Annotated in this window: 64 protein-coding genes and 10 pseudogenes; 22 read left to right on the top strand and 52 right to left on the bottom strand. The window is 26.5% G+C overall.

The genetic code is table 11. From position 1 onward, the window contains the following. The coding region (thyX, locus tag BG_RS04695) for an FAD-dependent thymidylate synthase (RefSeq protein WP_044007984.1) at positions 1–361 on the bottom strand (361 nt) is incomplete at its 3' end. 196 nt (positions 362–557) lie between these two features. Next, positions 558–1,331, bottom strand: a complete 774-nt coding sequence (locus BG_RS04690; protein ID WP_011187217.1) for an OMS28 family porin — start codon at positions 1,329–1,331, stop codon at positions 558–560. Between the two features lie 525 nt (positions 1,332–1,856). Between BG_RS04690 and BG_RS04685 the strand changes: the two genes are divergently transcribed. The 10 genes and pseudogenes from BG_RS04685 to BG_RS04640 all read left to right on the top strand — a co-directional run bounded on the left by BG_RS04685 (position 1,857) and on the right by BG_RS04640 (position 12,554). Next, entirely contained in the window at positions 1,857–2,726 is an 870-nt protein-coding gene (locus BG_RS04685) for a complement regulator-acquiring protein (protein ID WP_044007983.1), read from the top strand. Between the two features lie 129 nt (positions 2,727–2,855). Next, positions 2,856–3,650, top strand: coding sequence for a complement regulator-acquiring protein (locus BG_RS04680; RefSeq protein WP_226047814.1), 795 nt, complete (start codon positions 2,856–2,858; stop codon positions 3,648–3,650). Positions 3,651–3,960: 310 nt separating this feature from the next. Then, a complete protein-coding gene (locus BG_RS04675) occupies positions 3,961–4,716 on the top strand; it encodes a complement regulator-acquiring protein (protein ID WP_011187214.1) in 756 nt (251 codons plus the stop codon). Positions 4,717–4,987: 271 nt separating this feature from the next. Next, positions 4,988–5,689 (top strand): annotated as a pseudogene (locus tag BG_RS04670) (complement regulator-acquiring protein). Between the two features lie 325 nt (positions 5,690–6,014). Then, positions 6,015–6,722, top strand: a complete 708-nt coding sequence (locus BG_RS04665; protein WP_011187211.1) for a complement regulator-acquiring protein — start codon at positions 6,015–6,017, stop codon at positions 6,720–6,722. A 232-nt stretch (positions 6,723–6,954) separates the two neighbouring features. Next, complete coding sequence (locus tag BG_RS04660) at positions 6,955–7,737, top strand: complement regulator-acquiring protein (protein ID WP_011187210.1); 783 nt, start codon at positions 6,955–6,957, stop codon at positions 7,735–7,737. A 324-nt stretch (positions 7,738–8,061) separates the two neighbouring features. After that, entirely contained in the window at positions 8,062–8,814 is a 753-nt protein-coding gene (locus tag BG_RS04655; RefSeq protein WP_011187209.1) for a complement regulator-acquiring protein, read from the top strand. Between the two features lie 298 nt (positions 8,815–9,112). Then, on the top strand, positions 9,113–10,432 hold the full coding sequence (locus BG_RS04650) for a complement regulator-acquiring protein (RefSeq protein WP_044007982.1): 1,320 nt from the start codon (positions 9,113–9,115) through the stop codon (positions 10,430–10,432). A 168-nt stretch (positions 10,433–10,600) separates the two neighbouring features. After that, positions 10,601–11,431 (top strand): complement regulator-acquiring protein, encoded by an 831-nt coding sequence (locus BG_RS04645; RefSeq protein WP_011187207.1) that lies wholly within the window; start codon positions 10,601–10,603, stop codon positions 11,429–11,431. Positions 11,432–11,597: 166 nt separating this feature from the next. Further along, positions 11,598–12,554 carry a complement regulator-acquiring protein gene (locus BG_RS04640; RefSeq protein WP_011187206.1) on the top strand — a complete coding sequence of 319 codons (957 nt, stop codon included), beginning with the start codon at positions 11,598–11,600 and terminating at the stop codon, positions 12,552–12,554. 159 nt (positions 12,555–12,713) lie between these two features. On the opposite strand, the gene BG_RS04635 is transcribed toward BG_RS04640, so the two are convergent. Next, complete coding sequence (locus tag BG_RS04635; RefSeq protein WP_044007981.1) at positions 12,714–12,893, bottom strand: Lp6.6 family lipoprotein; 180 nt, start codon at positions 12,891–12,893, stop codon at positions 12,714–12,716. Positions 12,894–13,139: 246 nt separating this feature from the next. On the opposite strand from BG_RS04635, the gene BG_RS04630 reads away from it, so the two are divergent. From BG_RS04630 to BG_RS04615, 4 genes are all read left to right on the top strand, one after another. Continuing rightward, positions 13,140–13,763 carry a hypothetical protein gene (locus tag BG_RS04630; protein WP_011187204.1) on the top strand — a complete coding sequence of 208 codons (624 nt, stop codon included), beginning with the start codon at positions 13,140–13,142 and terminating at the stop codon, positions 13,761–13,763. A 354-nt stretch (positions 13,764–14,117) separates the two neighbouring features. Further along, complete coding sequence (locus BG_RS04625; RefSeq protein ID WP_011187203.1) at positions 14,118–14,951, top strand: hypothetical protein; 834 nt, start codon at positions 14,118–14,120, stop codon at positions 14,949–14,951. A gap of 99 nt (positions 14,952–15,050) precedes the next feature. Further along, positions 15,051–15,263: a hypothetical protein gene (locus BG_RS04620; protein ID WP_011187202.1), complete on the top strand. Its 213-nt coding sequence runs from the start codon at positions 15,051–15,053 to the stop codon at positions 15,261–15,263. A gap of 480 nt (positions 15,264–15,743) precedes the next feature. Continuing rightward, positions 15,744–16,961, top strand: a complete 1,218-nt coding sequence (locus BG_RS04615) for a hypothetical protein (protein ID WP_044007980.1) — start codon at positions 15,744–15,746, stop codon at positions 16,959–16,961. Positions 16,962–17,013: 52 nt separating this feature from the next. Here BG_RS04615 and BG_RS04855 read toward each other — a convergent pair whose 3' ends face one another. The 26 genes and pseudogenes from BG_RS04855 to BG_RS04515 form a co-directional block, all read right to left on the bottom strand. Next, complete coding sequence (locus BG_RS04855; RefSeq protein ID WP_011187200.1) at positions 17,014–17,169, bottom strand: hypothetical protein; 156 nt, start codon at positions 17,167–17,169, stop codon at positions 17,014–17,016. 47 nt (positions 17,170–17,216) lie between these two features. After that, on the bottom strand, positions 17,217–17,585 hold the full coding sequence (locus tag BG_RS04850; RefSeq protein ID WP_226047813.1) for a DUF777 family protein: 369 nt from the start codon (positions 17,583–17,585) through the stop codon (positions 17,217–17,219). After that, positions 17,546–18,513 (bottom strand): annotated as a pseudogene (locus tag BG_RS04605) (DUF693 family protein). The gene BG_RS04850 and the pseudogene BG_RS04605 overlap by 40 nt, the downstream one beginning before the upstream one ends. Before the next feature lie 77 nt (positions 18,514–18,590). Then, positions 18,591–18,854: a hypothetical protein gene (locus BG_RS04600; protein ID WP_011187196.1), complete on the bottom strand. Its 264-nt coding sequence runs from the start codon at positions 18,852–18,854 to the stop codon at positions 18,591–18,593. Positions 18,855–18,892: 38 nt separating this feature from the next. After that, positions 18,893–19,123 carry a hypothetical protein gene (locus tag BG_RS04595; RefSeq protein ID WP_011187195.1) on the bottom strand — a complete coding sequence of 77 codons (231 nt, stop codon included), beginning with the start codon at positions 19,121–19,123 and terminating at the stop codon, positions 18,893–18,895. Positions 19,124–19,267: 144 nt separating this feature from the next. Further along, the gene (locus BG_RS04590; protein WP_011187194.1) at positions 19,268–20,035 is read right to left on the bottom strand and encodes a hypothetical protein; all 768 of its coding nucleotides are present in this window, start codon (positions 20,033–20,035) and stop codon (positions 19,268–19,270) included. A gap of 38 nt (positions 20,036–20,073) precedes the next feature. After that, positions 20,074–20,572 (bottom strand): annotated as a pseudogene (locus tag BG_RS04585) (DUF792 family protein); the annotation flags it as partial. Between the two features lie 154 nt (positions 20,573–20,726). Beyond that, positions 20,727–21,458 carry a hypothetical protein gene (locus BG_RS04845; protein ID WP_011187191.1) on the bottom strand — a complete coding sequence of 244 codons (732 nt, stop codon included), beginning with the start codon at positions 21,456–21,458 and terminating at the stop codon, positions 20,727–20,729. Positions 21,459–21,479: 21 nt separating this feature from the next. Beyond that, entirely contained in the window at positions 21,480–22,046 is a 567-nt protein-coding gene (locus BG_RS04840) for a hypothetical protein (RefSeq protein WP_011187190.1), read from the bottom strand. A gap of 8 nt (positions 22,047–22,054) precedes the next feature. Next, positions 22,055–22,278 (bottom strand): annotated as a pseudogene (locus BG_RS04770) (DUF1322 family protein). Beyond that, complete coding sequence (locus tag BG_RS04575; protein WP_011187189.1) at positions 22,271–22,762, bottom strand: DUF1473 family protein; 492 nt, start codon at positions 22,760–22,762, stop codon at positions 22,271–22,273. Before BG_RS04575 ends, BG_RS04770 begins: the two are co-directional and overlap by 8 nt. Before the next feature lie 42 nt (positions 22,763–22,804). Next, positions 22,805–23,227 (bottom strand): DUF1463 family protein, encoded by a 423-nt coding sequence (locus BG_RS04570; RefSeq protein ID WP_011187188.1) that lies wholly within the window; start codon positions 23,225–23,227, stop codon positions 22,805–22,807. Continuing rightward, positions 23,227–24,297: pseudogene (locus BG_RS04565) on the bottom strand (DUF787 family protein). The gene BG_RS04570 and the pseudogene BG_RS04565 overlap by 1 nt, the downstream one beginning before the upstream one ends. Before the next feature lie 35 nt (positions 24,298–24,332). Further along, a complete protein-coding gene (locus tag BG_RS04560) occupies positions 24,333–24,722 on the bottom strand; it encodes a DUF764 family protein (RefSeq protein WP_244286638.1) in 390 nt (129 codons plus the stop codon). Continuing rightward, positions 24,710–24,880: a DUF764 family protein gene (locus BG_RS04905; protein ID WP_011187184.1), complete on the bottom strand. Its 171-nt coding sequence runs from the start codon at positions 24,878–24,880 to the stop codon at positions 24,710–24,712. The genes BG_RS04560 and BG_RS04905 overlap by 13 nt, the downstream gene beginning before the upstream one ends. Beyond that, positions 24,861–25,145: a hypothetical protein gene (locus BG_RS04555; RefSeq protein ID WP_011187183.1), complete on the bottom strand. Its 285-nt coding sequence runs from the start codon at positions 25,143–25,145 to the stop codon at positions 24,861–24,863. Before BG_RS04555 ends, BG_RS04905 begins: the two co-directional genes overlap by 20 nt. A gap of 85 nt (positions 25,146–25,230) precedes the next feature. Continuing rightward, positions 25,231–25,605 carry a DUF1506 family protein gene (locus BG_RS04550; RefSeq protein ID WP_011187182.1) on the bottom strand — a complete coding sequence of 125 codons (375 nt, stop codon included), beginning with the start codon at positions 25,603–25,605 and terminating at the stop codon, positions 25,231–25,233. A gap of 115 nt (positions 25,606–25,720) precedes the next feature. Then, the gene (locus BG_RS04545; RefSeq protein WP_011187181.1) at positions 25,721–26,062 is read right to left on the bottom strand and encodes a DUF3890 domain-containing protein; all 342 of its coding nucleotides are present in this window, start codon (positions 26,060–26,062) and stop codon (positions 25,721–25,723) included. Positions 26,063–26,065: 3 nt separating this feature from the next. After that, complete coding sequence (locus tag BG_RS04540; RefSeq protein WP_011187180.1) at positions 26,066–27,010, bottom strand: hypothetical protein; 945 nt, start codon at positions 27,008–27,010, stop codon at positions 26,066–26,068. A gap of 30 nt (positions 27,011–27,040) precedes the next feature. After that, positions 27,041–27,241, bottom strand: coding sequence for a DUF228 domain-containing protein (locus BG_RS04900; protein WP_259740472.1), 201 nt, complete (start codon positions 27,239–27,241; stop codon positions 27,041–27,043). A gap of 16 nt (positions 27,242–27,257) precedes the next feature. Continuing rightward, complete coding sequence (locus BG_RS04895) at positions 27,258–27,401, bottom strand: DUF228 domain-containing protein (protein WP_309546635.1); 144 nt, start codon at positions 27,399–27,401, stop codon at positions 27,258–27,260. After that, positions 27,373–27,504: a hypothetical protein gene (locus BG_RS04890; RefSeq protein ID WP_011187178.1), complete on the bottom strand. Its 132-nt coding sequence runs from the start codon at positions 27,502–27,504 to the stop codon at positions 27,373–27,375. Before BG_RS04890 ends, BG_RS04895 begins: the two co-directional genes overlap by 29 nt. Positions 27,505–27,632: 128 nt before the next feature. Beyond that, the gene (locus BG_RS04530; protein WP_011187177.1) at positions 27,633–28,160 is read right to left on the bottom strand and encodes a DUF1357 family protein; all 528 of its coding nucleotides are present in this window, start codon (positions 28,158–28,160) and stop codon (positions 27,633–27,635) included. Positions 28,161–28,171: 11 nt separating this feature from the next. Further along, positions 28,172–29,311, bottom strand: a pseudogene (locus tag BG_RS04525) (anti-CBASS protein Acb1 family protein). 460 nt (positions 29,312–29,771) lie between these two features. Further along, positions 29,772–30,380, bottom strand: coding sequence for a hypothetical protein (locus BG_RS04520; RefSeq protein WP_011187174.1), 609 nt, complete (start codon positions 30,378–30,380; stop codon positions 29,772–29,774). A 120-nt stretch (positions 30,381–30,500) separates the two neighbouring features. Continuing rightward, on the bottom strand, positions 30,501–31,184 hold the full coding sequence (locus BG_RS04515; protein ID WP_011187173.1) for a hypothetical protein: 684 nt from the start codon (positions 31,182–31,184) through the stop codon (positions 30,501–30,503). Positions 31,185–31,658: 474 nt separating this feature from the next. Between BG_RS04515 and BG_RS04505 the strand changes: the two genes are divergently transcribed. After that, positions 31,659–33,245, top strand: coding sequence for a peptide ABC transporter substrate-binding protein (locus tag BG_RS04505; RefSeq protein ID WP_011187171.1), 1,587 nt, complete (start codon positions 31,659–31,661; stop codon positions 33,243–33,245). A gap of 163 nt (positions 33,246–33,408) precedes the next feature. Here the strand turns inward: BG_RS04505 and BG_RS04500 are convergent, their stop codons facing one another. The 4 genes and pseudogenes from BG_RS04500 to BG_RS04485 all read right to left on the bottom strand — a co-directional run bounded on the left by BG_RS04500 (position 33,409) and on the right by BG_RS04485 (position 36,471). Beyond that, complete coding sequence (locus BG_RS04500) at positions 33,409–33,876, bottom strand: hypothetical protein (protein WP_011187170.1); 468 nt, start codon at positions 33,874–33,876, stop codon at positions 33,409–33,411. 234 nt (positions 33,877–34,110) lie between these two features. Beyond that, on the bottom strand, positions 34,111–34,305 hold the full coding sequence (locus BG_RS04495; protein ID WP_044007979.1) for a hypothetical protein: 195 nt from the start codon (positions 34,303–34,305) through the stop codon (positions 34,111–34,113). Between the two features lie 135 nt (positions 34,306–34,440). Continuing rightward, the gene (locus BG_RS04490; RefSeq protein WP_044007978.1) at positions 34,441–34,860 is read right to left on the bottom strand and encodes a hypothetical protein; all 420 of its coding nucleotides are present in this window, start codon (positions 34,858–34,860) and stop codon (positions 34,441–34,443) included. 294 nt (positions 34,861–35,154) lie between these two features. Beyond that, a pseudogene (locus BG_RS04485) lies at positions 35,155–36,471 on the bottom strand (PBSX family phage terminase large subunit). Between the two features lie 414 nt (positions 36,472–36,885). Here BG_RS04485 and BG_RS04835 point away from each other — a divergent pair. From BG_RS04835 to dbpA, 4 genes are all read left to right on the top strand, one after another. Continuing rightward, positions 36,886–37,038 (top strand): hypothetical protein, encoded by a 153-nt coding sequence (locus BG_RS04835; protein ID WP_158605697.1) that lies wholly within the window; start codon positions 36,886–36,888, stop codon positions 37,036–37,038. Positions 37,039–37,243: 205 nt separating this feature from the next. Further along, positions 37,244–37,537, top strand: a complete 294-nt coding sequence (locus BG_RS04480; RefSeq protein WP_167316888.1) for a hypothetical protein — start codon at positions 37,244–37,246, stop codon at positions 37,535–37,537. A 392-nt stretch (positions 37,538–37,929) separates the two neighbouring features. Next, on the top strand, positions 37,930–38,484 hold the full coding sequence (gene dbpB / locus BG_RS04475; RefSeq protein WP_011187165.1) for a decorin-binding protein DbpB: 555 nt from the start codon (positions 37,930–37,932) through the stop codon (positions 38,482–38,484). A 120-nt stretch (positions 38,485–38,604) separates the two neighbouring features. Further along, on the top strand, positions 38,605–39,132 hold the full coding sequence (dbpA, locus tag BG_RS04470; RefSeq protein WP_011187164.1) for a decorin-binding protein DbpA: 528 nt from the start codon (positions 38,605–38,607) through the stop codon (positions 39,130–39,132). A gap of 114 nt (positions 39,133–39,246) precedes the next feature. Here the strand turns inward: dbpA and BG_RS04465 are convergent, their stop codons facing one another. The 17 genes and pseudogenes from BG_RS04465 to BG_RS04400 all read right to left on the bottom strand — a co-directional run bounded on the left by BG_RS04465 (position 39,247) and on the right by BG_RS04400 (position 49,935). Continuing rightward, a complete protein-coding gene (locus BG_RS04465; protein ID WP_011187163.1) occupies positions 39,247–39,570 on the bottom strand; it encodes a DUF261 family protein in 324 nt (107 codons plus the stop codon). Continuing rightward, positions 39,545–39,631 carry a DUF261 family protein gene (locus BG_RS04885; RefSeq protein ID WP_259740474.1) on the bottom strand — a complete coding sequence of 29 codons (87 nt, stop codon included), beginning with the start codon at positions 39,629–39,631 and terminating at the stop codon, positions 39,545–39,547. Before BG_RS04885 ends, BG_RS04465 begins: the two co-directional genes overlap by 26 nt. Positions 39,632–40,464: 833 nt before the next feature. Beyond that, on the bottom strand, positions 40,465–41,010 hold the full coding sequence (locus BG_RS04460) for a chromosome replication/partitioning protein (protein WP_044007977.1): 546 nt from the start codon (positions 41,008–41,010) through the stop codon (positions 40,465–40,467). Positions 41,011–41,037: 27 nt separating this feature from the next. Then, positions 41,038–41,790, bottom strand: a complete 753-nt coding sequence (locus BG_RS04455; protein ID WP_011187161.1) for a ParA family protein — start codon at positions 41,788–41,790, stop codon at positions 41,038–41,040. Next, the gene (locus BG_RS04450; RefSeq protein WP_044007976.1) at positions 41,766–42,350 is read right to left on the bottom strand and encodes a DUF226 domain-containing protein; all 585 of its coding nucleotides are present in this window, start codon (positions 42,348–42,350) and stop codon (positions 41,766–41,768) included. Before BG_RS04450 ends, BG_RS04455 begins: the two co-directional genes overlap by 25 nt. Positions 42,351–42,394: 44 nt before the next feature. Beyond that, positions 42,395–43,594 carry a plasmid maintenance protein gene (locus BG_RS04445; protein ID WP_011187159.1) on the bottom strand — a complete coding sequence of 400 codons (1,200 nt, stop codon included), beginning with the start codon at positions 43,592–43,594 and terminating at the stop codon, positions 42,395–42,397. A 551-nt stretch (positions 43,595–44,145) separates the two neighbouring features. Continuing rightward, a complete protein-coding gene (gene ospB / locus BG_RS04440) occupies positions 44,146–45,030 on the bottom strand; it encodes an outer surface lipoprotein OspB (RefSeq protein ID WP_011187158.1) in 885 nt (294 codons plus the stop codon). Positions 45,031–45,039: 9 nt separating this feature from the next. After that, complete coding sequence (ospA, locus tag BG_RS04435) at positions 45,040–45,861, bottom strand: outer surface lipoprotein OspA (RefSeq protein WP_011187157.1); 822 nt, start codon at positions 45,859–45,861, stop codon at positions 45,040–45,042. Positions 45,862–46,064: 203 nt separating this feature from the next. Further along, a pseudogene (locus tag BG_RS04430) lies at positions 46,065–46,416 on the bottom strand (BBA14 family lipoprotein); the annotation flags it as partial. A gap of 38 nt (positions 46,417–46,454) precedes the next feature. Continuing rightward, a complete protein-coding gene (locus BG_RS04425) occupies positions 46,455–46,814 on the bottom strand; it encodes a BlyB family putative holin accessory protein (protein ID WP_011187155.1) in 360 nt (119 codons plus the stop codon). Beyond that, a complete protein-coding gene (locus BG_RS04420) occupies positions 46,811–46,981 on the bottom strand; it encodes a BlyA family holin (RefSeq protein ID WP_259740473.1) in 171 nt (56 codons plus the stop codon). The genes BG_RS04425 and BG_RS04420 overlap by 4 nt, the downstream gene beginning before the upstream one ends. Positions 46,982–47,013: 32 nt before the next feature. After that, positions 47,014–47,676: a DUF685 domain-containing protein gene (locus BG_RS04830; protein WP_011187153.1), complete on the bottom strand. Its 663-nt coding sequence runs from the start codon at positions 47,674–47,676 to the stop codon at positions 47,014–47,016. Positions 47,677–47,901: 225 nt separating this feature from the next. After that, positions 47,902–48,015: a hypothetical protein gene (locus BG_RS04880; RefSeq protein WP_228346806.1), complete on the bottom strand. Its 114-nt coding sequence runs from the start codon at positions 48,013–48,015 to the stop codon at positions 47,902–47,904. A 115-nt stretch (positions 48,016–48,130) separates the two neighbouring features. Then, entirely contained in the window at positions 48,131–48,736 is a 606-nt protein-coding gene (locus BG_RS04410; protein WP_011187152.1) for a DUF735 family protein, read from the bottom strand. Continuing rightward, positions 48,729–49,130, bottom strand: a pseudogene (locus BG_RS04875) (DUF276 domain-containing protein). Before BG_RS04875 ends, BG_RS04410 begins: the two are co-directional and overlap by 8 nt. A 79-nt stretch (positions 49,131–49,209) precedes the next feature. Then, positions 49,210–49,603: pseudogene (locus BG_RS04870) on the bottom strand (DUF276 domain-containing protein). After that, positions 49,600–49,935 carry a contractile injection system sheath initiator gene (locus BG_RS04400; RefSeq protein WP_044007974.1) on the bottom strand — a complete coding sequence of 112 codons (336 nt, stop codon included), beginning with the start codon at positions 49,933–49,935 and terminating at the stop codon, positions 49,600–49,602. The pseudogene BG_RS04870 and the gene BG_RS04400 overlap by 4 nt, the downstream one beginning before the upstream one ends. Before the next feature lie 170 nt (positions 49,936–50,105). Between BG_RS04400 and BG_RS04395 the strand changes: the two genes are divergently transcribed. The 3 genes from BG_RS04395 to BG_RS04385 all read left to right on the top strand — a co-directional run bounded on the left by BG_RS04395 (position 50,106) and on the right by BG_RS04385 (position 53,127). Continuing rightward, the gene (locus BG_RS04395) at positions 50,106–50,579 is read left to right on the top strand and encodes a BBA07 family lipoprotein (RefSeq protein WP_011187148.1); all 474 of its coding nucleotides are present in this window, start codon (positions 50,106–50,108) and stop codon (positions 50,577–50,579) included. 408 nt (positions 50,580–50,987) lie between these two features. Continuing rightward, positions 50,988–52,181 (top strand): hypothetical protein, encoded by a 1,194-nt coding sequence (locus BG_RS04390; RefSeq protein WP_011187147.1) that lies wholly within the window; start codon positions 50,988–50,990, stop codon positions 52,179–52,181. 100 nt (positions 52,182–52,281) lie between these two features. Further along, positions 52,282–53,127 carry a S2/P23 family protein gene (locus tag BG_RS04385; RefSeq protein ID WP_044007973.1) on the top strand — a complete coding sequence of 282 codons (846 nt, stop codon included), beginning with the start codon at positions 52,282–52,284 and terminating at the stop codon, positions 53,125–53,127. A gap of 90 nt (positions 53,128–53,217) precedes the next feature. On the opposite strand, the gene BG_RS04380 is transcribed toward BG_RS04385, so the two are convergent. Further along, positions 53,218–53,736 (bottom strand): BBA03 family outer surface lipoprotein, encoded by a 519-nt coding sequence (locus BG_RS04380; protein ID WP_011187145.1) that lies wholly within the window; start codon positions 53,734–53,736, stop codon positions 53,218–53,220. Positions 53,737–54,051: 315 nt separating this feature from the next. After that, positions 54,052–54,537, bottom strand: coding sequence for a P13 family porin (locus BG_RS04375; protein ID WP_011187144.1), 486 nt, complete (start codon positions 54,535–54,537; stop codon positions 54,052–54,054). Positions 54,538–55,560: the final 1,023 nt, after the last annotated feature.

Genomic DNA, 55,560 nt, shown 5'->3' with positions numbered 1-55,560 from the left:
ACTCTCTTTCAGGTTGGTTATTGTTGGAAATTTGGCGCTTTAAATCTTCTTCTAAGGGAATATAAAATTCCTTTCTTGCCAAACTATAACATCCAGAAGCTTCATTAATCCTTGCGGTTCTGTGTCTCATCCATTGCCTTGCAATAAATATTGGAGCTTTAACATGAAATGTAAAAACCACCTGCTCCAATGGACTTGTATGCCCATTTCTTATTAAATAGTCAATAAGTTCCTCATCTTTCCTTTTAACACTATCTCCTCGATAAGAAATCCTTGCAGCATCAACGATTCTCTTATCATCTCCAATAAAATCAATAAGCTTTAAAAAACCATTATCCAAAATTTTATATTCTTTGTTCAAAAATTGATCTCCTTATTTAAAGATAAATTTATTAACTTTTTCAGAATGCAAATATTATATCATAAGAACAGTCTTAATGGGGAGTTTAATATTAAGCTTTGAGTAAAATAGAAAGCAAAAAAGGTAGAGGCTAATATAATTAGCCTCAAACCTTTTTGCTTTATCCTCTAATCATTTATAAATCTATATAATTAAACTATCTCATATATAAAGAAATGGTCATTACTTTTGTAAGATCTCTTGCACCTTGAGCTACTTTAACAACACTAGAAATAGCCTTTGCAACATCTTTTTTTGCTACTAATTGATCCTTATTTGATGGATTTAAACCATTAACAATATTGAGAACTTTTTGAGCCTCTTGAGCTGTTTCATCTAAAGCCCTTTCAGAAGCCATTAGAGTTTCTTTAACTTTTTCTACTTTAGCAAATTCTTCTTTTGTTAATTCCAATTCCTTATTATTTGGAGATTTATTTGACATTATTTGCTTTTCTATTAAAAACATTGCTTCACCTGCAACAGAAACAGCTTTTTGAGTTTCTTGAACAGCCTTTTTAGACATTTCAACAACCTTATTCGCATCCTCAGCAACCATTCCTGAAAACTTTGCCACAATAGTTGCCTCTTGTGATGCAACAACAGCACCTTTAGCAACATCTGACATCAAAGACATTGAACCTACAAACTTTTTAACTACGCTTGCATCATTTGATTCTACCAACTCAAGAGACGATTCTCTAACGCCTTCTAATTTATTAGAAACATCCTCTGTCACCTTGTTAATAGTATCTAGAGCTTTACTAACCTGATCTTTTTGATCTGGGCTTTTGCCATCTTTTTGATCTGATTGTTCTACAACATTGGATTGAGATTGTAGAACGCTTACATTGTTAGAATCTGCAAACACATTCAAATTTACAAGTCCAAACAATAATCCACTAATTATTAAATTACTAAACATTTTAGTCATTGTTTATTCTCCTTATTTAAACTATTTTATTCTTAATATTTTAAAACATAACTAAATTAGAATCAATATATATTTGTATTAAAATAAATAATTAACTCTTTTAATTTAAAATTCAATCTAAAATAAAGACTTTCAATAAAGATTTTAAGACTTAAATTTTACATTAAAATGGGGAGAACGGTGTTATTTTATAATAGTTAGATTTATTATTACAAAATAACACATGAAAAATATAATGCAATCATCAGTAAAAAACAAAGCTAATAACAAAATTTTTTAAAATTAATATAGCTTAAAAAGTACAACAATTCAGCATTAATATTGCTTGCATTAAGAATAAATTTAAAAACCAAATGAAATCTTTTAAGCTTTTTTTAAAAAAAAATATTTTAAATGATTAACTTATTGTCTTTTATTTTAAATAAGTAAAACAAATATTGAAAATTAAACAAACTGAAATATATTTATATTAGAAATACTGAGCTTGCCAAATAACACTAATTAAATTTTTTAAAGGATTACGTCTTGAAAAGAAACATGATTTATAAGATATTAACGCTATTTAAAATAACCTTGCTGTTCTCATGCTCTTTTTATTCTCCATCAAATAGCGAAGAAGCAACAAAGGAATTGCAATCAAACCTCATTGCTAAAAACTTTAGTATTAATAAAGCAGAAAATTTGAACAATTTACAACAAAGCCAACTTTCAAAAACTAAAAAGGAAAGGATAATTAAAAAATTTATTCAAAGATTAAATGAAAATGAAGAATTAATTGAATCAATAGAATCAAAGATTGAAATATCTACTCAAAAAACAAATCAAGATATTCAAAAAATTGAACCTATTGATCACTTTGGAATAAATAAAAACGCATTCCCGGAAAATACTGGCGCCTCAAATATTGACTTAATGTTAAAAAAGAATGAGGCTAGAAGATTATTTTATTCATCTCTAGATTATGATGAAAATAAAATCAAAAAATTAATCTCAATACTAGCAAAAACATCAAGCTCAAGTGGCTACCATTATAATATTATTGACGCATTTTTTTGGAAAGGATTTAAAACCCAAGAATCATTAGAAACAGTTGTCAATCTTTTAACTAAAAACGAGCTAAGACGCCTAATATTAAACTTTGAAACAAAAACAGTAAAAGATATTCAAGAAAAATTTGAAAAACTAATGCAAAATAAAAATGCTTGGATAAAAATCGTAGAAGAAGTTATTAGCAAATATGGAAACAATACAGCAAGTTCCAGTGTTGATAGAATAATTTTAGGAGAAATGATAAGGCTTGGATACGAATATAAATTAAACCCAGATGAAAGTATGCGCATTACAGAGAAGATGAAAATACTACTAAAAGCCTGTTGTGATCACATACACTACTAATTGGTAGTGTATGTATTAAAGGATTAAATATTGCAAATAAAAAAAAGGCCTAAAAACTAGAAATTTAATCTTCTAATACAAACTAAGACTAATGTTATTTGACATATATAAAAAAATAAGGAGAATATTTTGACAAAAACTGAATCAAATATGATTAAGGAGAATATTCTGACAAAAATTAAATCAAATATAATTAAGTTTAATATTACAACAATATTAAGCTTAATGTGCATCTCATGCTCACTTGTTGATCAAATTGATACAAAACTAAAAAGCCTAACCAATCCAAAAGAAAACAACCAAAATTGTTTAAATCAATCTCACAATCTAAAACCTTCAAATCAAAAATCTCTAGAAAAAGAAGATATAATCTCAAAATTAAAAGCAATCAGTAAGAAGCTGAAAGCTCAAGAAAAAAAAGACAATATAGAAATAGCCAAAATTGCTGCTGCAAAACTTGATTTCCTAGATACTTTTAAAGCCTCTCCCTATGGTACTCTTTATAAAGATGAAAAAATAGTAATAAAAAAAATAATTTACTCATCTCTAAATTACAACACACAAAAAATAAATACATTAAAAGAAATTCTTGAAAAACTTTACCAATATATTGACCACGAAAGAGTACCCCCTTTACTTATATATTTCCTTCATGGCACAGCATTTTTTATTCAAAAAGAACTAGAAGGTTGTTTAGAATTAATACAAAATGGATTACACAATCTAAAACAAAATGAGTTCGAATTGCTACATGGGGCTTTAGAAAAAAGCTTAACTCTAAAACAAGAATTTGCAAAAAAATTAAACGAAACTATTGAGGCTTACAATCAAAATTTATACAACATTAAAACCGATATGAAACAACTAACATGGCAGATATATGAAGTTTGTAAAGAACTTGGTACTTTTAAGCCTATTGATTAGTAATAAAAACAAAAAAAATACATTGCACTTGATATTTTTTTTAAAGAGAAGTTAATTCTTCTCTTTTTTTTTTACTCACTTAATTAGAGTCTAAGCTAAAAACAACAATGTTTTTAATCTTTATTTAATTTTTATTAAAGTTTGAATTTAAAATATTATAAAATCAAAACAAAAGTCTAAAACAAAGTAGAAATTTAATCTTTTAATATAAAATTAAACTAATATCATTTGACAAGCAAAACAATATAGTTATATTATTATTTTATATTAAAATTAATAAGTATTAATTTTAATTAATAAGGAGAGTATTTTGACAAAAACTAAACTAAATATAATTAAAGTTAACATTGTTGTAATAATATTAACTTTAATTTGCATCTCATGTGCTGTTGATAAAATAGACCTGGAACAAAAAAACCAAAATTTTGAAAATGCTGATCCTCTAAATAAAAAAAATCAAAATTTTGAAAATGCTGATCCTCTAAATAAAAAAAATCAAAAAACTAAAGCCTCAAAATTAGAAACAGCTGCTAAGAACCTGGAAAATCAAAACAAACAAGAATATATAAAAATAAATGAAATTGATGCTCAAGGAATTAATTTCCTAGCTACTTTTAAAGCTGATGAGAAGGATAATCTTTCTCAATATGAAGAAATGCAAATCAAAAGAACAATTTATTCATCTTTAAATTACGAAAAACAAAAAATAAATACATTAAAAGAAATTCTTGAAACACTTTACAACAAGCTTCAGCACAGGTATACATCTAAAGAATTCATTTATCAAATAGTAGCAAGTATTCAATACGACATAGATAGGGTTTTATGCTTAATAAAAGAAGCAATAATAAAAGATAACTTGCACACTCAAAACCAAAAAGAATCCGAATTACTAATGAACCTGGATTCTAGCTTAAAGACAAGACAAAACTTTGCAAAAAAATTAAACGAAACTATTGACGATTACAATAAAGATTCAAAAAACATTCAAACCAATGTGGACGCATTAGCAACCTATATGAAGGAAAATTACAAAACTCTTGATTCTTTTAAGCCTATTAATTAGCAATAAAAACAAAAAAATACATTGCACTTGATATTTTTTTAAAGAGAAGTTAATTCTTCTCTTTTTTTTACTAACTTAATTAGAGTCTAAACCAAAAACAACAATGTTTTTAATCTTTATTGATTTTTATTAAAGTTTGAATTTAAAATATTACAAAATCAAAAGAAAAGCCTAAAAACAGAGCAAAAATTAGACTTTTAGTAAAGAATAAAACTAATATTCTCGACAAATAAAAAAATATGGTTAAAATATTAGTTATAAGGAAAGGATTTTGCCAAAAACTAAACTTAATATAATTAAGCTTAATATTATTACAACAGTATTAACTTTAATTTGCATCTCATGCACACTTGTTAATAAAATTGGCATAAAACTAAAAAGCAAAACCAATACAAAAGAAAATAACCAAAATTTTGAAAATAAATCTCAAGATCCAGAATCTCTAAAAAAAAAGAATCAAAAAACTAAAGCCTCAAAATTAGAAACAACTGATAAGAATCCGGAAAATCAAGAATATATAAAAATAGCCGAAACCGATGCTAAAGGAATTGATTTCCTAGCTACTTTTAAAGCTGATGTATATGATGAGCTGTCTCGATATGAAGAAATGCAAATCAAAAGAATAATTTACTCATCTTGAAATTACGATACACAAAAAATAAATACATTAAAAGAAATTCTTGAAACACTTTATAACCAGCCTCATCACAGGTATACAGCTAAACACTTCATTTATCAAATAGCAGCAAACATTCAATACAACCTAGATATGGCCTTATACTTAATAAACGATAACTTACACACTCAAAACCAAAAAGAATCCGAATTACTAATGAACCTGGAATCTAACTTAAAGATAAAACAAAACTTTGCAAAAAAATTAAACGAAACTATTGACGCTTACAATAAAAATCCCCCCCCAAGCATTAAAACCTATGTGTACGAACTAGCAGCATATGGAGAAAAATTATAAAAAGACCTTGATTCTTTTAAGCCTACTAATTAATAATAAAAACAAAAAAATGCATTGCAATTAATGTTTTTTTAAAAGAGAAGTTAATTTTTTTCTTTGTTTACCAACTTAATCAGCATCTAAACCAAAAACAATAATGTCTTTTATTTATTGATTTTTAAATTTAAAATATTACAAAATTAAAAGAAAAACCCAAAACAAAGTAGAAATTAGACTTTCAATACAAAATAAAACTAATATTATTTGGCATAAAAAACAATATAGTTAAAATATTATTTTGTATTATATTTATTAAATATTAGTTTTATTTTATAAGGAGGATATTTTGAAAAAAAACAAACCAGATATAATTAAGCTTAATATTCTTACAATAATATTAACTTTGATTTACATCTCATGTGCTGCTGATAAAACCAATCCAAAAAAAAGCACCAAAAATTTAGAAGATCCTGATTCTCTAAATAAAAAGAATCAAGAAACTAAAGTCTCAAAATTAGAAGAAATTGGCAAGAAATTGGAAGCTCAAGAAAAGAAAGACAATGCAGAAATAACTACAATTGATACTACAGTACCTGATTTTCTAGGTTCTTTAAAAACCCAATCCTACCAAAATCTTAGCAAAAATGAAGAAATGAATATAAAAAGAATAATTTACTCATCTTTAAATTACGAAATCGAAAAAATAAAAACATTAAAAGAAATTATTGACAAACTTAAAGAAACTTCTGAACACCAAAAGATTCTTGAAAGATTCCTTTATTCCATATCACTAATGATTCAATTCCAACTAAACAAAAGCTTAAAAGAAATAAAAAAGAAAGCAAACACTCTATCTGAAGAAAACTATAATGCGCTACTAATGGACTTAGAATCTAACTTAAAGCTAAAAGAAAACTTTAAAAAAGCCTTAAACAAAACTATTGACGCTTACAATCAAGATTTAGAAAACATTAAATCCAATAAGGAGCAATTAGCAAAACATATGGATGAAAATTACAAAAATCTTCATTCTTTTAAGACCGTATATTACTAATTCAAATTAAAAAATCGTTGCAATTAATATTTTTTAAGAAGAGAAGTTAATTCTTCTCTTCTTTTTTTTAAACTTCACTTAATTAGAGTCCAAACTAAAAACAATAATGTCTTTTAATTTTTATTTAATATAAAATAAAACTAATATCATTTGACATATAAAATAATATAGTTATATTATTATTTTATATAATATTTATTAAACATTAGTTTTAATTTATAAGGAGAATATTTTGAAAAAAACTAAACTTAATATAATTAAGCTTAATATTCTTACAACGACATTAACTTTAATTTGCATCTCATGTGCCGTTAATAAAATTGATCCGGAACCAAAAAGCAAAACCAATAAAAAAGAAAACATCAAAAATTTTGTAAATAAATTTCAAGATCTTGAACCTTCAAAAAAACAAAATAAGGATCTGGAACCTTTAAGGGAAAAGTATCCAGAAGCTACAGCCTCAAAATTAGAAACAACCCTTAAAATCCTGGAAGCTCAGAAAGAAAAAGAAAATATAGAAATAGCTAAAATTGACAATACACAAATTGATTTCTTAAAAACTTTTAAAACTGATCCTCATGATTCTCTTCCTGAAGATGAAAAAATGCAAATGAAAAAAATAATTTACTCATCTTTAAATTATGAAACAGAAAAAATAAAGATATTACAAGAAATTCTTGAAAAGCTTGACAAAAATCTTCAACACAAGAAAATAGCTAAAAATTTCATTTACGACATACCAATAATTATTCAATCACGACTAGACATAATTTCAAAAGTAATAAAAAACCCAATAAAAGATGAATTACAAATTCTAAACCAAAAAGAAATCGAAGAGCTACTAATGCGCATAGAATCTGAATTAAAGATAAAAGAAAACTTTAAAAAAGCCTTAAACAAAACTATTGACGCTTACAATCAAGATTCAGAAAACATTAAAACCAGTGCAGAACAACTAGAAAAACATATAAATGAAAATTACAAAGAATTTAATTCTTTAAAGCCTATCTATTAGTAATAAAAACAAAAAAATACGTTGCACTTGATATTTTTTAAGAAGAGAAGCTAATTCTTCTCTTCTTTTTTTTAAACTTCGCTTAATTAGAGTCCAAACTAAAAACAATAATGTCTTTTAATTTTTATTTAATTTTTATTTAATTTTTATTAAAGTTTAAATTTAAAATATTACAAAATTAAAATAAAAACCAAAAATGAAGTAAAAATTAAACTTTTAATATAAAATTAAACTAATATCATTTAACATACAAAATAATATGGTTATATTATTATTTTGTATAATATTTATTAAATATTAGTTTTAATTTATAAGGAGAATATTTTGAAAAAAACTAAACTTAATATAATTAAGCTTAATATTCTTACAACGACATTAACTTTAATTTGCATCTCATGTGCCGTTAATAAAATTGATCCGGAACCAAAAAGCAAAACCAATAAAAAAGAAAACACTAAAGAATTTAAAAATAAATCTCAAAATCCAGATCCTTTAAAGACAAAAAATATAGAAGATATAATCTCAAAATTAAAAGCAATTGGTAAGGACCTAGAAGCTCAACAGAAACAAGAAAAGATAGAAATAGATAAAATTGCTGCTGCACAACTTGATTTTCTAGATACTTTTAAAGTTGGACCTCGTGATCTTATTGTAGAAGAGAATCAAATGAAAATGAAAAGAATAATTTACTCATCTTTAAATTATGAAACAGAAAAAATAAAGATATTACAAGGAATTCTTGAAAAACTTAAACAAAATCCTAAAGCTCATAATATACTTGGAAGCTTTCTTTATCACATATCATGGGGTATTCAATTTAACATAGAAGAGTGTTTAAAAGGAATAAGAAAAGCAATAACAGATGAATTACACACTCTAGGCCAAGAAAAAGCCGAAAGGCTACTAATGCAAATAGAATCTAGCTTAAAGCTAAAACAAAGGTTTGCAAAAACTTTAAAAGAAACTATTGAAGATTACAATAAAAATTTAGAAAACATTCAAACCGATGCGGAAAAACTAGTAAACCACATGAATGAAAATTATAAAGAACATGATTCTTTAAAGCCCATCTATTAGTAATAAAAACAAAAAAATACGTTGCACTTGATATTTTTTGGGAAGAGAAGTTAATTCTTCTCTTCTTTTTTTTAACTTCACTTAATTAGAGCCCAAACTAAAAACAACAAAATTCTGGGAATTTAACAACAACTGATAAGCACACCCATAAAAAAGAGCAAAGCCTTTGCTCTTTTTTATTTATACTTATTGATTATTTTTTAATTTGAACTAAGTTTTTATTAATTAGTAATTAATTTTAAATTTTAATTAATTTTGATTATTAAAATTCATTAAAAAGAAATCGAGGAATAACATCTTGAAAATTAAATCATTAATACCTTTAAAGTGCATAGCCTTGTTTTTGTCTTCTTGCACAATTGATGCTAATCTAAACAAAGATTATAAAAACAAAGTAGAAGAACTTTTAAATAGCTCAACAGATGATCAAGCAAAGATAAGTATTAACACAGGCTCAAATGCTACTAAAAATAAAACAAACATTAAAGTAGCAGGACTGCAAAAAAACACGCAATCAAAAAAAAATAACAACTTGCAAGGTTTAAATCCAGCTAATCAAGTGAATCCGGGAAATCCAATGCAAATAGCAAATCAAGCAAATCAAGCAAATCAAGCAAATCAAGCAAATCAAGCAAATCAAGCAAGTCAAGCAAGTCAAGCAAGTCAAGTAGCAAGCTCAGCAAGTCAGGCAAGCCCAGTAGCAAGTCCAGCAACAAATGTACAAGCTACACCGCCAAAACAAATAGCATCTGCTCAAGCAATTCAAACTGTGCCTAATAATACAAGCACTCCTAACCAAAGCATTATAAAACCTCAACAATATACCTTTAGTTCTAGTTTTAGTCAACCAACAAGCCAGACAAACTTTAACAATTCACAAAGCAATAATGTGCTCACCAATTACAGACACCAAACTCAGCCAAGCTTTGTTGTCCCAGTATATTCAGGTAATAGTCCATTACAAAAGCTAAAAAATAACCTTCTTAGAAGAATTGCTGAAGAAAAAAACAAAACACACAACCATGGATTTAGAGAAACTTACGATCAATTTAAAATGAAAGATTCTGCATTTACTCTATTAGATGTTATTTCAAATATTTCGGTTTTTGATCGAGGTTCCGCACCACAACTTAGCTCTAACACACCAGAAGCAGAAAGTGAAAGAAATAGACTCTATGCAATGATGGATTTTGATCAAGCTAAAACTACAGAATTTGGATCAATAATGAACATCCTTTACCAGGAGAATCAAAATCACAGCTTAATCAGATCATTAATAATATCAGGGCTTGGAATACAAATTTCTTTAGAAAGTACATTAGAAGAAATAGAGAAAAAAATTGAAAGCTTTAACACACAGTACTTAAACACTATAATCAATAGTTATACCTTTAAAGACAAGCTTAAAGAGCTTGAATCAAAACTAAATTCAATACTAGCTGAAAAAAAAGAATGGTTAAATTACGCTGACGCCATTATTACAAATACAAGCTCTAATTCAAAACGAAATGATCCTCAATCTTTAGGGCAATACATTAAAAATAAGTATTTAGATAAAATGCAAGATGCTCGTCAGTCTGCTCTTGACCTATACCTTAACATAACAGAAATCAGATAGTTTATTTAAAAAACGAAAATAAACTATTTTACAAAGATTTAATAAAAAAAAGAAGAGGATATCTCTTCTTTTTTTATTGTTCAATTTCAAATTTGAACTAAATTTAAATCATTAAGTATTAATTTTAAATAATTAAAATTACTTAAATTTTTATTAAAGGATTAAATTTTGAATAAACCAAAATTATTAATATTAATAACATTGGGGATAATAACATTTTTTTCTTGTGAGCTAAACTATGAAAATAATAAGAAGAAAGTAGCAAGTTATACAGAAGCAACCTACGATGAACCAATTCCTCAAGAAGACACAAAAAAACAAGAACATCAAAGATCAACAAAAGACTTAAAGATTCTAAAAAACAACAAAAGCATAAATCAAAAGCTCTCTGAAATCTTAGAAAGAGAAATGGCAATAATAAAAAGAGATAAGCTTCAAACAGAAATACCTAGCCAATTTGGACTAAAAGACAACATGTTTGAACTAATTAATGTTTACAAAACAAATCCTCAAAATGGAGCAAAACTCAGAGAAAAAATGAACTCCGGCCTAAGAGAATCTCAAAGAATCAGAAGACAATTTTATTCATCACTAAGCTACAACACTACTGACATTTTTAATTTAGCAGAGATTGTAAAAAAGCTTTATCAAAACCCAAAAGCGCACGAGATAATAAAAAATATATCAGGGGGCATGCGAATTCAACAAAGATTTGAAGTTACACTTGAAGATTTAGCAATTAACATGAACGGGCTAAAAGAAACTACTTTAGAAGAAATTTATGCTTTAGTTGTTGATTTAATCGAAATAAAAAAAGAATGGCTAAATACAATAGAAACATTGATCAAAAGTTCAAACTCTACCTTAGAGCTGCAATACGATATAGAAAAGCTAAAAGATCATATCCAAAAGCTATATAAAGAGAAAATGATTTCTCTTTGCTTTAAATCAGAGCAAGCATTAATTCAATTAGACACATTATTTAAATTTAATAATTAAAAAAATTTTAATTATTAAAGCCTTTAAACCTAAAGAGAGCTTAAGCTCTCTTTTTTTTCGATTTTTTTTTTGTACAATAACAATTTTGAATTAAAGTTATAAATTGAGTAATTAAAATTATTAATTAATAATTAATTACTTAAAATTTTTATTGAAGGATAACATTTTGAAAAATAATAAATTAATTGCAATATTTTTATTGCATATATTAACTGGGCTAATTTTGCTTTCTTGCTCGTTAGAGGTTAATCAAGACGATAATCAAGAGAAACAAAAAAAAGCAAAGACAAAAACATCTAAAAGCGAAAATAACTCATCAAAGATGAAAAAATTGTCTAAAAATGCTAAAAATAAAAAACCAACAGTAGACAATCTGCTTGTTGCTATTAATACCCTAAAAAATCCACCCAAAACAGCTGGAAAAAACAAATCAAATTCAGCAGCAGCTTTAAAACAGCCTAATAATGCTAATGCTTTAAAGCAAATAGACCCTGAGGCTAAAGAATTAATACAAAAAATATTAGAAAGATCTGAGGATATTGTTCAAATAAGCGAGATTGATGCTAACAAGGGCGAACCTGATGACCAATTTGAAATGAAAGCAGAAATATTTAGTAAAATATTTTTCAATGCAGGCTCAACAGTAACTTTTGACGACAACGAATATGTAAATGAAAGAAGAATTCTTTATACATCTTTAAATTTCAATGAAAACAAAATTTTAAATCTTGGGAAAATTTTATCAAAACTCAGCCAAGATTCAAACTACCGAAGTTTAGTTAAAGAAATCCTTATAAACAGAGGCTTTAGCATTCAATTAGCAATAGAAGAAATCAGCTTAAGAACATTAAATGTAAAAGACAAAATACAACATCTAAACAAACCTAATTTGAAAACACTCTACCATGATTTTAATAAACTTATACCACTTAAAGAGAAATGGCTAAAAGATGTAGATGACATTATTAAGGACTACAATGCTAATCCGGAATTAAGAACTGACATTTCAAAATTAAATGACTACATAATATCAAAAAATTCAAAAGCTCAATTCACAGACATTCACAATATAATTTTAAATTTAATAAATACAACTACCAATATTCTTGCCCCAATTCAGTAATATTGGTTTAAAATGCAAAAAGAAAGAGATTTTTATGGATCTCTTTCTTTTTTTAAGTTTAATTTTTTAAAACTAAAAACTTTTTTAAAAAAGTTAATCAAAAAGTTTTTTTTAAAAATTGCTAGTATTGCATTCTAAATTAAGTAAAAGCAAAGCTTATTACTTTTTCATTGACTTCATAGTTTGTTTATTTGATTTCATAGATTTTTCTGCTGGCATTGGAGCTGTAACCTTTGAATCCTCATTCATAGTGCTTTCCATTTCGTCTGAAATTTTTGTGGTTTCGCAAGCAACAAATAATATTGCGCTTAAAAACATAGAGTACATCAATTTTGTCATTATTTAATTCTCCTTTTTTAGAATTTATACCATATTAAAACATAATTTTAAAATAATCAATATTAATTGATTATTTATTTCAAAAAATAATATTATAAAATTATTCATAAACTATTGATAAAATATGTATAAAATGATATTCTATACAAATAAATTGGACTGAGGAATAATTAGATAGTTATATGTATACACCTTTGAGTGTTTTTAAAAAGAATTTAAACAATTTTAATATTATAAGAGCTGAATATGCCTGCATTTAAAACTAATTTCACTTACAAAAGCGAACATATAAAGCCATTAAACCCTATTCTTTGTGCACAATTTTATATTAGAACTTATAACATAGATTCAAATGCAACAATTGAAATAAAATCAGAAGCACAATATTTAGACCAATACGATCAAATTACACTCACAAAAGGTAAACTAAAATCAATAAGCATATTAGCTCACAAAAAGAGTATGGATATAAAAGGTTTAAGCAATTTGCTTAAATTAAAAAATCATGAAGATTTTATTTATTTTTATGACAATAATTACATAAGATGTTGTTTGAATTTCGAAGATAAACAAAAAAGAGAAATCAATTTAATGCCCTTGTTTCATTACCACAGTTTATTGAGCATAAACAAAGCAATCTTAAACCAAAATAAATCCGGTGATTTGCAATTTGGAAGCTCATTTTATGTATCAACCAATTATAGCTGGAAATATTTAAGCTTTACCAAATTTCAAAAAAGCCTAAATAAAGTTAAGCTTATTTATTCCCCTTATTCTAATAAAAAATATTACATTAAAGTAAGTCAAAATATTTACAATACGCTTAAAATATTAACCAATGCTTCAAAATTAAAAGAATTCATTAAATAGTCTTAATCAATAAAAATAATTTATTAAACACTTCCCACACACGTTTCAAAGAGGCTCTCAACTGCGAGTCCTCTTTGTATAAATTTAAATAATCACTACTTAAAATCAATCTTTCAAAAGATGCGCTATACTTAATAATAGTTAAATATTGCTTTAAAACTTGAGTTTATTAATCAATAAAAATTGATACTACTTTTAACTACCTCTAAAGAAGTTCTTTTATTAAATTGGGAACTTCTTTTTGCAAAAATAAACAGTATGCTATTTTTAAATATTTTGAATCTAATACAATTTAAAATACACTATTAATTATTAATAAGGTATAATTAATATATAAAGAATAAGGCGCAATAAATGGGTAAAAAGGTTATTTTAATATTGCTAGGAATTTTAATCTTATCCTGCAATCTGTTAGATCAAAATCAAAAAACTAAAGCTTCAAAAGCTAAAGCTTCAAAAACTAAAGCTTCAAAAGCTAAAGATCAAAAAAATCAAGATCAAAAGCCCGCAGCAAAAATAATTCCTGTAGTATCAATTCAAAAAGTAGAAATAAGAAAATCAAATCAAAACCCAACAAGCATTGAAAATTACTACAAACAAGCTTATCCAATTCAAACATTTTCTGTTGACTTTAGCATCAATAGAGAAAATGAATTTCAACAAGCAGAAGATAAAATCTTTTATAAAAAGGGGAAAGTAGAGTCTTTAAGCATTTTAATAAAGAAAGAATTATTAGACTCAAAAATAAATTCAAAATCAGACTCAAAAAAAATAACTTTCAAAAAACTTAAAGAAATTCAAAATATTGAGAATTTTTTCCAAAATCAAGATCTCTTATTTGTTTTAAACCTTAAAAGCCCAAATAATAACAATATTATTAACATAATGCTCAATCCCCCAAACGACTTCTCTTATCCTAAAAATTATGTTTTACTCGGTCTTAAAGATGTAATTGAAAAAGGTGCAAATGAACAGTACTTAAATCCCATCTATAGATTTCAAATAAAAAATAACAAAGATTACCATTCAATAGATTACAATAAAGTATCTATTAGCGAAAATTATATAGAATTAGACTTATTGCCTCATAATCAGGTCTTTAAAATGAGCAAAAATTTTACTAAAATCTTAGAAATACTAACAGACATAAATAGTCTAAAATTAGTAATTCAAGAAGAATATATCTAAAAATTATATTAAGCTTTAAAATAATATATTTTTAATTGATAAATATAATTTTATGATATATAATTAAGATTAAATTGCTTAGGTTAAAGGAATGATTAAATGGTTAAAAAAATAATACTTATTTCGTTTTTAGTATTTATGATGTCTTGTAGCGCCATTGGTCGTGGGGTTTTAATAGATTCTCTTCTTGACAATGTAGTTAAAGAATTACATCAAGAAAAAAAAGATGAAAATAAACAAGATTCATGCTCAAAACCCGCAATTGAAAAAAATGCTGATAACGATTCAGAAGAAGAAGAAGAGATTGAATAGAACAATCAAATCATTTTAAAATTTTAAAAACATTTCATTAGGTTAATATTTAAAATTTCAAGCTTACATTTAAATATATTAATATATTCAAAGGAACATCGAATATCACCCGATGTTCTCCTTTATTAATAAATCTGAAAAATTTAAAGTATGCTATACACTTAGTACAAAGCAAATCCTTTGCATCAATATTAAAAGAGAAGAATGGTGCTGAGAATTTTATAAAAATAACTTTTTAAACAGCGCCACTACTTCGACGCCAAATTAAAAATAAACCAAAGGTAAAACACTAAAAATTTATTTCATTTCTACAAATTAGTAAGAATAATAAATTAAAAACAATAAAATAAAATCTATGATACCCCCCTAAAATTCCCCTAACGGGGGATTTTTTATATTTTAAAATTAAAATCCAAATAAAAATCGAGTAAAATGTAGTATAATATTTTAATATTCTTGTTTCAAAAGGAGCATAAGGCTTTGAAAGGCAAGCTTAGAAAAGTTTTAAACAAATTCTCAATACTTGCGCTGCTACTGACTATTAGCTGTAATGCCAATATGAACGCGAATGATAAAAACAAAGCCTTAAATGAATATAACTTAAAAAATATTTCAGAAGTTATTAAAAATAGCTTACAAATTGAATTAGACTTTAAAAAAGAACTTGAAGCAAAAACAAATCAAAGTATCCCCCCTATTTTAGAAATTGAAAAAATTGAACCTGAAAAACAAGAATTTTCCTTAAAATCTGAATCTGAAAGCTTAATTCCCCTAGAAATACTAGAAGAAGCAAATGTGGTCAAATCAGAAGAAGAAATTGCAAAAATACAAGAAAAATTATTGTTAATCGGAGCTTCTGATGAAATAATAGTACAAGAATTAGACCCCAATATTCAAAAATCTTTAAATCCAACTACAATAGAATTCAAAATTCTAAGCACCGCCGACGAGAAAACAATACTTGATCCAACTGAAGAAGAAATTAATACTAATGAAAAAGACAAAATTTTTGATCAAAAAAAAGAAAATAGCACTTTAAGCGGAACTGAAAAAACTCCAATACAAAATCAATTCCAAAAGCATGACGCATCTTTAGGTAAAGATGGCAACTTAATAACAAAAGAATATGCAGAACAAGTTAGAAAATCTCTAGACAAAGCACTAAATGCAATAAAGAGTTTAGAAAAATCTAAAGATCTTTTAAATCTTGATGCCGAAAATTTACTAAAGGATCCGGAAAATTCTAAAAACAAAACAAACAGCTCAATCTCAAACAATATTGATACCAAGAACATAGAAAAAACAAAAAATAAATTCCTTGAAGAGCTAGAAAAAAGTGAGCTTAGTTTTGAAGACACTAAAGATCCCTTAGGAATAAGCACCATAAAAGAAGTAATAGATGCTGCCAACAAATGGAAAGAAAAAGAAAACTCAAGCCAAATAAACTGGAACTTGGGATCAAAGTTTCATCCAACCCCAAAGCTTTACAACGAATCGGTAGCTAGAGAGTATGAAGTTTTGGCTGAAAAATTCACTAAAGTAAAAAATGAATACAAAAACACAAAAGAACAACTAAAAGTTCAACCTAAATTAACAGCTAACAACCTCAGCAAAATAATTGATGCAACAAAAGAGTTTGCAAACCAAGTAAGAAATTTAATCTTATTGGTAGAAAATAATCACCAAAAGCCCTATTAATAAACTTATGCTAAGCTAAACAAACTACTAAGTTGTGAATTAGCATACTAATTCAAGCAATTGGACCTGTTTTCCCAGTTGTAGTTGTTGGCATACCGCTACTATTAACATACATTAAAATACCAGAACTGTACATATGATTTTCGAATTTAGTTCCATTAATCTTTAAATTACCTTTAATTTCAATATTATCTACATCAATAATCAATTTTTTAGCTTTAAATTTTATATTTTCGCTTTGTGTATTTAAATCTTTTAAACTAACTCTAAGCTAATCAAGCTTAATGCCAATTTTATTAGGACTAATATAACACTTAGAATATAAAAATAATTTTTGTTAAAATAATTATTATCACTTTCTTTAAAAATATTAAAATTACTTTGAAGCAAAAGTACTTCATCTTCTTCTGCTAAATCAAGATTAAAGTTAGATATATTCCTGGTAATAATCTCTAAACCTTCATACTCTTTAATGGTAACAACCCCTGTTTGAGTTGCATAGTCAAAACTTTTAATAACACCTATTCTGCAAATAAAAACATTCTCAAAAAGATACTGCTTTAAAATAGAAGCAGAAGAAACCTTTAAGCTGCCTGGCTCCACACAAAAATCATTATTTCCCATAATACATTCCCTTTTTTATTCTCTGAGTAAAGCTCAAGATTTAAAATACATTCTCTGATACTACTTAGTCTGACACTGGTATTTTTAACCTTACAGTTAATATTATTAACATTCCTGTCTTTAAAGCTTAGATTATCTCTAATTTTAATGTTGTGAGTAAACATCACTAGAGCCTTATAAAAACTCAAACCAGGACTCTTAGAACTTCCGATATCTCTTTGAGGCACTGATAAAAGTCCAAAATCTTCAAGACTTTTACATTCGCCAGAAACAAACTGCTTAGAATTAGTAAAAATAAATTTTGAATCGACATCTTGAGCAAGATTTCCAATGTCAACAACAACGGAATTAACATATCCTTGTCGCCTTAAGTATTCTATTAGTCCTTTTGCTGAGTTGCAAGCAAAGCTCTCGTTAATCACCCTTGTTTTTTCAAGCTCATTCATCAAAAAGATTGCTTTATCCTTAAACACATATTTAATTACATCAGCAATAGTACTGCCTTTGAAATTTTTATACTCAAACTTTCTCTCTAAAAAGGTAGCCTTAGACAAAAGATAAAGTTCACACTCAAAACTAAAATTCTCAGAACCAACAATTTTTTCAACAGGCGCTTCCAAATACCCAGCCATAATAAATTGATAATCTTGCTGATTTGTAAACTTCTTATAATAAATTTTTACAATATCTGAAGTCTTAAAATCAGAAAATTTTAAAGACACATTTAAAATTTGAAGTTTGGTTTTTTGCCAAAAATTAAATTATTCAAAGAATATGTATTTTTAATAACAATATTCAAATCGGGCACACCATTTTGAGTCACAATAACAACTCTAGGCCTCAGATCTGCAAGTCTACCACCAATGCTATTCTTAGAATCAACTGCATTGTAAAATTCAATCTTAAAATCGTATTGAAATATTAACATCTTTTTTAAATAAAACTCCTTTTTAAATTAAAAAATTAATTGATAAATCATCATTACCAGTAAAATTTAATCTTCTACTATTTATTTGATTTATAAATCACCATCACAGCAACCTCTACCCCTGTGAACAAAATTTTATGATTAATGTCTAAAACATTTTTTGAACCTACTTCTTTAATAAAAAGTCTTAAATCTTTTTCTAATTTTTTAAAAGATCTCTGCTGATTAAGGTTAAAATTAAAAATCTTAACCCTAATAATTCCATCATCTCCAACAGTATAGGAATGTAAACTAAAAGCTAAACAAAAAAATAAAATAAAAATTAAAAAAAAGTCTCTCACTAATAACACCAACTTGCCTTAATCTTGCTAATTAATTACTAACTGCGCTTTTTAACTTTATATATTACCATTACAGAAACACCATTAAAAGTTATATTGCGCTCAATGCTTAAAATATTCTCAGATCCTATTTTATCAACTGCGGTTTGTATTAAACTCTCAACAGAAGAAACAGAATGATCTTTAGCTAAATTGCCACCAATTTTTATTTCTTCGTATAAAAATTTGACTTCAATCTCTTCATCATCTTTAAGATCGTAAGAATACAAATTAAAACTCAAAACAAAAAAAGATATTAAAAGTAATTATCTCATTAATATTCCCTAAATCAAAATTATTCTAGCTTTTAAAGCTTTATTAAATAAAAATATTCAAATCTAAAAAATTTTTAGCTAGATTCGTCCTGTTTAAGATCAAAACTCATCTTCATCTTGAGTCTCTTCAGTAAAACCGTAGTCCTCACTGTAGGGCTCATCAAAATCTTCATTTTCCAAATTCTCAAGATCTTCATTTTCTAAATCATCTAAAAGCTCGCCATCTGCCCGATTAAGATCATACTTTTTTAATAATCGTCTTTTGTTACATTTTTTAAAACCCTGCGGGCTTTTTGAATTTTTAGAGCTTGAAAACTTCGATTTAAGAGAACTGCTAGTTTTATCCTTTGGGGACTTGAAACTGCTCTGATTAGCATTTATTCTTTTTTCAATCTCTTTACGGGATTTTACATTCTTAAGCCTAGATCGAAAATAGTTTTCTAGAAAAACAACTTTTTTAATATTTTTCTCTAAAATAAGTTTTGTATATTCCGGATTTTCAATAAACCTTTTATTTTTATAATTTCTTGTTAAATATTTATATTTTCTAAAGATCTTAAGTAGTGGTAATTCCACCTCTTTTTGAAATCTACTCCTAGCAAGTCTCTTTTTTATTATTTTCTGCAAACTGTAAGAATAAGCCTTTAACTTATTAAGTTTAGCAAGTATTTCCTGACTTTTAATGTTGCCAGCTTTATCTTGAGATTTGATTAAAATCCCATTATCAACATCATGCATTAATACATAAGCCAAATCTATGTCTTTTTTAAAATTCCATTTTTCAAAATCAAATGGTCTTACTACACTTGCATATATTATTGAAACAATAAATAAAAAAAATATCAAAATAAGCTTAAATTGCCTCATTAATATTCTCCCAATACTAAGCTTTGTTAATTAATATTTTAACCTTTATAGGTTGAAATATTAAACATTTTGCAAATTTTTACTTGCAAACTAACTTCTACTTCTTCTAAATAAACTGTGTCTTTAAGCTTTAATAAATTAATACTTACTACCTCATGAAATCCTACTGAAGGACTGTACATGCTATAATAAATACCTGAGTTAAACCTCTGTCTAAATTGCATTTTTATAAAATTACTATTAAATTCTAAAACACTGTTCATAAAAGGAGTTTCTTTTAGCGCTCTTATTAAAGTTTTGTCATAAATAGATGACAAAATCCCTTTATTAATTATTACAATCTCGGGCCTTGGAGCAATGTTAAAGTTTACATATTCACTTTTTGTATTTATAAAATCAATTACCGCACGGTCTGAGCTTATGCTTGAGAGATTTTCTTCTATTAGATCATGCTTTATAAAAATAAAAAAACAGTTGGAGAATGTACCCAGGTCCTTTAAAATCAAGCCTTGGAAAAAGTAAAACAAAATTAGAAATGCTTGCTAAACTTGAAATTTGATTTACAACATCTTCTATTAACCTAGTAGTTTGATTTTTAATCACCTTAAACCCCTTTTAATTTACTAAGGCATTCCAGAATCATCATCAATTCCTCCTAAATTAAATCCATCACCGTCTCTTAGCGAATTTGTTATGTACTCAACCAAAGGTAAGCTTTCAAATGCCTGCCCAAAATATTACCAAGGTTTGAAAAAGTATTCCTTAAAGGGTATAATACACTGTTAGTAAAATCGTAACTTTTAACCCATTCCAAAAGTTCTAAAGTTTTTTCTAAGAGTGAATCTAATCTTGGCTGAGAAACACTGTTTATTATTTTATTGCTATTTAAAACATCGGGCTCACCTTTTAACTGATTATTTAAAAAAACTGTTGGGCTTTTGCTTAAAACTTGTTCTAAATTATTCTCACCATTAAGAAAATCGCTTATTAGGCCAATAGTTTTTGAATCATTTTTTGCGTAACCGTCATTTTTCAATTTCTGAGCAAGCTCAACCATAAAAGAAAAATCATTTAAATTTGAATTTTGTGAACTTTTAAGAACATAAAGTTTTCTTAAAAAATCATTTCTCTCAAACTCTGTTTCAAAAGATCTCCGCCCCTTTAGCATTTTATTTACACTTTCTCTTTCACTATCTTTTAAAATAAAATTTTCAAGACTTGGTTCTAAATCAAGACTTGGTTCTAAAATTTTTTTGTCTTTTAAATTTTGAAATTCCTTTAAAGGTAATTTAAAATCGTTAAAACCATTTTTTATATTTAAAAAATTAACCAAGCTTGAGTCTTTAAAAAGTTTTTTAAAAGACATTAAATCTTCCCAAAGAATCTGATTATTTTCGTTTCTAAACCATACTGGTTCTTGCAAATCATCCTTTGAAAAGTTAAGCTAAATCTTGTCAAAATTGGAATTTAATCCAAAATCTTTAAATGTTTTATTGGTTTGATCTTTATTAGAATTACTAATGAAATTTTGCTTAAAAGCATTTTTCATATTTTCAGTTTTAAAATATGAATATTGCCCTTTAGAATTTAAATCTAATTTGTCTACCTTTGGCCTAAAATAAGAACCAATATTGTTCTTAGCTACCGAATGCTTAAAAGCCAAACCGCTTTTGTCTGAAGAATCTAAGTCTTTTAAAACACTCTCTAGACTATTTTTCCAAGAGTCTAGGTTAAAAAAATCCTTAAAAGGGCTGCTTTTAAGGGCATTTGATTTAAAACTTACTGATTTTTGTAGATTGTCGTTTTGAAACCTCTCAGGGCTTTTTAGTCTTTCAAAACTTAAAGATAAAAAATCTTTACTACTTTTTGGACTTAAACCAGTCTGATTAAAAAAATTTTCCTTTTTAAAACTTAAAAGCTCTTTTTTAAAATTACTCTTAGTAGCATTTCTGTCAAGAATGCCTTCTAATGTAATTGTAAATTTATCTTCATTATTGTTTTCTTCGTACATAAAAATCTTTAAAGCGCTCCACTACAGGACAAAAACCGTTCGTACATTTCCTCCTTATTAAGCTTTAAATTAGCTACTCGGTTAACCTCTAAAAGCTCCTTGTAGCTCATTTTTTTAACATCTCTATATGTACAAATGCCCATTACAATAGGAAAATAATACTTATTGGCGTCTCTTGTTAAATAGTCTATGTATTTTTAAAATAATTAGTTACAATCTCTGACTTATTCATTAACGCCTTCTTTTAATAAAGGCTCAAGATTAGCCTCTAAAGAATCTTCTTGATTTAAGCCTAAAGATTTGCTACTTGTAATTAAAAAATCATAACTCCACCTTTCATCAATGTAGTCATACTTAATATAATCGCCGTTTCTGTCTTGAAAACTTTCAATGTAAACCAAACCAGGCTTTTTAAATCCTTCTATTGTTTGAAAAAGTGAATACTGAACTAAAAAAAGAATTATAGGCAGAGCATATTTATAAAGCTCAGAATATCTTCTCTCTTTATTTAGGATTTCATAAAATTCATCTAAAAATCCTCTTGAGATCATTAATTTAGTTATTTCTTTTAATGTTTTAAGATCATTAAGCTTATTAATCAGTTCATCTCGCTCAACATCAAATCCTAAAACATTGTCCCACTCGTACATTGGAATATCTTTTAAAACGTATTTATGTGTTTTGGCTCTAGTTAATATTTTTAACTTGTATCTCATTTTAAATTCTTATCCTTTAATTAAAATATTTTAATTGTTAACTCAACTTGCTTTCTCAACATCACAATTTATTGCATGAATTGTAAACTTAACCGTATCATTATCAGATGAATACTTTCTAGTTGGAATTTCTGCAAAAAATGCACTGTTTGAAATAATCTTTAATCCCATTTGATCGTTAAATACTAATCTTTTTAATTTTTTAGCTTTTGGTAAATTCCCGTAAAATTGCTCATTGCTTAGCCTTGTTAAGAGCTTGTAATCAAGAGATCCTTTGCTTATCTCTAAATCAAAAATATGAACAACCGTTCTTGGATCTCTAAAGCTTGAAATTAGAAAATTTCTGTCTTCTGTGCTTGCTTTAGCCATTACATTAGGCTCTGTACTGTACTCAAGAGTACCTCTGTCTATTAAATTGTCATTAAAGCTGACAAATATTAAATCTAATGAATAATATTCCTTCATTATGATGCTCTCCTTAAATATTCATTTATCTCTTGTGCGGTGATTATTAAATTAACACTATTTAAGCTGTCATTATACTTAAGCGTAACTTCTAAACTTAAACTTAAGCCTTCAGAAGAGTTGATTTTAAGCCTAATCTCTTTATAAAAGACAATAAGTCCTCTCTCTTTAAGTTCATGGAAAAAGCATTCAAGCCCCGCTGTATATTCGTTTGGCAAATTACCGTCCAAATTTAAAGAACTAAGTTTGCTGTTAACTCTACTATTTTTATTCCAGATCCTAATAAGTTCTTTGATTGCTTCATTTTTAATATAATAAAGCGTAAAAGCCTCATCAATCAGATCCCCAGAAAGAGTTACATCTTATTTAAAAGCTAAAATGCCGTCATTACCAGTTTCATTTAAAAGAGAATAAAAATTAATATTAGCTTTTCTCAGAGAATCAATTAGAGAATCATCATAAATAGGAGTAGAATTTAAAATCATCCCATAAGGATTAACAGCATGAAAAATGCTTGCTTGATGCAAATACATTGCTGCAAACTTAAGATGCAAATTTTCATTGCCGCTATAAACAGCAATAATGTTTTTAAGCTCGCCCTTGTCTTTGCCTTTTAAAAAATTTGGCAAACCATTCTCTTTAGTAGAAATTACAATAAAATTAAGAGCTTTCCTAATAGCTTCAAAATCACTACTAAGAGCATCTCCTGATTCATTTAAAAAAACCACAAACGGATGCAAATTAGATTTTAAGAAATCCTTAATCTCTTTAATCTGATTGTAAACATAAAAATCAACAGACTTAAGTCCGTCTTGTCCAAAAAAATCACCCATTGATTTTTATAAAGCACTTAACTGCTCCTCTGCTATTTTCTTATTAGAAGAATCAGTCTCTTTACCCTTTCGTATCTCAAGTTTCTTAAGAAGCTCTTCAAAATTTGTAACACTTAATGCTAAATGTTTACTTGCTAAAGTATTGCTTTTGTAGATTAAAAGCGGATTGTAATAATTAATTTTATTGGCAACTAGTCTGTTTTGCATCAAACTAACGCTTATTGTATCTTTTGGCATTTATTCTCCTTTTCTAAATTTGTTTTTTTAAATATTTATCTTTCTTGTTCCAAAGCTTGTATGTTTGCAAAAAAAATCTGATTAAAACTAAAACACATATTGCTTCTCTTATTAGAAACACCAAGTAGCCCATCATTATTTAAATTACTAATCGAGTAAATATAATAAGTTAAAAGCAAATAAGAATCACTCTCAAGCTCTTTTCTAAACTCAAAACGAAATCTATTCTCATGTAAAAATTCCAAAAAATGTTCATACACTCTGCAAACAGTCTCATAAGAATCTCTGTAAGTCTTTAGAAAGGGAAAACTTAAAAAATAAAGCGAAAACCTTAATCTAAAATCATTAGATGTTTTAAACAAATTTCTACCCCCTAGATTTCTGGGAGTAAGCCCTTCGAAAGACTCGCTTTTTAATACTTTAATACAATTAAATTACTGACATTTGTAGAAAACTTCTCCAAATAAGGGTGGTTATAGGTATTTACAATTTCTAATTCTATTTCTTTAAGCTCTAAATACTGTTTAAATTTTGTAAGTATTTTTATTAAAAACTGTACAGATTCATTTAGTCCTACAATCATGACTGTCCTTTTCTTTTGCTTTTGAAAGATTAAGTTTTTCAATGTTATTAATCAAGATTTTAAATTCTTTGTCATTAAAAGCTCTTTTAGTATTAAGGTCTACTTGCCTTTTAAGTAAATAATTTTTAGAAAAAACTCTAAACTGATCTTTTATTTCAACAAGTCCTTTTTTAATAGATTTCCTAAAAGCTGTTTTTATTCCTTTGTTTGAAAAAATATTAGAATAAAATTCTTCGTAAAAAGCCTTTGCCAGCTTTAAAGGCATCTCTTTTTCTAGTTCTTCCGATTTGATATATTAACTTTATTTTCTTTATTTAAAAAGTCAATGTCTTTAAATCTAATTTTAAAATTTAACAAGAACTCCTTAAAACTAATGTGATATAATTAAGACCTTCTTTGTAGCTCTTCTCAATCCCTAAAATTGAATAAAAATCATCGCTGACTCTAACTAAATCTCCGTACTCAAATTTAAAACTGAAAAGAGTATACACCTTGGCATAACTATTTTTATCAAAAATATTTACACCGTCAATCTCAACTACTTCTTCTGGACTTATTAATAAAAATATTCCCTTAAAAGCAACAGCATCAGAACTTTTAAATCTAGTTTCATAAGATGCATTAATTGGATCTTTGATTGTTCTAAATTTACAGAAAAAAAGATCTTGTGAATATGTGTTTATAATATTACTTAAACTGACATTAATCATTTCTAAAGATTTCATTTAGCTACTCCTATTAAAGAATCTTTTATTTTTAAATCTTCTATTAAACTGTCTAAATATTTACAAAAATCACCCCCACAACTGCTACTACTGCCAAGAGTTGCGGGAAAATATTCTAATAATATCTCTTTAAATTTTTCAGACTTGATGTAATTAAAATTAAAACCTCTTTTAATCTGTTTCGCTTTTTTAACTCACAACCAACAAAATAATAAATTAGAACAAACATTGTAGAATCATTTAAACTTTTAATTCTTATTCTCTTAAGAATTAAAATATTTTCAAGTAAATTTAAATATAAAGAAAATTCTTTAGTGCTAAGATCTTTAAAGTCAAGCATTAAAAGTTCAAGTAGTTGCTCATATACTGCCTTTAAAGCTGGTTCAAGATTATCACCATCTAAAGTTTTTAGCTTTTCTTGGTAGACCTGATCAGTGTTTATTTTGCTTTTATTCATTTTTTAGCTCAATCTTATTTTAAAAATTGAATTTTTTGTTGCCAAAATTGTTACAATAGAAAAATCAAGAAAATTTGTTCTAAAATTACTACTTGAAACTTCTGTGTATGAATTTAATATCGGCTGATGACCGTCTTTAAAAAGCAGTAGTTTACTGCTTCTTGGATATATTAAAATTTCATCGTCTAATAAATTTGTGGTCTCAAGCTCAATATTCGCATCATTATTTATTGCACTTATAAAATTAAAAAGCATGTCTTTGTATAAATAATTATTGTTTGGGAGTCTCTCGAGCAAACGACCTTTGATTTTGCTAGTTGTAAGTATTTTAAAAGGCACTTTTCTTTCATCTTCTAAATTAATCTTTCCAAGATCATCATTTATTGATTTTATTTGATCTAATATGTTTGTCTGTTTAACTGTTTTGTCTATTTGGTTTGGAAGATTTAAAAGTCCATACATAGTTTCATTGTTAAACTCATCAACAAGAAGGATTCTTTTATTCTTTTTTGAAAACGCAATTCCGCCCTTTAAATAATGAGCACTCATTAACTTTTGTATCTCAATTATTGCGCCTAGAAGTCCTTCTTTTATGTTAATATTTGTATTTGCCTCTACACTAACTTTCCCATCTGACGCATAGTATTTAAATGCATACTGAAAAGGCAAATAATTAATTTTTACTATTTGTCTTTGAAACTTTATTGTTGAGACTGTGTTAAAATCATTAACCTTTAGTGTGGGCATGTCTGTTAAATTAGAATACCACTTGATAATTCTATCGCTTTTAAAAGAAATATTACTACTCTCTATTTGCTGTGAATCTAAAAAATGATAATATTCTGGAATTGGACACTCTTTCACTAAAACATCCCTTACTGTGTTTAAATACTCGTCGTTATTTAATATATTCTCATCCATTTTAAATTCTCCGATTTTAAATTGCATCTTTTATTTGCTTGACCCAAAAAAGAACTTTTACTCCGCAAACATCTCTTCTGCTTTAATTGTTTTGTTTTTAGCAATCAAAACACATTCAAAACTACAACTCATTGGAACAACCGTACCGGTTCTTGAAAAATCATCAAAGTCTACGCAAACCCCATAAAGATCACTACCACCGCCTTTTGCTATTTGTAAATGTGCGCCATTAACAATAAGCTTAACCCCCACATTCATAGCAAAAATCTTGAGCTTAATAATTTTCAAACTTATCAGCAAAAGAGCTTTTAAGTACACCTTTTTGAGCGAAATAAAATCCCTCATCTTGAAATTTACAATTACTCTCAAACACAGGATAACTGTTAGCATTAACACTTTGTAATTTGTCTAAAACAATTTTTTGAGCTTGATTTTTTTAAACTTTCAAGCTGACTCTCAAGTTCTACTTTTGATGCTTTTAGTTTTTCTATTTCTTTTTTGAAATCAATTGAATCACTCATTAATAAATATCTCCTTTTTTAAATTAATTTTTTATTAAAAGCTTAAATTACAAAAATTTAAGCTAATGCTTTTTTATTACAATAAAATTCTCGCTTAATCTCTTCCCATTCGTTAAGCATTGCTTTTCTTAAATCATAATATGTGCTGAAAAAATATTTTTGTTTCTTAAATTATTTCCTTGATTTGCTTTTATTCTTTCAAAATTTATTGTTTTGTATGAATTTTCAGCATTCTTATTCTGATCAATATTGGTCTTTGCAACCCTTATTAGTATTGCACGAGAAGATGAATCAATCTCATCAAGGTTATTAGTTCCAGCTATTGCTAAGATTTGAGTTGCTTTTACATACTTTCTAATAAGCTCTTCGGCTTGGCCTTTTACAACATCTTTAAAAAAATACCCTTTTGCTAAAAGATTTTCTGTATTATACTCAAAGCTTAAATTATCATTTGCAAGTTTATTTATTTCAACAGATTCTCTTAGATCATTGTTGGAAAAACTTACTGAATTATTATTGGCATTTTTAAGATTTTGATATTCTAAAAACTCCTTAATTAAAGAGTTATTTAAAACTTCATTATTTAAGCTTAACTTTTTTGAATCTTCTTGGTCGTTTTTAGTTTTGCAATCTACGCTTGCCGCCATTTTTTTCATAATTACTCCTTTTAAATAACTAAACTTAATTGTTCTTTTAAATTTTCTCTTGCCTTGTGACTTAAGTTTTCATTTTTAATTAACTCTAAATATTTAGAATAAACATCAAGAAGTAAATTGTCTCTCTCAAGTCTCTGCTCATAACTTAAGACTTCAAGATTATTCAACTTCATAGTTAATCTGTAATATTTGTTAAGCTTAATATTGCAAGCATTAGCAACAGATTCTTGTACGCCTTTTAAATAGTCATAATAATTACTTTTGTCTCCCTTACCACTACTACCAAGTCCTTTGACCTGCTCATTAAAACTTCTAGTAAGAGGCTCCTTAGTATCAGCAACAATTTTTGCTTTAATTAGCTCAAATGCGTCTTTTAAAAACTCTAAGTCATATTTTATTACTTCTGGGCTTGCATTCTCCGATGCTGTATAAAAAATTCCATCATTGTTTAGAGTGCTTTTAATCTTACTAAGCTCTATGCTAAGCTTGCTAGAAGCGCTACTTAATGCTGAGAAACTTTTGTTTGGCTCTTGACCTTTAAAAAAGCTAGAAAATATTTTGCCTTTATTATTGTTTACCAAAACATTAATTTCTTCTTTTGCAAGTTCTAAAGATTCAATAAGTCCCACTAAATGTTCGTCTTTGTAAAACAAAAAATTATAATTTCTTATTCTTTTTTCCATCTCTAAATAAATTTGTTCTAAAAGACAAATATTAAGAAGCAAACTTTGTGTATAAGCAGGCTCGTGTAATCCTAAAACATAATCATAATTTTCATAAATTATTACTCTACTTTTATCTATTTTTATAACCCTTGCCTTTTGGTTAACACCATCTAAGTCTTTTGAACTTGAAAGGTATTATATATAATCAGATTCTCTTTTGTTAATAATTTTTTGAAAATCTAAATATTTAAAACCTGTAGGTAATTCGCTGTTAACCTTTTTACTTAAATCTTCATCCTCACCTTTGGGTTTTACTAAAATATAGCCTGCTCCATTAAATCTATAGCTTACCATTGCTTCAAAAAGAGCTTCTTTAAATTCAACCTTTGAACCTAAAAGAAACTCTCTGCTTTCTTTTAAAGTAGAAGTTTTAAGTAAGCTTAAATTAATTCCATTCTTAAGCGCATCTTCTGCTGTACTTTCTATGTAATTCCTAAAAAAAATTGAATACCGGTATAAACATTAACAGGACTAATTTGGGATTCTTTATTTTATATTTCCATTTTAAATTCATTAATCATTTTTTTAAATATCATTATACATTATTATATCAAAAACGATTTTTTATGCAAACCGCTATTATTTAATATCTATTATCAAATAATATTTATATGTAAAATTTAAATATTAAAATTCATTTAAAATTTTATAAAAAACTAATACGTTTTAAAAGATTTATGCTAATATTAACTTAAGAATAGAAGTAAGGTTTACCAAATATTCTACTTACTGTTACACGCATTGTTGAAAAATAAGCATTATAAAATGACATTAAAAAGAATATTAAATTAATACTTTATCCAATCCCAATAAATATTAAAAAGGTAGAGAGCCGTTTCTCTACCTTTTAATATTTAAACACATTTAAAAATTAAATTAATGTAAACTAAATATAAAAAAATAAAATCTGCTTGCCTTCTATTCCCTGTTGAGCAATAAAAGATGTCGCTAAAAGAGATGCTCTGATTGCTTTTATTAAGGCCCTGTCTGCTTGAAATGTGAATTTAATAACCAAAAGCAACTCGTAAAGAGATTCTCTTTCCTTAGAATTTTTAATGCAACTAATCTCTTCCTCTGCTGATCTCATTCCTTCTTCCTCTTCATATAAAAAATCCATCTCTTTTATCCCTCTTAATTCAATTTCATTTACTGTATGAGAATCAAAATTGATTATTGTCCAATAAAATACTTTTAAAATCTTATCAACAATGCTAAATGTTATGGGAATGTCAAAATCAAAAGGAATTTTATCAAATTCTAAAAGTAAATAGTTATTTAGTTTTTTAGCTAGCTTGATCGTGGAAATAAGTCTCAATTTTGATTTCTGGGCCTTTAGGTAAGCATTATTCAGATTTTTTGTTTTTAAAATTTTATTTAAATTATTCTCTATTGTTAAGGAAGACTCAATAACTTGAGTTGATAATTCTTTGGCAAATTCAACATTATTAAATTTAAAATCTTGAAAATTGCCATTTAAGTTATTCTTATCACACATAACCCAATCAAGATATATTATTATTGCTAAGCGCTTTAAAAGACGCCTAAAAAACAAAAAAGACAAGTTCTAAATATAACCTGCCTTTATAATAAAAAATATCTCAAATATTAAACATTTCTATTTATTATTACTATTTAAATTATAACTATTTAAATTTTTTAAATTTGCCAATTCGTTATTATTCTCGCTTTCAGTAAACACTCTTTTAATTACTTTAAAAATCTCTTCATTGCATTTTTCAGGCTTTTGATTGTTCTCATCATCCTCATCTTTATTTTTGTACTCTTGAGTGCCAAATGCATCAGCTACTTTTTGGAAAAATAAACTTAAATCATCCCCAGTCCTGGTTTTAATATCATAACAAACATATTCATTAAAACCTAAGGATTTTGGATTACTATTATACCTTTTTTTGCTTGCATCCACTGCTTTAGTAATAATGCCACAAATATTGTTAAAAAAACTTACAAACTCTTTCTGTCTGTTAACATCCTTAGAAAGCCAATCAAAAAATTCTTTATAGGATTTCTCATACTCAGCTTTTGTATCGCCTTCTCTACCATTAACACCCATTGCGTCTTTTAAAAAGGTTTTTAAAGCCTCTAACCTTTCAAACTCCTCTGATGTTAAAACGGGTCCTTTTTCGATAATTTGATCTTTAGACTCTACACTCCCAGAAGCAAAAGAATTGTCATCCTCAAGATCAGTAGCAACTTCTGTTAATGATTTAACATCACCATACTGTTTACAAGAAAACAACAATAATAACAGTAGTATTGATAAAATACTTATTCTTTTCATTAAAACCTCCCATAAGATACGCCGCCATTATAGTTCAGTTTCTAAAATTCTCAAAGGTATTAAAAACAAAATTTAATTTTATTTTATCAAAAATTTCCAAGCCCAAATAAAGATTAAAATTTTATTTGGTAAAAAACAAAGAGAGATATATATTTATTTATTGTTATAAATCAACAATTCATTGAAAACTTCTTTAAAACTACAAATAGGGCCTTAAGGCCCTATTTGTAGTTTTAAAACCAATAATAAACATTAGTAAATTAATATAATATTAGCCTTTTTAGTTTTAACATTTAGACTGTTTTTATTTTTTGTTTAAATTTTTAATACTCTAACTCTAAAGCAAATCTTTTAAATATGTATTTTTTATCTTTCTTCCTTTCAATCAAGAATATTTTAAAAAAATATATTGCAATATAATTTGCTATAAAATAAATTATTCCTGCAAAAGGAAAAGGAAAAGGAAAAAACAATATGATAAGAAAAAAAATATTACTTTTAACACTACTCATTGCAGCTGCAAGCTCGTGCAAAATTTCTAAAACAAAAGAGGATCTTGCCTTTGGAGTTGGAATTGGAAACGAACCATCATCACTTGATCCACAGTTTTGCAGCGATAAATTGGGTAACTTAATTATAAACGAGCTATTTATAGGGCTTTTAAGGGGAGATCCCAAAACAGGTGGTTACAGGCCAGGACTTGCTAAAAATTGGGAAATTTCTCAAGATAACACCTCTTATACATTCCACTTAAGAGACGACATTTATTGGAGTGATGGCGTTAAAATAACAGCAGATGCCATTAGAGGCTCATACATAATGGCTTTAGAGGCTGAGGAGAATCTCCCAAATATTAACCTCTTGACATCAAAAATAAAAAATGCAAAAGAATTTCACACAACAAAATTAAATTCAGATGAAGTTGGAATAAAGGTGATTGATGAAAAAACCTTGGAAATAACTCTTGAACAGCCAACAGAATATTTCCTTGATATGATTACAAATCCAATATTTATACCTATTCCTACTCACGTTGTTAAAAAGTTTGGAAATAAATGGACAACCCCAGAAAACATGGTTACAAGCGGGCCTTTCAAACTAAAAAGAAGAATATTAAACGAAGAAATTTCTCTTGAAAAAAATAAAAAATTTTATGATGCCAAAAATGTTGATATTAATGAGCTTACATTTGTTACTATAAACGATGCCCGCAGAATTTACAGCATGTATGAACACAACGAAATAGATGCTATTTTTAACAACATTCCGTTAAATCTTATTAATGAGCTTATTTTAAGAGAAGATTTTTATTCATCTGACATTAACCAAATTGGTTTTCTTTCATTAAACCTAAATGCTAAACCCCTTAACAACCCAAAAGTAAGAGAAGCATTATCTCTAGCGGTTGACAGAGAAACATTGGTTTACAGAGTGCTTGATAACAACTTTAAAGCAACAAGAAAGGTAAGTCCTAACATTAATAATTATAATTATGGAAAAAAATTAAAACCATATAACCCACGAAAGGCAGAAAAACTTTTGGCCGAGGCTGGATATCCTGATGGGAAAAAATTTCCGACTATTACAATAAAATATAGTAAAAATGAACTTGGAAAGGAAGTTGCCAATTTTATTCAAAGCCAATGGAAAAAAGTTTTAAATATTAATGTAGAAGTCGAGACTGAAACATGGTCTAGCCACGTATCAAATATTCTAAAAGGACAGTATGAGATCTCAGTAAGATCCTGGCAAGGAGATTATTTAGATCCCATGACATTCTTTACTATATTTGAAACTAAAAACTCACATCTTTCAGCTTACGGATATTCAAATCCTGAGGTTGACGAACTCTTAAATAAATCTGAGTTTGAAGTCGACAAAAAAATCAGATTAGAAATATTTAAAAAAGTTGAAGAAATAATTATTGAAAATGATCATCCAATAATTCCAATATACAGTGTTGCAGGGAACTATCTTTTCAGAAATGATAAATGGACAGGGTGGAACACAAATGCTTCAGAAAGATTTGCCCTATCAGAAATCAAACCTTTGGAAGAATAAATGATTTTTTTTCTAAATAGAGTCGAAAATTAATAGCTCTATTTAGAAAAAATTTTTTTTAGAAAAAACAGTTTTCATTGCTCCACCATAAAAAGCATTGCTTACAGTAATAAAATAATTTATTTTATATATAAAATGTGCATAAGAAATAATAAATTGAAATTTATTTTTGCATTAGTACTAAAGAGCTATCTTTTAAAGAATTTAAATCCTTTAAAGCCTTATCAAAGTCAATGCTATTACTAAGAATAAGGTTACATATTTCTCTTAATTTTTCATCTATATCTGAATATTTTTGATTTAAAAGTCGTAATTCTGGTTGTGGATCAAGAATGGCATGATTGCCTCCACTTAATATGCTAAGTTTACTTAAGCTATTGCTACTTTTTTCCATTAATCCGTGTTGTATTTTTAAAATTTCTAATATTTTATTTAAAAGATTAATTTTTTGTTCACTAGATTCGCTAAAAAAATTGCTAACCTTAATCTCACTATAATTAGAGATTCTAGAGCTTAGTTTATCAGTAAGGCTTTTAAATTTTCTTTGAATTTTTAAAATCGAACTTTCTCTTTCAGTGAAAGAAAGTTCATTAAAATTTAAATTATACTTATTAAGAGCGCTTTTCTTCATAATTGAAAATCATTTAAATAGCAAGGAACTACTACTATTCCCAATACATAAATATAAATATATCTCTTCGCATATATTCTCCTAATTAAAATTTAATTTATTTCAAAATAACAAAATCTTTCAAATAGCTAAAAACATACATCTTTTACATAAATCCACCAATAAATTTAAATATATTGCTTAATATTTAAATTACTTTAAAATTTTTAATAAGTTTAATTCTTTCTATTTAATTTAGTTTTTCCTGTTTCTACGATACCGCTCTCTGGCTCTTAATTTAAGCTTTTCCCTGTTTTTCTGGTAATATTCTCTGTTATAATTAGAGGCTCTCTCTTTATTCTTAGATAATAAATCCTTATTGTGAGGCTTATTAAAAGAACTACAGCCAAAAAGCAATGTTAAAAAAAAAAGAAAAAAGGCCGTCTTCATATTTCCCTCCCCTTGAAATACATTTGAATCGAATAGATAAAAAGCCTGATTGGTTTTTTTTAAATTAAAAAAATTATTAAATAATACATTTTTACAATAAACTTGTTTAAAGTTTCTTAAATTAAACACATCCCACTAATTAGAAGATTCAACAAACTTATTAAGGTCGTCTGCTAATTTTTCAAAATCCTGTTCTGTGTAATTAAGCTTTTTTAGCTTAGATTCAAAATCACTTTTTAAAGCAGCTAAATTGGCGCTTCTATTTGCTGAGTCTGTGGGTTCTGATTCTTTAGCGTTTATATAGTCAAATCCAGCCGAAAACAATTGTAAAACAACATCTCTTTGAGAATCCTCTAATCGATCAAAATATTTGTCAACTCTAGATATTTTTTCAGAGTCGCCATTATAGTGGTTTTTAATAGTCTCTAAAACACTTATTCTTTGTTTATCCGTAAAGCTCGATCTTTCTTTGCCTTCAAGTGTCAAAAAACCACTACAGCTAAACATAAAAATTAAAGCTGGTGATAAATATATAAAAAAAAATCTGCTTTTCATAACAACTCCTTAAAATGAAAATTTATAGAAACTCAATTATAAATCATATTAATAATATTTCCCAAACAATTAAATTGAAAATTAATTTTTAAAAACTTTTAAAAGATTGAATATTTGTCTTACATTTTTTATAAAATATTGTATTTTTTAAAAAATATTTTAATTACTTTAATTTTATTTATTCGTGCCTTGGCTGAAGGCAGAGCAAATTTTAAATAAAATTATCAAAAGGGCAAAAAAATAAAATAGTTATTAATCACAAATTTAAATCAGTAACTAAAAATTTAGATCAAATTATAAATATTTAAACTTGCCGAAATGAAATATTTTTTTATAATTTAACGTTAAAAGAAGATAAGCATTTGTAAGAGAATCAAGTGCATCATCTTTTGTTTTACCGTCTTCTTTGTAGTTGTAAATATCATTTACTACATTTTTACTTATTATTTTTAAAAATTCTATTTTGCGGCTGTTAAACAAAGGAATAAGCGCACATATTCTTTTAAATTTATTGCTCAAGGGTTTTATTGGCGCAACTTTAAAATAATTAATACTCTTATTTCTTAAGAAAAGAATTGTTTTAGTTAAAATTCCATCTCCTTTGGTACTATCTCTCTCCTCAATATACACAGTATTTACATTGAAATTTTCTATTAAAACCTGAATAGATCCAAACATTAAGCTGTCACTTACTAGCCTTTGATCCTGATAAATATATGCATAAAACTTCTCAAAAGTACGCTCTAAAACACAAATAGCCGTATTGTCTCCGCCTACTAAGAATGCAGGATCAATGTACATTATTGGACTTTTAAATTCATAATCTTAATTGAAAATCATTTTATTAAATAGCGTAGATTCATTTAAAATCCACTCTCCATAAAGCACACGAGCCTTATAGGTGGGCAAATGCTTATAAAGTTTTTCCTAGGTTTCAATAAAATCTGCTGAATTTAAAAGGTTATCATAAGTTGTAAAATTATATGTTTTAAAAACATCTTTATTTTCAATATAGTCTGTTTTAAAATAATGAGCCGGACTTTCGGGATTTGTATCAAAAATAATAATTGTTTTACCCTTTCTAAGCCTTTTGGTTACCTCAAATAGGGTTTCTTTATGAATTACTGTTGCTTCGTTTACATAAATTATTGCGCTATTGCCTCCTCGAATCTTAGAAAAAGCATCTCTGTTTTTACCCCCGTAAATATTAAGCTCAAGCCCCGCTATTTTACAAAAAGATTCGCTACTTTTCTTTTTCTGATAATCAAGTCCTAAAAAACCATAAATCTTTTCTATTTGCTTAATGGTATTTGTCATTAATAAACCAATAGAATTGCCTATAATAAAATTATTGGTATCTTGCTCATAAAAATATTTGTTTTCAATTAACTTTTTAATAAGCAAATATGAGGCTAAAAACGTCTTGCCACTTGCAATTCCACCACTAAATATTACTTTTGAATAATCGTGGCTTTCTATGTCAAAAAGCACCTCTTTTTGCTTGGCAGTTAAATATTTGTTTTCAAAGTCTTTAAAACAAATATTGGTTGTCTTTGGCTTAATATAATCTAAAATGTTAATATTAAACTTATTTTTAAATTTTTTCTGAATACTTAGAAATGTCGAAGATTTTAAGAATTTTAAATTTTACTCCAATTTTAAATTCTTACTACTTAAAATAGATTTAAGCTTAACAAAAGCATTGTAATCATCCTCTCTTATACAAATATTAATAAGCTCTTTTTTTCAAGAGCTTCTCTCTTCTTAATCTTAGCAGCAAGCTCTTTTTCAAGGGCTTTGTCTGTCTTAAGGTCTTTTTTTTTATTGCTCTCAATCTCGCCTTGAAGATTGCTAATTGTTAAATCTAAGCTTAATGCATTTTTTTTATTGACTTTAAACTAAGATTTTTATATATATTATGAGAATCAACAAAAGAACAAACCATTTCGTAAAATAATTTTTCAGTATGTATCATTTTTGGCATTTTCCAACTCACAAGCCTTTTTTGTAGGAAGCAGTACTAAATTGTTAAAATTGTCCTCATTAAAAGATGCTCTAGAAACACTCTCTACTGCTAAATCGCCAGAAAAAGAGTTCTTTTTGAAAACAGAATCATTAGATTTAAAATATTTGTTTAGAGCTTTTGTTACAAAAGATTCACCAACGCCTAAAATTTGAGCAATGTCTAAATCTTTTAAACCTTTTTTAAATAAAAAAAATATATTTTTCTTTTCTATTTTTAAATATCATTATTTTATTTTAATTAAGCTTTTTTAAAAACTCAAGAAAAATTAAATGTTTTTTATTAGTAATAATTAAATTAAAGAGATATATTTTTTATATATAATAAAATCAATAAAAATAAATGGTAAAGAAGAAAGAAATGTTTAAAAAAGATATTTTATTGCCCGCGCCAATTTTATCTTGTAATATGGATAGAAGGGGATTTATCCAAGAGCAAGAAACAAAAATCAGGAAAATCGTTGTTACCGAACAAAATGAAGCATTAAAACACCTAATAAAAGCCACTAGCAACAACACATCTAATGAAAGTTTACTAAACATAATAATGAAAGGAAAAAATAAAATAGTCTTTAGAGCTCAAAAAATAAGACGATTCTTTAAGGGCTTAAAAACTACTGTTATGCCCTCCAACCCTGCTGCCCCTTCTCCTTAAAAAAAGTCAAAACAGTCAAAAGAGAAGCCAGTAAATTGCGGGAGCGTGGCTTCTCTTTTATTGTTAAGACCTAAATTTTTTTAGATCTTTTATTTAATTTACAAAATAACCAATTTACATTATTTGGCAAACTGGCATTGAATCTTAAAATCAAGGCTGGCTTACAAAAGCCAGATTGTAACTTCAAATAATATTATTACTATATTTGTATAAAACAAATTTATGCCCCCTAATAAAAATAAAATTCAAAATAATAAGCTTTAAAAGCTAATTCAAATCTAAAATGCATATCAACCTTATTAACTGATTTGTTTTATTTGATTTCCAATAAAATGGACTAAATTTAGGTTTATTATTAAATATTCCTAATATGGAGGTGTAAAAATAAAAAAATGAAAAAATTTAATTTAATAATTGTAGCTTTATTTGTTGCTCTGCTGGCAGCCTGTAATTTTGGATTAAAAGGAGAAGTAAAAGCAATGCTTGAATCCTATTCTGATGATGTAAAAAACAAAATTTTACAAATAAAAGAAAAAGCCGCTAAAAAGGGTGTAAATTTTAAAGCTTTTACAGGCACCGCAACTGGTTCTAAAGTGACAGCTGGAGGATCAGCCCTAAGAGAAGCAAAAGTACAGGCCATTAATGAAGTAGAAAAGTTCCTCAAGATAATAGAAGAAGAAGCTTTAATACTTAAAAAAAATGGGAATAGTGGTCAATTCTTGGCTATGTTTGATTTAATGCTTGAAGTTACAGGATCATTAGATAAGATTGGAATAAAAGGAATAAAAAGCTCCATTTCAGAGGAAGTTAAATCTAACCCTGTAAACACAGCTGAAAGATTGGTTGAGGTTAAGGCTAAAATAGAAAATAAACTAGAAGGTGTCAAGAAAAGACAAAAACTTGACGATGAGGAGAAAAAAATAAGTAAAAGCAAAAAAAAGAAATAAATATAAAAATATTGTAATTAGAATTGGCTAAAAATAAAATTTTAGCTCGTCCTAATATTTACAATTTAATATTTATTAAGTGCTTTTATTTAAATTTAAATTCAAAAAAAAGGATACAGTATGACTAAATATATTAAAAATTTACTTAAACTAACTTTAATTGTTGGGCTGTTAGTAGCATGTAGTTTAACAGGAAAAGCTAGACTAGAATCATCAGTTAAAGATATTACAGATGAAATAGATAAAGCTATAAAAGAGGCTATAGCAGACGGCGTAAAACTTAATGAGCTCGAAGAGAATAAAACAGGTGCCAAAAAGGGGGGCCCTCAAATAAGAGACGCAAAAATACGCGTCATTAATTTATCAGTAAAATTCCTAAAAGAAATAGAAGAGGAAGCTAATATCCTTAAAGATAATGTGGGAATGAATAAAGTAGATAAAGATCAATTATTAAAAGACATGTATGACTTAATGCTTAACGCTGCAGGATCACTACAAAAGCTTGGATTGCAAGAAATGATAAAAACAGTCACACAAGCAGCTGAAAAAACTCCTCCAACTACAGTTGAAGGGATACTTATGATTGCAAACACAATTGAAGACAAATTAAAAAAAATTAAAGGAAAACAAGAGACAAATAAAAAATAATACTAAATAAATGTTATTTTTGATACCTGGTTTAAAACAATGGACCAAACAACCTAAAAATTTTGGGTTGTTTGGCCCTATTAATTTAATGTAATTTGGTAAACATCAACAATATCAAATAAAATAATTAAATATCATTTTTGATATTATTTTAAATTTCTTTCCTTTAAATTTTAAATCAAGACTGTCGTAAAGTACCTTACTTTTATCTATTTCAATAAAATGGATAAAGGATTGATCTTTTAACTTAATCTCTGTTATTTTAAACTCTTCACCCTCTACGGGCAAATAAAGTGGACTTTCATACCTAACCTTAGAAAATATTTTATAAAAACCAAGAATTTTGCATGGATTTAAAATATAATAATCATTTCTAATGTATCCTAACTGCAAAAACCGCTGATAATTTAAATCAATATCTTTTTGTCTTAAAATCAAAACCCGTTAAAATAAATATCCAATAGTGAAGAGATAGAAAATAACATCCAGACTTTTGAATATTTTTAAAAAGCTCTTCATTACTTTGTAATATTTTTCAATAAACATTTTTTAATTCTCCTAAAACTTTAAATTGTAAAAATGTTTATGATTTAAAATCAAACTTCTTAAAATTTATTAATCAAGTTGCCAAAAATGTAAATTTTAGTGTTTTGCTTTTACTTACATTTGAATAAAAGGTTTAAAACAAATTGTGAGTGTAATCACAATTTGTTTTTCATATATTTTAAAATAAACAATTTTTAAATATAATTTTTAAATAATTAAACATGCCTGCTCCATTTTTATTTATAAGAAACACATATTTGAGATCTCTTATTAAGACATGCATTAAAATTTAAAAAATCAAATATTGAGAATCCAATATTTGATTTTTTAAATTTTAATGGTCTAAGTAGTCATAATAAATCTCAATTTAGAATCTCAAAGCCCAATAAGAAAATATTTGGTTTAAGAACAATCTTTAATATTACTAAGCTTAAGCCATCTAAACCTATTATTTTTAATGGCAAAAGCTTTAATTAAAAACTTGCAGTATTCTTTCTTTTTAATCTTATTAGACCTTTTCATCTTAACCCCTAATATAAGTTTTTTACTAATATTATAGTATAAAAAAAATTATGTTTTGTAAATACTTTTCTAAATTTTTCTAAAATTACTATTAAAAAATAAAGTATTTGAATAAAAAATTAAAGGGTTTATTGGATTTTCTTTTAAAAGAATCCCCAATAAACCCTTTAAGGTAACAGGTCCTTATATTAAGAGCGACACATTGCGTGTCAGTCTGTACCTATAAAGTATACACTAACTTTTCAAGTTTTGCAAATAAATATTTTATTTTCGTTTGCTTCTTAAAGTTTCAAATTCTTCAATTATTTTCAATAAAAAATCTTTTTCCTCAAAAAAAATTTTTTCCAAAAGAAAGCTCGTAAGCTTGGCATTTTTTTTATAAAAAGAATAAGATTCTTCCTTTTTGAGCTGAAATCTTAGTGGTTTTATTGGGTTTTGGTTGGATTTTCTTAAACTCGGACCTTCTTTTGTTTTAAGCAAATAAATTGTTTCATTGATCCCGTTTTTAACCACATACTTTTCTTCAATTAATCCTTCTTCTATTGCTGTTGCAATTTTAAGATACTTATATGTTTGAGTTCTGGCAAGTCTATAGTCTTTTGCAAAATCATCAAAGGTAGAATAGTTATCTAACTTATAATATTCCTTATCTTTAATTTCTTTTAAAACCTTCATTGCCTCTAGTTTACAATAAATTTCTTTTTGAAAATTGATGTTTAATTTTTCTTTAAGCTTATTATAATGAATAAGTGCTTGTTCTTCTTCTCTAATGCTCTCGGATAAATTTCTTTTATTTATCTTTATGTCCATGTGATCCTCCTTTACAATTGAGTACACTTAGTGTACGTAGCCCGATTTACTTAAAAACGTATCAAGCGTATTTTGGTACTCTATTATGTAATCCTTCGTCAAATCAAATCTATCGTTTTTTGCTATTCTTTTATTCAAATCTTCTCTCTCAGATATTGTCCCCAAGAAATTATTATTTTTCTCTAAAACCTTTAAAAGTTCTTTATGTGTGTTGTTTTTCTTAAATTTAGTATTGATTAAGTACATTGGCAATGTTAATAATAATTTGTTCATAAAAAAAGTAAACAAATCTAAGCTTTCAATAGCCCATTTCTCTGCTGTTATTGGTATTATTATATAATTACTGCATACAAGAGCATTTGTTAAAGTAAAATCTAAGCTTGGGTTTGTATCAAGTATTATATAATTATAATGATTGCTAAGTAGCTTTAGCTGTTCTTTTAATTTAAATTCTTTATAAGGAATGGATTCCGAATTAAATTTATGTAATGTTAAATAGCTTGGAATTAAATCTAAATTTTTATCAATAGTTATTAGTGCATTATCTATGTGCAAATTTGATATTAACACTTCGTATATATTTCTGTTTATTAAATCTACATTGTTATCTTTGATTTTATTAAAAAAATAGCTTGTTGTTGAAGCTTGGGTGTCAATATCTATTAAAAGAACTTTATATTTGATTGAAAGTAATGTTGCAAAAATTAAACTTGTCGTGCTTTTGCCAACACCTCCTTTTATACTTGCAATTGTTACTACTTTTGTCTCTTTTTTATCCATTCAGGAATCATTCCCCCTTTCAACAATTCTTTGTTATAAAAAGTGTATAGTTCCGTTTCTAGTTCTAAAATAATATTTAAAAGCGTATTATAATATGGGCTATTGACCCTATCTTTTTTAAGTAAAATATGAAGACCATTTAAATAACAAAAAACAGAACCTTTCTTAAACCTAAATTCAATATATTCACATTTCCTAAGAGTATATGTTTCTTTTTTATTAAAATTCTTTACAATAAATGCTTTATCAAGCTTTCTTATTCCATAATAAATTCCCATAAATTCATCATCTTCTCTTAGAGAAAATAAATGAAACATACTTATGTCTTCTATGTTAAAAATTCCCCTTAAAGAAATAAAAAATTTAGTAGGTTCATTCTTGCTAATTCCAAATGTATAAAAGTCATTAAAGATTTTAGTATGGTATATTTTTCTACCTTTAACCTCCTCAATCTTAGAAAAGACATTAGCCTTTTTTTGTTTTTTGAATTTTGGTTTATTATCTATGTTTAATTTTAATTCTTTTTGTTTTTGCTTTAATCGTTCAAGTAAAGCCGTCATTTTTTCCTTTTTCCTTAATAGCAAAGCTAAATTGTGCATTTTTTTTAGTTTACTATTTTAATCAAATTATTATAGTAGGAATTGTCAAACACCTTACTATATTTAAGATCAGGCTCATTCTCAATGAATTTCTTTAAAGTAGGAATTAGTTTATCTTCGTCTACTTTATGCCTCAACTGTTCTAATAATATACTAAAAATGTTGTTTTTTATACTTTTAAGCTTAGTCATTTTATCTTGGATTTTAGGAATTTCTATTTTTATCCTTTTAACCAACTTATCTAAATCTGGATATTTTTTGTATTCTATTATGAAATGTGGTTTTATTTTGTAAATATCGTATGTTTTTTTAAAAAACTGTTCAAGATCTTCTTTTTTATATTGTTCATTTTCTAATTTCTTTATTTTTTCTTTAAGTATGTTTTTTAAAATTTCTTTTTTGTTTTTATGTTTTTTATTTGTTTCTTTTATTTTATTTATTAGCCTTTTGTATCCATTGTTTTTGAAAAATTTACATAGGTATCCTGGATTGTTTATATTTGCTTTTATTGCATCTGACAAGTGTCTTTCTATCTCTTTAGGATCTGTTTCTTTAAGGTCGTTTTCAATGTGCTTTAAGTTTCTTAAATGGTAGATTTTAATCTTATTTGTTGTTTTTAAATCTATTATTAGAGATGGAATTTCTGTTTTGAAATTACACTTACTTAAATATTTATTTAGTATTTCGTTATTTGTTGTTTTTTTAAAATTTTTGTGTATATTTCTATATTCTATATATTTATATATATTATTATTAGGATTATTAATACACTCCCATTTAACACTACTATTTATTTGATTAAGTTTTTTTATTCTTTTTATAAATTCATTAATTTTATTAGTTGTTTTTTCCTTGAAGTGTGTGTTAATTATTGAATAGCATCTTTCTTTTTCATATTTAAGTTTATAATAAGTTTCACTTCCGGAATTTTTCCCTAAATGTTTGCAGTAATTTAGCGTGACTTTAAATTTTTTATCTAGTATATATAAATAGTTTTGTAGTGTTTTTAGTTTTATAGGTTTTTGTTGATTTCTTTCAAGGTTTTTATTTAGAAAATAAAGTATGTTTTTTTGTGTATATTTTTTTAAGTTTAAGTTTATAAAGTTTAGAGTAGAGATTAATACAATTAAGTTGTGTTGGAAGTTCTTTGTAGTTTTTTTTACCTTTTTTGTAGTGTTTGGTGATTTTTGTTTTGATGTTTTCAATTTTATACTCCTAATATAAGTAGTTTCCTTAAGTCTAAATTAATTAATAGTACAGTTTCGTAAAAAAGTAAAGTATTTTTATATAAAAAAAATAAAAAAAGTATATTTAATACATATTTGTTAAATATACTTTACAAAATGAAGTTTTTGTAATAAAATATAATTAACTTATATTAAGAGTAAATTATTTTTACGGTTTAATTTTTATTTAAAATAGTGAGCTTATTAGCGATGGGTTTAATTTATTAAAAATTTATATTATTTTATTTATTTATTCTTCATTTAAGAGTTAAGCTTGAGTGAAGGAATTATCCCTATTAGTTTTCTTAAATTTTGGACATGCATTTAGTTTTATTCGAGCTTTTTATTTTGATTTTAAAGACTTTAATGGTCTGATTTGTGTATTGTTATGTTTTTTCTTTTAAAAGAGAAAAAGTCTCTTAGGAGACTTTTTCTAGAAGTAACAAATTGAAAAATATAAATTCAATTTTTAGGTTGTAATAAACAACACCCCGCATTGGCTAATGCTTTGCAGGATGTTTATTTACATATTATTTTAAAGCGGCTTTAAGTGCTGTAAGATCTTTAATTTCAGTTGCTTTGCCTTCAAGCGTAGTGCCTGCTGTGTCGTAATTTTGTACTGTAATTGTACCGTCTGTCAAGAACACAAAATCTTTGATTTTTTTGCTGTCAGCACTAACTGTCAAGGTGTTAGAAGTATCGTTCCATACAGCTGTTTTTTTAGTAGTACCACTTGTAGTGTCATCTAAGAAGAGTTTTACTGTTCCAGCTTTTTCAATTTCTTTTTTTAAAGTAACAGTGCCCTCTTTTATTGTTAAGGTTGTTTTTCCACCTACAAGACTTCCTTCAAGCGTAATGCCATTTTTTAGAGTTTCTACTGCTTTTGAAGCATTGTCAGCGTCTGTCATTTCTGTATATTCAATTGTAGTATCGTTTGATCTTGTTATTTTTTTTGCGCTTAATTTACCAGCTTTGTAAGTTTCTTCTGTTAGTGATCCCTGTTTTTTAGCCACTTGGCTTAAAACTTTTCTGTTGTTTGTATCATATGTTTCTATAGTTACTGTATTTAAATCGTCAGAAACTAACATTGTTACTTTGCTTTTGTCAGCTTTTAAACCTTCAAGCTTTCCAGCGCCAGTATTCTTCTCAGAAAGGCCTTTAAGCTCAACCTTGTCCACTATTGATCTTAATTCATATTTATCATCTTTATTTTTTTCTTTACTGATGAAAATTTCATTATTATTAAATAACTTTACTGTGTCTTCTGTTACCAAAGGAAGATCCCTTTTAGAGTTGTCTTTTTGATCTTTTTTGGAGTCTTCAACTTCTTGATCATTGTGTTTTGGCTCAGCACCTTTTTGTCCACATGCTATTAAAGCTAATACTAAAGCAAATCCTAGTAAATATTTTTTCATAAATTCTCCTTATTTTAAAGCGTTTTTAAGTTCATCAAGTGTTTTAATTTCGACTGCGTTGCCTTCTAGATTGGTGCCTGCTGAGTCGTATTTTTGTACTGTTATTGTGTCTTCTTTTGTAAATACAATGTTTTTAGTTTTTTTGCTATTCACACTAATTGTTAAAGTGGAAGTATTTGAATCCCATTTTCCAGTTTTTTTAGTAGCCTGAGTAGAGTTAGAGTCATTAAGCTCAACTGTTATTTCTCCAGAGTTTGGAATGTGTTTGCTTAAAACAACAGTGCCTTCTGTAACTTTCAATGTTGTTTTGTCGGCAGCTAGAGTTCCTTCAAGAGCAAAGTCTTTTAAAACTTCTTTAGCTTTTCCGGTTCCATCGCTTTTTATTTCTGTGTATTCAAGCCTGGTTCCGTTTGCTCTTAGTATTGTTTTTTCAGATAATTCACCTTTTGCGTTGAATTTTTCTTCTATTGATGACTTATCTTTAGAATTTACTTTTTTTGATACTAATGTTTTGCCATCTTCTTTGAAAATTTCAAATGTGGTTTTACTTAGATCTTCAGAAATTGTTAATTTTGCTTTACTTTTGTCAGATTTTTCACCTTCAAGTGTTCCAGAACCGTTGCTTTTATCAGAAGTTCCTTTAAGCTCTAGCTTGTCTACTGTTGCCATTAGACTGTATTTACCATCTTTGTCTTTTTCTTTGCTTACAAGAACTTTCATTTCACCAGGTAAATCTACTGAAACGCTGTTTTTCTCATCAAGGCTGCTAACATTTTGCTTACATGCTATTAAGGCTAATATTAGACCTATTCCCAATAAATATTTTTTCATAATATATTCTCCTTTTTATATTATATTAATATAACTTAATATAAATATAATTATAGTATAAGATCAACAAATAACAAATAGCAAATTAAAAAAAAATAAAATGATAATAATTCTAAATTAGATATAGAACAAATATAAACTTTTATTAAAAAAAAGTCCCAATTTTGGGACTTTTGGGAAAAAGAAAAATTAAACGACTTTAAGGTATATTTTTTGTAAATCTGCATTGCAATTGGTTTTATTTTATCAATATGATTTTTTAAATTAGCAATATTTGTTTTGATTGATTTTAAATTTTGATCTTTCTCTAATTGACTAGTGTCAAAAAGTTTAAACTCAGGATAATTCTTGTTATTTACTTTTTGTTTAGTTTTTACAAGAAATGTTTGTAAATACATAATATAGCTTTGAAAGATGCGCTTCATATAAGCTTAAGGCCTTTAATGTTGACTCTTGTGGGGATGATGGCTCTTCTGGAAGGCTTGCTATTGTAGAACATGAAAAGATTACAAGCGTGTTTAATAAAAATAAAAAGGGGTAATTTTTAATTTTCAATTTTATCTCCTTTTAAGTTTTGGGTTTTGCTATTAGCGCTATTTTGAGAATTCTTTTATTTGTTCTTGGAGTGCTTTGGTTTTAATTGTCATTAGTTCGTTTCTTTCTTCTCTTAAATGTTCCATAATGTTTGCATCTCTCTCTTCATTAATACTTAATATAAGTTGAGTAATTTTATTATTAACATTTTCAATGTCATTTAATATTTTTATTGATTCTTCCTTTTCAAGAGTGTTGATTGTGTCTTTATAAATGCTCATTATTAGGTTGTAAAGATTTAGCCCTAAATATATTTCCTTTTCTACTTTGATTTCTGTCGGAGAATCACTACTTTTTAAAAAATCATATAAATTATTTAAAGCTTCAACACCAGAATTGATATTTATTTTGTTGTTCATTTTGTTTCCTTTTTATTTGTATTTTTTAAAAACTTTTTAATAAGAAAGTTTAAATTTTCTCTAAACTGAGGTTTTATTGCTAAAATCATTGGCATTATTGCTAGCACAATAAATCCTCCTAATATAATTAGTTTTGTATTGTTAATTGTTGACAAAAAAATAAGTATTGTATCTATAAATATCTCCTTTTAATTTATTTTTATACTTTGTTTAGTATTGGCATTAATTGGCCTTTGTGTATTCTGCCTGACCCAACGTAGTACCAACCATTGTAAATTGGTGTTTTAAGTGTGGGCATGTTTTGCGAAGAAAATGATACTATTAGTATTTTGGCAGAGCTTTTTGAAAATTGAAGGTAAAATTGTTTATTGTGATCTTCTGTGGAGCTTGAATGTCTAATTTCTATATCAATTTGTAAATAAATATAATTTTCTTTATGTTCTTCGTCTATTATAATTGATGTGCTACTCTTGTTTTTAAGTACAATGGTTGTGGCTTTGTTCTTATATTGGAATTCTAATATTGTAGCGTCATCGACTATTGTATGTAGTCCTCCAAAGCCATATGGTTTTCCTTGCCACCAAATAGGCGTGTCTATAATTTGTGGGATTCCGTTTTGATAACAGCTTACAAGTTGTTCATTTTTTGCATCAAAAGTTTTTTTAGGTATTGATTTAAAAGAGCTTAGGAATTGATTTGTAAAATCGTTTATTTTTAAATAATTTATTAGGTTACTTTTTAGTTGATTTATTTCAAATTTTTCTGCAAGAACTTCTTTTAAACTTTCAATAAGGATTTCAAATTGAATAAGTTTAAGATCTTTTGTGGTTGCGTTGTAAATTGGAATTTTATTTGAAGGCAATTTTGTGTTTGTGTGTTTTAAGCTTGAAATAAATGTAGGTTTAACTTTTCTAAAAACAGTATCAAAATCTATACTCTCAAGTGGTGAGCTTAGTTCTAAAAGTTTAGAGATTACTTTAATGTAAATGTTTTTTATATATTCTTTGTTTTCTAAAAGTTCTTTACTAATTACATCTTTTATTGCTTTTTTGAAGCAGTAAAATTCACTGTTGTAAAATGTATCGTTTTATATTTGTTCTAGGAGATGTTTATATGTGATTGCACAAGTGTCTTCTACTATATCATCAATAGGAATAAGATCGCTTTGATTAACTTTTGTTTTTCTATTTAAATCTTTTATTTGTATACTCTCTTATGGTTCGTTGGTATTCATAAATTTTCCTTTTAAATTTCTTTTACTTTTAAATTGTTATTCAAACTTTTTTAGATATTAGATCAAATAAAGGATCTAATATCTAAAAATTTTTTATTCTTGTACTTTTTATTTCTATTTGTTCTTTATCTATAATTTTTACTATCCTTCCTGTAGGAATTAGTATTTTAATAAACTCATATACTGAATTTTTATGATCTTTGGGCATATAGTTAGAAACCAAAGCTTTTTTAAATCCAGTGTGTTTTACAGTTATTTTTTTTAGCTTATTTTGATTTTTTGCTGCAATATTAAATTCAATCGGAGATTTAATGTTTCCAAGCAATTTTATTATTATTTCGCCTGGAGCATCTTCTTTTGAGCTTACTTCTACATTTGCGTGTAAAAAGGCTTTAAAGAGCACAATAAAGCTCTCGTCAGTGACAATAGATTTAATTGCAAAAATAATAGCATCTAAAGAGTTAACAAGATTTTTATCTAGCTTTTTTTTAAAGTGAAATGCGTTGAATATTGAAAGCATTAGTAATGCAATATATTTAGAGTTAATACTGTCTTTAACATTGATTGTTCTAAAGTTTTTAAGAAGTTCTTTTAGTTCTCTTAATATCTCTTTTTTGTAATCAAGTTCATTGTAAATGAACTTTTCAATTTGTGTATTTTCTAAAAATTTTGGTATTTCTTTATTCATTTTTATTCTCTGTTAATAAGAAGTCTTTTTTTGTATCAAAAATAATAATTTCATTCTCTTTAGTGTTTTCGTCTTTGTTGAATGTAAAATCATTCTCACTAAGTTCTGTGATTTTTTTATGTCATCACTTTTAATGCAAGTTCCAATTCTAAGCTCTTTTATTCCTCTGATAATGCTAACTAGCGCAAGAAAGTCTTGATATCTAAGAGATGTTCCCATTTCAATGTATTTTTCGGTTAATATTTTATTGTAAATATCTCTAATTTGAGTATCTATTTCTTTATAGATTGCGTCTTTTGCTTCTGTTTTGTAGATTGCTTTAAGGTATGCATATTTTTTTCGCCTAAGCTGAATTTGTATGTTTTTTTTGATTGTGTTTGTTTAAAAACTCAATCTCAATATTACCCTTAAAAACAGTTCCGCTTAGCGCTGTATAGTATATTGCTTACCAAATATTTTGCTTAGTCTCAATTTTAATTTAATTTTTTTTTATCTATAAAACAATCGTCTTTTAGTATTAAGTAAAGACTAATTGTTCCTGGCCCACTTAAAATATTTATTTGCTTAACTCCGTCAACACTTAGAAGAGCTTTTCTTATTGCTTCGTAGGTTGAGCTTTTAGGGGTGCTTAAATCTTCTTTTAGTGCTAAAATAGCTTCCATTTTCTTTTATTTTAGAAAAAAGCTCTTTTAAGACCTCTGATATTTCTTTGTCAATGCCTGAGCTTGGAAAGTTTATTATGTCGTAAATTGAATTGTCTTTAATATTTATGCCGTATTTTGTTTTCAAAATATGTTTTTTTTCATTTTGAATTTCTTCTATTGTTTTTTCTAATATTCCTAAGTTTTTGTCAAAAATTATACTCATATTTTAAAATCCATTTTTAAAGTGTCTTTTCCTAAAAAGAAAAATTTTATTGTTATTGTTTTATTTTTAATGTTTGGTTTTACATTAATAAGATCTATTTTAAGCTCTTTTGAAAGGTTTAAGAAAAAATTTTTAATAGATTCTAGTTTATTGGCTTTGCAAAGCTTAAAGTAAAGGTTGTAATCAAATCCATAATTTGGAGCTTCTTTTAAGCTTCCTTTAGGTGTCTTGAGATAAAAGAATAAACGTTGTTTTTGTTCTTCAGTGTTTTCTATTAATTTAAGATCGGCGTTAAATACTATATTAAATTTTTTGGCAATTTTAATTTCCACTTTTAAATACCAAGGCCATTGTAACATATTATATTCGATATTACTATAAAGTTTTATAAAATGTTTATTATTTTAAATGTTGAGATATATTATAATTTATATTTTTTTTAAAAAAAGTTTATTTAATTTTTAGATTTAAATATTTATGTAATCACGGTGTGGGAGACTGTATGAAAAAAGTTTTATTATTTATTATTGTATTATTCTTTTCTTGTAAAGAATTTAATTATTCTGATCTTAGGAGAAGGTCTTCAAAGGTTTTAAGTTCTTCTAATAGCGCAGCAAATGGAGAACTTGCAATGTCTTTTGTAGACTCTTTAAATGATGACCAAAAAGAAGCTTTGTTTTTTCTTGAACAGGTGGTTCTTGATAGCAATCCTGATAAGTTTAATCAAATTTTTAATTTAAATGAAAACAAAATAAAAGCAATGCTTGCTACTGTTGTTAAGTGTTTGCAAGCCAAAAGAAAGGCTAAAATAGCTCTTGAGCGCTCAAATGCTATAAATATTGCCAATGCTAAGCAGCAGTTGTTACAGGTTGAAAAAACTTACATAGACAATTTGCGACAATCTTTTATTACTACTAAAAACATTGAAGATGCTTGTAATCTTGTGAAAAACTATGATGCATCTGCTTCGTTTTAACTTTTTATGTTAATTGATTCTTTGATTAGCTCTCTAAATTTAGAGAGCTAATCTTTATATTTATTTTTGTCTATTGTGTTTTTAATGGATCTGAATTTGAAAATTCAAATTTTCATGATTTGGTTAATATTAATGTTTTTGATTTACTTGTGATGTTTTGCAACACATTTAAATAATGTGAATTATTAATACCAATTTGTTTAAAAAAGGTATTATTGGAATAATTTAAGCTTAATGCTTTATTAGCATTATTTTAATTCGTTTTTTTTATTTTAAAAAATTATTTTTAAAATAATTTTAAGCCTAATTCCTTTTGTAATAAGAATTAAAATAGTGCATACATTTAGTGTATGTAAAGTGAGCTATATTTTTATTTAAACCTATAATTAAATAGAGGTAATTTAATTTATGAATAAAATAGGAATTGCATTTAGTATTAGCTTTCTGTTTTTTGTTAATTGTAATAGTAAATCTTTAGAAGAAGATTTAAAAACCACCACTTCCCACAATAGACGAAATTTAATCGGCAATGAAAAAAAATCTTTGGCGTCTAAAAAGAATAAGTTGGAAGATTCTAAAAAGGATTCACAAACTTTAAAAAATTCTAAAAATTTAATGTTAATAGACCCGAATCAGACCAGCAATGATTTGGATAATTTAGATAATTCTAGATCTTTACAAAAAACTTCTTCAAAGCACAATATTAATAAGCCAAAACACAGCAAAGCTTTGCTGAAAAATGCTCAGGATGAGATTTTGATTCCCCATTTAAACTCAGAAGAGGATAAAAATTTTGAGTTTTTCAAGAAATCTTTGCAAAACGATGAGAATAGATATGCTCTTGGTGGATGGCTTTTAAACAATGATGAAGTGTTGGTAAAGTATAGGTACAGCGAAAAAGATGTTAATCAGTTTTTGATTGATATAGGGAAAAAGCGATGGGGAGAGTTGTCTGCTAAAATGAGCATTTTAGTGCGATTGATTGAAAATTATTCCGATAAAAGTGATAGAGAAGATGAAATGTCTCTTTTAGATATGAATTTGTGTCAACAATTTTATTTAACCAAGATTAATGCCAATGGTTCAAATGCAGACATTTTTGTTGCTCTTGAAAAAACAATCGATCAACAAATTAGCAGTGTTAGCAAAGAGCTTCTTGAATTAAAAAATTTTTCCCTTACTACAAAGTCAGAGCTTGATTGGCATTTAAATTGGAAGCGCAATTTAACAGACGAAGAAGACGAAACACTACAATTGTGCAGGGTTTTGGTAGATGGGGAATTAGATTTTGAGAATCTTGATGATTTGTTTAAAAGGCTTGGAAAGGAATATTCTAGGTTGATATTGAGAAAGCTAGAGGAAATCATATTAAATTATGATGTTAATAGTTTTTTAAAGGAAATGGAAAAATCACGCAAATCTTTCAAACAAGCATTAGTCTCTATTAGAAATAAAAACAGAAAAGGGTTGATTTCTAAGGTTAGAAATACTCTTTTGGAAATTTTTAAACTTTATTACAAAAATATTGGCAAGAATAAAAAACTTTATGATTATATAAATCGTATTTTAAACAGCTTAATAAAAGAGATTAGTAGACGTTAAGTTTTTGTTTTTGCTTTTTTTATTAATTGATCTACACTTGCTTCTAATAATATAATTTAAAAATTTTAAATTATATGGAAAAATTTTAAGGGGGAGCGTTTTGAAAATAGTCATTATATCCGTTTTGACTTTAATTTTTGGTTGTTCTTTAGATAATAATTCAAAAATAGGGAAAGAGGGTGGCAGACTTATTGGAGGAAATGAGTCAGATAGGCTAGGTCAAAAAAAAAGGGCTTTAGATTCAATGAATTTTAGGTCACTCTCAGATGGTTCTAGTTTAGTGTCTGATTCTCAAAATCATGAGACTTTAAAAGCGCTTGAGAATAAAAATAAAATTATTGATTACAGCCAAATACAGTTTTTAGAAGGAACAAAATCAATCTCTGTGTATTTATGGCCTGTTGATATTCGTTGGATAAAAATTAAAGCCAGAGATTTGTTTAATGAGCGCGGAAATTCTATTAAAGAACTTAAGGGCATTAAGTATTCTTATCTTGTTTCTCCTGTTTCTGGAAGCTACATTTCTTATGCCATGCCTTTAATAATTTTTGAGACTACTTGTGAAAGTGATCCAATTTATTCTGTTTCTGGATTTAAATTAATAAGCAAAGGAAGCAATATAAACTTTAATGAAAATAAAGGAGGATTTCTAGTGGGACTCCCAATGTCTGAAAAATCAGTTGAATCTGGGCTTGTAACTGCATATCCTTTTGGTTCTAACAATGCTAAAAAAGTAGTTGAGGCCTTTACCTCTCTTTATAGTAATGGAGTTTGGAGCGATATGATTGCTGAGATTACCATTAAGTTTAAAAAACCTCCACAAACTGAAAAAGTTTACAGAATTTCACTTGATTCTAAGCTTTTTAATGTTGCTATGAAAAAAATAGTCGAAAAATATCCTCAAATTAAAAGCGCAAGTTTTGCATTTAATTCGTTGATTAACTAAAAAGTTGTTTGAAAAGCTAGCGGGTTTTAACCACTAGCTTTTTTAAACTAGCTTGTAAAATTAATTGCAAATTTTAGACTTGGCGTAGTATTATGCAGCGTCTTTAAGGTTATTAAATGTGGTTTTGGAATCTGTTTTATTAAACATTCCATCAAATCCACCAGCAAGTGTGTTTTTATAAGTATTTAACTCTTCAGAATTTTTTTCTTTTTTGTCTTTATTTTTTTTAATTTTTGCAAGCATTTCTTTTATTTCATCTTCTTTTAGGTCCGATAAAAATTTGTGTACAGTCTCTTCTATTTTACTCTCATCTCCACCAGTATTTTTAAAATTTACACCAATATTTGAGTCCGCTAGCTTTTCTTTTAATGAGTTTATTAAAAATGCTAGTGTTTCTTTTTCAGCATCGTTTAAGTTTAATCCGCTTATTAATTTTTCTAAAGGTGTTGTTTTGCTAAATTCAACTCTATTGTCATTAACTAAATTTGATTTAGATTGTAATTTTTGAGATTCTTCATCTAAATCGTTATTTAGCGCAGCATTATTATTTTTGTTTGTACAATTAAACAGAAATGCTAATATGGTAAATATAATAATCTTTTGTTTCAAAATAATCTCCTTAAAAAGTAGTTTTAATTATTAATAAATTAATAATAATTAGTAATTATATCATTTTAATATGATGTTTAGAACATTTTAATTAATAATTGTTATTATTTATTATTAAAAATATTCTATCAATTTGGTATTTGGAATAATTTCTTAATTAAGTTTAATATTATATAATTTTTTGATATTTTTAAGGATTTTAAAAATATTCTAAATTTAACTGATAAGCCTAGGAAGAGCGCATTAGCTAATGCGCTCTTCCTAGGCAAATTAATTTTTAATATTAGATCTTAAAAATTATTGTCTTATATTTATTTAATAACTTTTTTTAAACGATAGTTGGAATCCGCTTATTCCAAGATTAATATTAGGTTCAAACCCCGCAAGCTCCTCGCTAAGTCTTTTTTTAAGATCTTCATTGTACCAATTTGCAAATGTAAATGGAATAATAAGTGAGGCTACATAGGATGTTACAAGCATGCTTGCTCCCACTCCTATTAGTAGGGATCCAGTTAATTTTGTTTCATTAATGTTAAGAATAATTCCAGTTCCCAAAAGGATTGCTCCTAACAAATTGAATCCAAGTACTGAGCCTCCACCAATATAATCTCCTTGTAAAAAGGATCCTATTCCAAAAGGTAAAAATAAATTTAAAAGGAAAGGTCCGATTGGATTTTTTTTGTCTTTATCATATTTATTGAAACTTTCAATGCCTTTTTCAATTCTATCTTGTTTGTCTTTTGTGGCAAAGATTTGAATTGTTAAACTAAAAATTAATATTAATGTAAAAAATTTTTTCATATTTGTTATTATCTCCTAATAATAAGTTTTGATAAGTAAAATATTAGCGCAATTTATACCAAATTAGTATCAGCCTATTGTAAGCAGAAAAAAAGTTATAATTTGCAAAACTTAATTTTTTAAGTTGTTTACTTACAATTTAAAAAGCTTTTATTTTTGAAGTTTTGATTTTAATATTCTTTTCATAATGTTTCTTATCATTAAATAAAAAATAGGATTTTTTTTAAAAAAAGATTTTGAAACTGAAAAGTAAATTAAGGATTTAAAGTGTAAAGAAGATTCTTCAATGCTTTAAACAAGATATAGATAGTTGTTTAAAGTCTTTTGGAGTTTTTGTCAGAAGTGGTTTGAGGAGCTTATTTAGGCATAAAAATTAAGATTATACAATAAGGATTGAAAATGTAGAATGATTAAATTCAATTCTTAGTATAGTCTTGAAGGCCAAAATTGTAACATATTAAAGTCAAAACTCTTTTCATGAGAATAGTACTATCACTAGTTATACATGCTCTTTTCTTTTTTAACTTCTTGGTTAAAGAATAAAAGAGCAAATCTCTCTAGTTAATTAATAAATCTGGAAAGCTTATTGGATGTAATGAAATTAAGAGGTTGGGGTATGTATTACGTTTATTTCTTTATAATTAACCCTTTAATTTGTTGTATAATTTAAATTTTTGTTTGTAACCGCCAATTATTAAGAATAAAATTATCAAAGTATAATTAATTTTTACATTAATTGCCTTTAAATATATTTTTTTTAAAGTATATACCATTAATAATATTAATCTATTTCTAACCACTATTATTGAATTAAAGATTATAGAAAAAGTAGTTTACTTATTTAGAATTAAAGTTTATGTAAAATAGGTTAAAAGTTCTTTGTAATCTTTAGTCAAAAATTAAGCCTATCTTTATTAAAGATAGGCTTTTACATTATTACTAATTTTAATATGACTTAAAAATTTTCTATTGAAAATATGTCATTTTTTAGCTTTATTGCTCTGCATTTTGCTCTTCAATTTG

The organism is Borreliella bavariensis PBi (genome assembly GCF_000196215.1).
Taxonomy (GTDB): Bacteria; Spirochaetota; Spirochaetia; order Borreliales; family Borreliaceae; genus Borreliella; species Borreliella garinii.
Note: the sequence above shows the minus strand (reverse complement) of the source record. Positions and strands in the feature narration are given on the sequence as shown.

What these genes read in the sequence shown, in the direction of transcription:
- BG_RS04530 (WP_011187177.1), bottom strand. Translation starts at nt 28,160, where the DNA reads ATGAAAAAAATGGCGGCAAGCGTAGATTGCAAAACTAAAAACGACCAA.
- BG_RS04850 (WP_226047813.1), bottom strand. Translation starts at nt 17,585, where the DNA reads ATGGGAAATAATGATTTTTGTGTGGAGCCAGGCAGCTTAAAGGTTTCT.
- BG_RS04590 (WP_011187194.1), bottom strand. Translation starts at nt 20,035, where the DNA reads ATGAGGCAATTTAAGCTTATTTTGATATTTTTTTTATTTATTGTTTCA.
- BG_RS04505 (WP_011187171.1), top strand. Translation starts at nt 31,659, where the DNA reads ATGATAAGAAAAAAAATATTACTTTTAACACTACTCATTGCAGCTGCA.
- BG_RS04905 (WP_011187184.1), bottom strand. Translation starts at nt 24,880, where the DNA reads ATGATTGTAGGACTAAATGAATCTGTACAGTTTTTAATAAAAATACTT.
- BG_RS04455 (WP_011187161.1), bottom strand. Translation starts at nt 41,790, where the DNA reads ATGGATAAAAAAGAGACAAAAGTAGTAACAATTGCAAGTATAAAAGGA.
- BG_RS04460 (WP_044007977.1), bottom strand. Translation starts at nt 41,010, where the DNA reads ATGGACATAAAGATAAATAAAAGAAATTTATCCGAGAGCATTAGAGAA.
- BG_RS04425 (WP_011187155.1), bottom strand. Translation starts at nt 46,814, where the DNA reads ATGAACAACAAAATAAATATCAATTCTGGTGTTGAAGCTTTAAATAAT.
- ospB (WP_011187158.1), bottom strand. Translation starts at nt 45,030, where the DNA reads ATGAAAAAATATTTACTAGGATTTGCTTTAGTATTAGCTTTAATAGCA.
- BG_RS04540 (WP_011187180.1), bottom strand. Translation starts at nt 27,010, where the DNA reads ATGCAATTTAAAATCGGAGAATTTAAAATGGATGAGAATATATTAAAT.
- ospA (WP_011187157.1), bottom strand. Translation starts at nt 45,861, where the DNA reads ATGAAAAAATATTTATTGGGAATAGGTCTAATATTAGCCTTAATAGCA.
- BG_RS04630 (WP_011187204.1), top strand. Translation starts at nt 13,140, where the DNA reads ATGCCTGCATTTAAAACTAATTTCACTTACAAAAGCGAACATATAAAG.
- BG_RS04625 (WP_011187203.1), top strand. Translation starts at nt 14,118, where the DNA reads ATGGGTAAAAAGGTTATTTTAATATTGCTAGGAATTTTAATCTTATCC.
- BG_RS04500 (WP_011187170.1), bottom strand. Translation starts at nt 33,876, where the DNA reads ATGAAGAAAAGCGCTCTTAATAAGTATAATTTAAATTTTAATGAACTT.
- BG_RS04480 (WP_167316888.1), top strand. Translation starts at nt 37,244, where the DNA reads ATGTTTAAAAAAGATATTTTATTGCCCGCGCCAATTTTATCTTGTAAT.
- BG_RS04495 (WP_044007979.1), bottom strand. Translation starts at nt 34,305, where the DNA reads ATGAAGACGGCCTTTTTTCTTTTTTTTTTAACATTGCTTTTTGGCTGT.
- BG_RS04450 (WP_044007976.1), bottom strand. Translation starts at nt 42,350, where the DNA reads ATGACGGCTTTACTTGAACGATTAAAGCAAAAACAAAAAGAATTAAAA.
- BG_RS04840 (WP_011187190.1), bottom strand. Translation starts at nt 22,046, where the DNA reads ATGTACGAAGAAAACAATAATGAAGATAAATTTACAATTACATTAGAA.
- BG_RS04890 (WP_011187178.1), bottom strand. Translation starts at nt 27,504, where the DNA reads ATGAGTGATTCAATTGATTTCAAAAAAGAAATAGAAAAACTAAAAGCA.
- BG_RS04410 (WP_011187152.1), bottom strand. Translation starts at nt 48,736, where the DNA reads ATGAATAAAGAAATACCAAAATTTTTAGAAAATACACAAATTGAAAAG.
- BG_RS04900 (WP_259740472.1), bottom strand. Translation starts at nt 27,241, where the DNA reads ATGAATGTGGGGGTTAAGCTTATTGTTAATGGCGCACATTTACAAATA.
- BG_RS04515 (WP_011187173.1), bottom strand. Translation starts at nt 31,184, where the DNA reads ATGAAAAGAATAAGTATTTTATCAATACTACTGTTATTATTGTTGTTT.
- BG_RS04575 (WP_011187189.1), bottom strand. Translation starts at nt 22,762, where the DNA reads ATGAGATACAAGTTAAAAATATTAACTAGAGCCAAAACACATAAATAC.
- BG_RS04570 (WP_011187188.1), bottom strand. Translation starts at nt 23,227, where the DNA reads ATGAAGGAATATTATTCATTAGATTTAATATTTGTCAGCTTTAATGAC.
- BG_RS04550 (WP_011187182.1), bottom strand. Translation starts at nt 25,605, where the DNA reads ATGAAATCTTTAGAAATGATTAATGTCAGTTTAAGTAATATTATAAAC.
- BG_RS04620 (WP_011187202.1), top strand. Translation starts at nt 15,051, where the DNA reads ATGGTTAAAAAAATAATACTTATTTCGTTTTTAGTATTTATGATGTCT.
- BG_RS04390 (WP_011187147.1), top strand. Translation starts at nt 50,988, where the DNA reads ATGAATAAAATAGGAATTGCATTTAGTATTAGCTTTCTGTTTTTTGTT.
- dbpA (WP_011187164.1), top strand. Translation starts at nt 38,605, where the DNA reads ATGACTAAATATATTAAAAATTTACTTAAACTAACTTTAATTGTTGGG.
- BG_RS04545 (WP_011187181.1), bottom strand. Translation starts at nt 26,062, where the DNA reads ATGAATAAAAGCAAAATAAACACTGATCAGGTCTACCAAGAAAAGCTA.
- BG_RS04690 (WP_011187217.1), bottom strand. Translation starts at nt 1,331, where the DNA reads ATGACTAAAATGTTTAGTAATTTAATAATTAGTGGATTATTGTTTGGA.
- BG_RS04520 (WP_011187174.1), bottom strand. Translation starts at nt 30,380, where the DNA reads ATGTGTGATAAGAATAACTTAAATGGCAATTTTCAAGATTTTAAATTT.
- BG_RS04555 (WP_011187183.1), bottom strand. Translation starts at nt 25,145, where the DNA reads ATGCCTTTAAAGCTGGCAAAGGCTTTTTACGAAGAATTTTATTCTAAT.
- BG_RS04635 (WP_044007981.1), bottom strand. Translation starts at nt 12,893, where the DNA reads ATGACAAAATTGATGTACTCTATGTTTTTAAGCGCAATATTATTTGTT.
- dbpB (WP_011187165.1), top strand. Translation starts at nt 37,930, where the DNA reads ATGAAAAAATTTAATTTAATAATTGTAGCTTTATTTGTTGCTCTGCTG.
- BG_RS04375 (WP_011187144.1), bottom strand. Translation starts at nt 54,537, where the DNA reads ATGAAAAAATTTTTTACATTAATATTAATTTTTAGTTTAACAATTCAA.
- BG_RS04490 (WP_044007978.1), bottom strand. Translation starts at nt 34,860, where the DNA reads ATGAAAAGCAGATTTTTTTTTATATATTTATCACCAGCTTTAATTTTT.
- BG_RS04395 (WP_011187148.1), top strand. Translation starts at nt 50,106, where the DNA reads ATGAAAAAAGTTTTATTATTTATTATTGTATTATTCTTTTCTTGTAAA.